We start from the raw sequence: 57,527 nt of genomic DNA, 5'->3' as shown, positions 1-57,527 counted from the left end.
GATAAGGTGAACGACGACGCCAACCGCCGAAGCCGGGCGCGTTTGCCTGTCGACGTCATGAAAAGCGTCGTTGAGGCGGAAAACGCCGCCCGAGAGGCTCGCGCCAACGAGGCCGTCCAGGCGCGAGCACGGGTGGCGGCCGAGGAAGAACTGCTTGATCTGGAGGCGAGGCGCGCTCGGCTCGATGGGGAACGGCAACGTTTGCGCAGCGGCACCCTTTCGGAAAGCGAGGCGAAGCGCTTCCACGACCGGTTGGAAGTCCTGGCAACCCAATGTCAGACCCTGGCAGACGAATTAGCGGAACGCCTGCCGCTCGAGATCGTCTTCCGTACCCAGCCACACCTTGTGGATGAGGCCTTCGCCGTTTTGGACCGCCAGACCACGGCCGACGCGAGCCTGGCCGGGAGATTACATGCGGAATTACCGGCCATGACGGTACGCAGCCTCACCACGATCGAGGATCCGGTGACGCTGAATGCCAAGCAGCAGACTGACCTGCAGAACGACATTAGGGAATCGTTGCGAACGCTCGGCGTTGTGTCCGGCGATCAGCATCCGGTGTTGGCGTCGCTAAGCGCCAAGAAGACCAAGGCGCTGCGCGACCGGTTCCTAGTCTGGAGAAGCCGCGGAGCCGCCGACTTCGCCGAGGAGCGTGCGCAACTTCGTCGCATGCGCGAACTGGTCACCGAGACGCGTAGATTGCGCAAGGAGCTGGACGAAGCGGAGCTGAGCACCGACGAGGCTCGAGCGCGGTATGAGGAAATCACCGCCGAGATTACTAGGATCGGAGAAGCGATTCGCGACGCGATGCAGCGGTCAGCCAAGGCACTGGTGGACGAAAAGGGCTTTGCCCACGAAGCCGTTGGCCACGACGAACGCGCCGCCCAGGAGATGAAGGAGTACAAAGTCTCCATGGAGCTGGACGAAGGTTATCGGTTCGCTCTCCGGGCTAAGCGCGCCCTCGAACGCTACCTGGAGCTGCGGCGCTCACGCATCCGACAGTCCGTGGAGGATCGGGTGAACCAAAAGGTGGCCATCCTGCTCGCGCCCAGTGAATTGGTGAAAAGCGTCCGCCTCGACGGACAATTCATCATGAGCTACTTCGACCAGGACGGCGAGGAGGTCTCGCGCCACAGCATCTCGGCAGGCATGCGCCAACTCATCGCCATGTCGATGCTTTGGGCGCTGAAGGAGGAGGCCGCCCGATCCATCCCGGTGATCGTCGACACGCCCCTGGGCCGTATCGACGGCACCAACCGCAACCTCCTGATGCGTGACTATTTTCCGGAGGCTGGCGCGCCTCTCATCCTATTGCCGACCGACACCGAATTCACCGAGATCGCCGACGATCTGCTCGGTGAGCATATCCGGCGCCGATACCGCATCGACAACGAGGGCGGCGAGACCGCCAAGCTGATGCCGGTAGAGCTATGAAGGACAGCATCTATTTCACCGTCGAGGAGCGCGCGTTTTTCGAGCGCATTATCGACGACGGTCTGATGCAGGACGGCAGGCGCGGCGTCTACTGGTGGATTGTCCGCATCGCCATCGCCCGCTCCCTACAGGAAAGCGACGAACCGGACGAGCGCTACAAGGCCATGCCGAAGTCGCCGAGCGAGTTGCATCTGGAGCAGATAACCGGTCGCGCGAAAGAACCCGATTACGACGACGCTTTCGCGCTGCTATTGTCCCTTCGCCGGGACGAGGACCTGTTCGAGAACCACGACCTGTATGTCGAGGTGCTGCAGCGCCACGCGCGTCGTGGTATGGAATTGCTGCACGAAAGCTGGTTGCCGGGTACAAGTTTCCACGATGTCCTCCTAGACAGCCTCTACTTCCGGCCGTCGGTCGACGACGATCACTCGACCAACAAGGGTGACGTACAGTTCGATATCCTCAAGAAGGGACTACAGCAGATCGGCGTGGACGCGAACCCGATCGGCGAGCCCATTTCAGGACCCCGCCTCTCTCGTCACAGGCTGACCTTGGGCGGCGTCGAGGACTACGACAGACTTCGCCGCGGCCTCGAGGATCTGGCCTTCGCCATCGGTCTGGGTACGGGTACGATCGCTTTCGGCCGCGAACCCGGCGAGCGGCGGGTCGTGCTCGACATTCCCCGGCCGTCCGGCGCATGGCGCGACGTGCCGTGGCCTCCGCTGGTTGAGGCGTTCATGTCCTCCAATGCGGCGTTGGCGGTATGCCCAGGCGTCGACGTTATCGGCGAACCCGTCGTGTTCGACTTCGTCGAGGCGCCGCACATGTTCGTGGCTGGCGCCACCGGCAGCGGCAAGTCAGTCTGCATGAACGCTATCCTTCTGTCGATGCTGGCTTCGGACAACCCGCCCGAGTTGCTCATGATCGACCCGAAAGGTGTAGACTTCGCGGAGTACGACGGGCTCAAACTGTTGCGTGGCGAAAAGGTCGTTACCGAGATGGGGGCTGCCGTGGAAATGCTGCGTGCCGTCGTCGAGGAGATGGACGCGCGACAGGAGCGTCTAAGAGAATTCGGCGCCCGGAACATTGCGGAGGCACGTGCCGCCGGCAGTCCGATGAGACGGCTGGTGGTCGTTGTGGACGAGCTCGCCGATTTTCTGATGTCGCGCACCGGTGCGGAAGAGCCACTGGTCCGCATCGCGCAGAAGGCCAGGGCTGTCGGCATCCACCTTCTGCTGGCGACCCAGCGACCGGAAGCAGCTACTTTCCCCGGTCTGCTTAGGGCCAACATACCCAGTCGCATCGCGTTGACGGTCCAAAAGTCCTCGGACTCTAGGATCATTCTTGACGAGTCCGGCGCCGAAGACTTGATGATGCGTGGCGACATGCTCATTAAGCTGGCCGGGAGACCGATTCTCCGGGCACACGGCGCGCGTGTGGACGTCGCCGATGTGAAGCGAGCCGTAGCCGCGGCCAATTCGAGGCACACATGAACAGACCGACCAAATTCTCTCTGGTGGGCATTTCTACCGTCGACGTCGGCCCTTTGCGGGGAAAGACGTTCGTCCCGTTCCTGGATCCGACAGGCAACCCCACCAACGTCTTCCTGATCATGGGAAAGAACGGCGCGGGCAAGACCACCATTCTCGACGCCATCTACTGCGCTATGTCCTTGCTGCGGGCGCGCACAAGCGAGGCTTACGGCCACGAGGCGCTCGATAGCGGAAAAGGCGCGATCCAGCTCGACGCGCTGGTCCAGCTTGACGACGGGCGCCGGTCGGTTATGCACCTGATCTCGATGGTGGCGGGGGCGGACAAACCGCTGAAATTTTGGACACCCGAGGAGTGCGAGCGCATCGGAGTGTACGAGGACCAGCAACTGCTTTTCTACGGCAAAAGGCTCGGCTACGGCCCTGTCGAGCGATCCAACTCGTCCTCCCCGCTGGCGCTCGAATTCGCCGAGGCGATAATCCAGAGCCTAGACCAGCATCCGCTGTCGCTTTGGGGCACCTCGATGGCCCTGCCGACGGTGCTGTATTTCCATTCCGACCGAGGCCTGCGTCGGCCGCCGCACGAAAACCGCTCCATCGTGCGTCCCAAATCCCTGGGCTATTCGCCCACCCATCTGTTCGGTCCAGACGGCACGAACTGGGCCGAGTCCATCGAGAACCTGCTCGTGTGGTTCGCTTGGCTCGGCGACGACCGGGAAAAGATCTGCCGGGAGATCGTGAACGACGTTGTGTTCAAGGGAACGAAGCGTCTCGGCGCCGTTGATCGCAACGAACTGTCGATCCCCGTGGAGACCGCGAGCGGAGACCATCATCGGCTCGACCAGCTCAGCAGCGGCGAACGGCAACTGGTCCAGTTGGCCATCCGTATCGCCGCACACATGACCGGTTCAACGATCGTGCTGATCGACGAGACCGAACAGCATCTGCATACCGTGATGCGCCGTCGCCTCATCAACATCCTCAAGAGTTGGGCGCAAGAGCGCGACGGTCTGAGTTTCGTGCTGACCTCGCACCAGACGGACTCGATGCGGCTTCTGGCTCCGAAGACCGTCGAGGACGGGCTCTTCAAGAGCGGCTGTCTCGTCAAACCCAAGTTCAGGTCGGACGATGACTGACAATGTAGTCATGTTCGACGAGTTCGACGACGAACGGCAGATCGGTGCTACCCATCTAGGCCTGCCACGCATCGTGCTCGAAGGCGTCGACGACTTGCGGCTGTTCGAGCGGTATTGGTTCGCTAGCTACATGGACCGCGTCGATTTCGTCCAGGCCAACGACCTCGTGCAGGGCTCAGGATGCACCGCGGTGGCCGCTGCGGTCAAAAAGAGTCGTGAGGTGGACAAGATCCCTGCGTTCGGTTTCGTGGACCGGGACTGGCTTTTCCGACACCGCGACTGGGATAACCTCTTCGCGCTCGATGATGCCGTTTTCGAGGCGGCGACGTGGAACGAGGAGTTCTATACGACCCGCCGTTGGGAGATCGAAGCCTATCTGCTGGAGCCCGACCTAATGGCCGATCTAGTGAAGTCCTTCACACGATCGGGAAAAGGGACCGAGGCGGAATGCAGGGCGGCGCTCGAGCGTGCGTTGGTAGAGATTGAGAACCTCCTGCTCGTGCAGCGGCTTTTCGTGGCGTGTCATGTGGCCGGCATCAATCGCGCGTCGAACCACCTAGTGCACAAGCTCGCCGAAGAGCTCGAAGCCGAGTGCGAGAAGGAGCTGGAGGCTTTCACGCACGAGAACGGCCTGGCGGCTGCCGCGGCTGTCCGACCGCTTCTCGACGCCATCGTGGACTCGTCCCCAGGTCCGGACGAGGACAAGTGGCGTTGGCTTCTCAGGTTCGTGGATACGAAGCGACTCATCGGCAGGCTGAGCAGGCGATTCGACACGGTGGGCGACATCCGCTGGTTCCTCGCCACCATGATGGAGAAGTCCGGTCGGCGGCCTCAGGAGTTGGAGAAGCGCATCAACGAAATCCTGGTGGCCGCCTGAATTGATTATAGACGGGCCATGCCGACCAAGCGCCCAACGAACGTGTCGAAATCCCCGGTGCTGGCTCTCCAGTCTTCCCACAGCAGCGTTATGCCGCGCTGCCAATGCGATGCCGCCAAGGACTGCATTCGCTTGCGGGTCATCGCTTCGCCCGACCTCGCGTCATGCTCCGAGATCAGGGTGATCCACGTTGCCAGCTCTATACCCTGGCCGAACAGCTGCTCGCCCTTGATCGGCTTGCCGTAACCCATGCTGCCCAATTCAAAGGAGGGGAGTTGGGGAATACTTAGCGACCGACCCAGAGCGAGCCTTGCCGGCCCATATCGATGCGGCAGACCTAGGAAGCCCTGAAATCGGCTGTTCAGTTCGTCGGCATAGCGCGACGTTCTGAAGTCACCGCGCGTGAATTCTACCATTGTCGCCGACATCAGGATGCCGCTCCCGTTACTGGCAGGCGTTCGGTCGAAGGCAGCTTCAGCGATTCGCCGCTCCGTCGTGTCACAAGCGCCAGCTCGCCGGGATGAAGCTCGGCCGGATGAACAAGAAGGACGAGTTGTCGGTCCATTTCCGTGAAATGGCCGATTACCCTACGGCGATGTTCGGCGTCGAGCCTCGCGAACGGACTGTCCATGATGATGGGGAAGTCCGCGGCTAGGCGGGCGAGAGCGGACATCAGCGACAGCGTGAAGATGTGGTTTTCGCCGGCGCTGGCGTCGAGTTCATGCAGATCCCGTCCGGACCGGTCGAGCAGTGTAACACGTCCCTCCTCGTTGACCTTGATCTGTTCGACCACAGTCTTGTGCGCCATCGAGCGATAGGCGTCGGTAATCTCGGCGGACAGCGCATCGAGGTTTTGCGGAACGGCAGCGTCGGCAAGAGCGTCGATCAGATCGGCGGCCCGGTCCGCCGCGGCGCTCCGTTTGAGCGCCACCGCGTTGCCGCTCTCGCCCAGCGAGACCGCCGCCAACTGTTGCTCCTCGCATGAACGCCTGTCCTCCAACTCCCGCAACGCGGCAGCTTCCATCGCGTGACGGGCTTCCGCGCGGGCCAGTTCTTCCTGGATTCCGTTCAACTCCTCCGCCAACGACTTGGACTCGTCGTCCGTACCCTTCTGCTCGCCTAAGGCGCGATCGAGTTGGCCAATTCTCTCGTCGGCCCTAGAAACCGCGCGGGCGAGATCCCGGATGTCGGAGGCACTGACCGACGACAACTTACGGAGATGCTCCGCCACGGAAAGGCGATCTGTCTCGCCCAAATGCGAGAGCAGGGGGCCGCCGGCATCCGCGGTGCGATTTCCCCACATCTCCCGCCACGCCAGGGCGAGAGCACGGGCGACATCGTCCGTCACCGTCGTGTGGCGCGAGACGCGGTCCACGAATTCCGAGGCGCGGTTCAGGTTCCGCTCCTCGTCCCCCTTGACTTGCGCGGCCTTATGCTCAGCCTCGATCCGCTCTAGTGCGGCAGTCCTGAGAGTTTCGCCGGCCAGCGCCTGTGCGAGCTCGCCGCTCAGCAAACGACGCAGTTCATCGCGGAGAGCGTCTCGTTCCCGGATCACGCTTTCGCGCTGCTCGAAATGCGTCTTGAACGCACGGTAGCTGTCGCCGTGCAGGCGGCCGATACGGCTGACTACGTCATCACGCCGCTCCCGCAACGGCCCGATGACCGCCAGAAGCAGTTCCACCGACGTCGCGCGTTCCTCGATCTCGCGCCCCAGATTGTTAAGCGCGAGCCGGGCTTCGGCCGTGGCAGCCGCGTTGTCGGGAAGGTTGCGGCGCCGCTCCCGCGCATAGGTGCGAAGGTCAGCCGAGGCGCGATGCAGCCGGTCGATCCCGATCGCGGCTTCCAGCGCCGTCTTGACCTGGCCGTCCATATTGATGCTCGCCATGCGCTCGAGGTGTTCACCGTCTAGGATGAAGAAGCCCGCAAGATTGTTCTGAAGGATGTTCTGATCGACGAAGTCCCGGACGAACCGCTCGTCGTCTTCGGGGTCGGGGGAAGCAAGGATTATGCGGTCGGCCCCTTGGAAGATGCGCACTTCCTCGTCGTTCTTGCGCAGGGCGCCGTCAACGAAATGCCAGATCCTCTCGATGACGTACTCGTTGTCGTCCGATTGGAAAGTGATCTCAATCGCGATTTGCGCCCGCCCTTGGCGCGCTCCTGAGTTCAGCGCACGCTCCATGAAGCGTTCATATGACCGGTCTACACGGCTGACGGAATTAGCGCGGGCCAGCAGCGGAATGCCAAGCCGCCCGTAGAGACACAGGACGAAGGCCTCGAGTAGGCTGGTCTTCCCTGATCCGTTGTTACCCTCGATCAGCGCGACTGGTTTTTCGCGACCGTAGGGAATGTCCAACCGGAAGCGACGATAGGACTTCCAGTTGCGTAGCCCGATGGCGTTAAGGCGCATGCTATTCCCGGGCCTTGTCGAAAATAGCATCGAAGCGCTGGAAGAGACCGCGGCGGCGTAGCATACCGGCATGCTCATCGATGGCGTCCAACAGGTCATCCACGATCGTGGGATCAACACCCCGTTCGGTGGACAGTCGCTGCAGCAATTCCCGACCGGCGGGCGTACGGAGCAGCGCCGGCTTCACGAAACCGCCTCAAGAGCGCTAGCCTCGACAGAAGCGACGACGGCGGCGGCGTCCTCGGCCCAGATGCGGTTGATCGCCTCGATCTCGGCGGCGGTGATCAGGGTGCGGCCGGTGGCACGTTCGACCTGATGCAGGCGATCGAGAATTTCCCGACGCGCGGTCGGCGTGAACGGTCCCGGGACCAATGAGCCGTCGGCAAGGAACGTCGTCTGGCCGTTGCGGCGCCGCGCCGATCGGCGAGCCGGATCGTTCCGGATTTCGGCAAGCCAGTCGCGGAAATCCATAAGTGGTTCGAGGTTCTCGTGACCCGCCTCGATGAAGCCGGCCATACTCCGGTCCTTCACGACGACGGTGCAGGTCCAGCAGCCGAATCGCGAGGACGACGTACCGCATGACGGAGCATCCTCCTTACTGAGCACCAGCGGGCACTCGCCCCCCTGACCATCCTTGTAGAGTGCCACCAGATCGCGGTGGCTGCCGCCCCATGGTGGGCGACGTTGCAACAGGGTTGTCCAGACCTCGTCGGTGGAGAAATCCACGATCGGACGAAACACCTTACAGCCTTTGAGGTCGTTGTGGTCATTCAGCCTCTCGCCGTTATCATACCGGCTCATGCTAACCGCTCGAGTCGCTGATTCCTGACGGCGCACACCAAGCAAAAGGATGACTTCGCCGTTTTCAGATACTCGACTCCGGATGTAATGGGATGTCGGCTGGATCTTCATGCGGTCCGTACACCAGCGGAAGGTCCTGCTTGGGGCCGGATAGCCCCGTCCGATCAAGTTGACCCAGAAAGTCTGGTCGACCTTGGGCGCCGTCTTCGCCACGACTATGGGCAAGCGCATCGCCGTCACAGCGTCAGAAATGCGGTCCAAGGTCCTGTCAACCAGGTCGGCGACAACCGGGGCTTCGACGAGGGTGTCGTTCGAGACGACGTGCACCGTGCGTTTTCGTTCGCTGGGCGGGAGCTCGAGCAGCATCTCCATCGCCAGCTGCAGGACAAGGGTACTGTCCTTGCCGCCGGAGAAGCCGATGATCCAGGGATATTTGTGGTTTTGACCGTACTCATCCGCCAGATCAGCCTTGGCCGCTTCGAGCTTGTCCTCGAGCGCGTCCTCATCCATCTGGGCAGCTAAAGGCAACAGGCTCATCGACTTAAGCTCCTTTGGTCCGGTTGTAGCCGACTCGGCGCAGTTTAGCCACCGCTTCCGCCATCGTCCCGGCGCCTGTTAACACCTCGTCGAGCGTAGTGAACCGTCCGAAGCCGATGCGGATGGCTTCTTCGGCGCGCTCCAAGCCAAACCCCAGTGCCATCACGACATGGCTGGGATCGAGGCTGTCGGAAGTGCATGCCGAACCCGAAGCTACCGACACTTTCCCGCGCAGGCGCATTAGCAACGCCTCGGCGTCCACACCGTCGAAGCTGAGATTGAGATTTCCCGGCAAGCGTTCGCCCATCGTACCGTTGATCGTGAACCGCACGCCGATCTCGCGCAGACGTTCCATGAATGCGGCCCGCAACTCCCGCAGGAGCCCAGCCTCCTTCGTCATCACTTCCCCGGATATCCTGCAGGCCTCGCCGAAGCCGACACATAGCGCCACCGGCAACGTACCGCTGCGGAAGCCGCGCTCCTGACCGCCCCCCTCGATGATCGGGCTGATGCGTCGACCCGCGTCACGGGACATATAGAGGGCGCCAACGCCCATCGGTCCGTACAGCTTGTGCGACGAGATACTAGCCATGTCGACACCGGTTTCGGCCACGTCGAACGGAACTTTGCCTATCGCCTGCGCCGCGTCGCTGTGGAATAAGGCGCCGGCGCGCTTCGCGATCCGGGAGATTTCCGCCAGGGGTTGCAGGACGCCGATCTCGTTGTTGGCGGCCATGGCGCTGACCACGGCCGTCCCTTCGTCCACAGTCTGCGCAAGTGCATCGAGATCGACAAGGCCTTCGCCGTCCACGCCGATGATCGTCGACCGGGCGCCTCTCCGGCCAGTCGCCAGCACCACATCTAATACGGCATGGTGTTCGGTAGCCAAGGTGACGACGCCGTCCCGCCTGGACGAAGCGAGCGGGCCCTTGATCGCAAGGTTGTCGGCCTCCGTGGCACCCGAGGTGAAGACGATCTCGTCCGGTTCAGCACCGACCAGGGCGGCGACTTGCGCCCGCGCCGTGTCCACCGCGGCCATCGCCGCGATGCCGTGGTCATGGCGACTGGAGTGCGGATTCCCCAACGCAGTTAGATGCGGCAGCATGGCTTCTAGGACACGAGGGTCCAGCGGCGTCGTCGCTTGGTAGTCGAGATAGATTCCGTGTCTATCGATCGAGCCCATGGCGTCAGTGATGTGTTCAGCCGGTGGTTTCATTCGCCCCCGGATTAACCTCTAGAGTCGCTGAGTGCAACACCCGCACCGGGGCCGGGGTATTGGTCGCCAAGGAACTGTTCTGACGGCAGTCTGCTCCCCCCTAATGCCTTGGCACCACCTGTCATATCAAAGTCGGCGGCAACTGTCGCCGGCGATGTCATCGTCGTCGAGGCGCTGAGGCATAGGGCCCAGCAAAACGGGTGAGCTCGTCACGTCATGGTTGGTTGCGAGCGACGTCCGCTTTCGGGGGGTGGCCATCAACTTTCAATGACCGACATCAGGCGCATAGCTGCCAATAAGACACGTAGAGACGCCTTCGTGCTGACGTGAACGACCTGCGAGGTCGCGAGCGTTAGAAATTCGAAGCCTCCTGAATCTATCCTAAATCCGAATCTAGTGACCTAATTTGTCCAACAAGCACACGCAATTCGGTTGAGGCGTGATCCAGAAAGTTCGAAAAGCTTCCAGGAACCCCAGCGCGCGCCCTGCCGGAACCTGGCCGAGAATGATGGCGGAGCCGGCAGCAACGAAATTGATGGCCGCGCCGGAGACAATCTGGCCGCCCCAATGGGTGAGCGAGGCGAAACTGTGCACCAGCGCGAACAATGACGGCGGTGAACCGCGGCCGCCCAGGCGCCGCAACCCCGAGGCAGGCGAGCAGCAACGGCCCGGAGAACACCAGTTGCTCGGCGGCGATGGTGCGGGTCGCATCCTGCACCGCCATCATGACGGCGCCCGCCGAAGCGAGCATGGCGAGTAATCGGACAGCAGGCACAGCATTCAATCCCCGAAGGTGTCCGTCGACATTCGACAAGAGACACATGGCGCGGCGCGAGCGCTGGCGCTGTACAATCTACGAAGCGGCTCTCAATCCGAGGCGATGCCGTCCTTGATCCGTGTGAGGCGGCTTTCGCCTTCCTCCGGGCCGAAACAGCTTTCGAAATCATTGCATTCCCGGCAACTGGGCGCGCTGCACAGCGAAAAACCTTCGGCCTCGCAGAGCTTGCGGTAAAAGTATTTCTTCCATTTCATGTTTTGGGTGTTGCCGGCCGCCAGCATCGGAAAATGCGAGGCGAGCAGGCGGCCGAGCTCGGTCCGATTAAAAAGGCCAAGCTCCTGCCAGAGGTGGTCATTGCGCATGGCACGCCGGGCGATGATCCTGGCGAAGCGGGCGCTCGTCGGGTCGCCAGGTCGGGCATGCGCCAACAGCAGTCCATGCAGCAGTTCTTCCTCCAGATCCGGCTCGGGCTCGCTCACCTCTTTCAAGGCAAACGCGTTGATAGGAATAGCAGGGAAACAGCGGGACAGGACATCGCGCAGCTCGGCGCGCGAAAGTCCGGTTGCCTCCGTCACAGTCGCCTCGCCGGCCTCGATCTCCTCGAGCGCGCGTGAAAGCACACAGGCAAGCACATGCTGGTCGAACCTCCTCTCCAGCTCGATCTGCGGCCATTGGCCGGCGCTGAGCCGGGCATAATGTTGGGCAAATATGGTGCGTTCTCCTGGTTTGTCCTATCAAATCATGCAGAGATCCGGCCTGCCGTAACATGGGTCGGGCAGTTCTTCAGGTACACGCAGTCGCGATCGCCTCGCGGTCGAGTAGTTCGGCAATTTTCGTCTGGTCCATCGGCTCTGTCGCAAATTCTGTGATTGGAAGAGGCGTTTCGCGAGCCCCCGCCCTGCCGTTTGCGCCTCATGGGGAACACTGGCGCCGGAAATGCACCCGCGGAGTGGGACGTGGACCGTCCTGGGACAGAGGTCGCGTGCCGTCCTTTCCAGTGCGGCCAGATGGTCGGCCCCATTCAAGCCCGCCAGACTCACGGTTGAATGACGTCTGATTCAGAGTGTCGGCGAGTGAGTTCCAGCGCACGTTCAGGACAGGATCGCGCGCCTCGCGATGCAGGCAGCTCCTCCCCTTCCGCAACTTCAATGTCACCAGGCAGGATGTAACCCTCATCATCGAGTTTGAAGATGTCCGGCGCTTGCGCCGCGCATCGCGCGTGACCCTGGCATTTGGCCTTTTGGACGATGATGCGCATGGCGCTGCCTCCATTGTCTGTGCCCCGGCTCGGGGCGGGCCTAAGACCAGTCCAGGATCAATTTTTCGATCCCGAACACATGGCCGCCAGAAGTTATCGGTGCCGTACCCTGCTTGATCCTGAAAGCCGGGATGCGCGCCAGCCACTCCTCCAGGCCAATGACAATCTCCCGCCGGGCAAGGTGTGAGCCAAGGCAACGGTGGGGACCATAGCCAAACGCTGCGTGGCGGTTGTCCTCCCGCTCCAAATCGATAGTGTTGGGGCATTCGAATTCCGCCGGGTCACGATTTGCAATCATCGTAGCGCAGGAAACATAGTCCCCCTTCCGGATCGGCGCGCCTTCGAAGTCGATATCTTTCGTAGCCACGCGGATCAACTGAATGGGCGGATAGGCCCGCAGCAATTCTTCGGTTGCGAGCGGGATGCGGTCCGGTTCGCTCCGCAGCAATTGCTGATCTTTGAGGTTGCGCGCGAGGTACGCCAAGTCAAAGCCTATAGCTGCTGCGACCGTGTCGAGCCCAGCGACGAAGACAAGCACGCCGATGCCGCGGACTTGGGTGTCCGTCAGCCGGCGGCCCTCGACCCGTGCCTGCACGATAAAGCTCATGAAATCGTCAACCGCCTCCTGGCGGCGCATGGCTGCAAGTTCGTCGATGAATGCCACGATCGTCCGGGCAGCCACAGGTCGTTCCTTATCGTCGCCGTGGAGCAGATCTTTCCCCCAGCCGACGAATGTATCGAGTCGGTCATCGGGCAACCCCAGAAAGCGAAGAAAGGTGCTCACCGCGAAAGGAAAGGCAAAATCCTTCATCACGTCGCAGCTTGTGCCCGACGCGGCGATCCTTTCGATCAGCTCGACCGCCCGTTCGCGGACAGCCGGTTCCAAAGCCAACACCCGCTTTGGCGAAAGCAGCGGATTGAGCAGTGAGCGAAAGACGCCATGGGCCGGTGGATCGAGCTCAAGCGGGATCGTCGGCCAGTTTTCACCCAGTATGGAGGAGAAGATGCTGCGATGGCTGGAAAAAGTCTCTGCGTCCTGCAGCACCTTCCGCTGGTCCGCGGCACGGGTGATGACCCAGGTACCCCGGCCATCTTGCGTGTTGTAGCGGGAGTAAAAGATCGGAGGCCCGTCATGTACGCAAGCGACAGCTGCGTGTGGATCCCCGTTGGGTGTTGGTGGCATCCCTGGCGATGTAAACAGGCTGAAGTCCCTCACCATTTCGGGCGGGACATGATCTGGAACGGGGTTGGTCGCCATTTTGTTTTCTCTACATTGGCGTTCATGGCTCGATTGAGATTGCACCGCTGTTCATAAAGTCGATTTCCAGCATGGGCACGTCTCTTGTCGGGCGCCTTCTAGATTCTGTCGCCTGATACAGCCCACCTGCACCAGCGCGGATGAGATCGGTTGCGAAGTCGATCAGAAGGGGCATCTCCGCCGCGCTGCGGGCATGAAGCAAAGCCGCCGCTTATCCCCGTTAGGGTTGAGAGGCTGGTCAATCACCTCTGAGCTCCGTGACGCACTGCTGATGCCCTGCTGATCAAATTGTCGAAGCAAGTCGCGTGCCGGATAGGCGTACCCATGGCGCTGCACCAAGCAATGCCAGCCTGCACTAGGCCCGCCGCTGATGATCACCTGTCCATCATTCTTAGGACAACGTCCGACAACCGACATCCGTGGTCGGTTTTGTCGAGTCCGCGACATCGGGCTGTTCGGCTTGGCTGCTGCTGCACAGCCTTCCGGTCGACGAGCGAGGAGATCGCTCGCACGGCCCGGATTGAGCAACGACGCGATCCAGCGCAAGGTTCGGGTGCGGTCCGACAAGACCCGGCCGCGCTTCCGCTTCGGTTCGGCGCTGATGGCATATGCGTTGTTGTAGCCGCTGCAAGGATTTCCGGTCAGACGAGCGATGCACTCGTGCGCAGCGATCCGGCCGGCGACGAGCCTGACTGTATCGATGCGGTCAATTCCGGCGTGCACACCTGACCGTGCGTATGCGCTAACACGGCAAGCTCTATCGCACATGGACCTATATTTCCTCGCGAGCCGCTGTCGGAACGTGGCGCCGAGCCCTATGGCGGCCGGTTCAATCCTACGGGCCTGCCGGCTCTACACATCCCTGTCGGTCGGACCGGGAACGCGTGGCAGACTCTCGGCCAGAAACCGCCAGTCGCTGCGCTCGCGTTCGCCTTCCTTGCGCGTGCCGAAGAACTGGATGATCATCTTGCCGTCGGCGCCATAGGCTTCAACGGACGTGACGTGACCGTCCCTCGTCGGCTTGCGCACGGCCCAGACCTCGCGGATGTGATGGGTCCTAAGATGCAGATGGAAGGTCTCGTCTAGCACATTGATCCGCGGCCCGATCTGCTTGACCGACTTGATCGGGCCGGAATGGATCTGGATGCAACCACGATTGCCGACAAAGCACATGATCGGCATCTCGTCTTCGGCCGCCTGTTGGAACAGGGCGCCAACGGCATCATTGTCGAGCAGCCAGGCGTAATCCTCGTCGGCCATACGCATCGCCTGGCAGCGGCTGAGCTTCAGTGTTTTCAACATATGGTAGAACTGATGCACGTCGCTCAGCCGGCTCCAGTGCTCGCGTAGGTCGTCGACCGTGGCGGTTTGGTCTGGACTCACTGCGTTATCGCGCGCCCCGCTCGCCTCGACCGATATGATCGGCTCCTGGTCGGAGGATACGAGCTCTGCCGCCAGATTCTGATAGGCGTGCAGGTTCGAGGCGGGCCTGAGATGTATTTTGTGCATCGCCTCGCCGGTGGCATCAAAGAATTGCAGGCTGCGGCGGATCTCGGCTCCCTCGCGCTTCTCGACGGCGAAGCCATACGCCCACGCTTTCGGGAAGATGCGCAGGTCGATGTCGTCGCCGAGCACCATGGCATGCTGGTTGCCGGTGACCACTTTTTCGTAGACGCCGATCTTTTCGTGCACGGCACTTTCATTGCGGGTGAGCGCCATCACCTCGCCGACCGCTTCGAGGCCGGTCAGCAGATCATCGACGCGCGGCTCGATGCGCACCGCGCCGTGACCACAATGCGCCGCGACCAATTCCGCTTCCGAAATGCCCAATCGAGCGGCGAGATCATGCTCCCGGATTTTCGGATTGTCTTCGCACGCCCGCCGGATTTCGTCCGGCGACGGTTTCTCGCGCTGGTCCATGTCTTACCCCTGCTTCCACCTACGTGTGAGGATCAGCTGCCCTGCCGGTGAATCTTCAGCCGATAGGGCGCGCCGTAATGCTCGACCCTGATCTGCTGCTGGCCCGTGAACAAAGTGTCGCTGGACAGCGTGCGCACGTCGTCGCACCCGCGCGAAAACCGGGGGTGCTATCGGAGCGGCGAGACCCGAGTGACACGTGCAGGCACATGCCGATGGAATCTCATCGAGCCGGTCGGTGGCCACCGGGCGGTGGTGAGCGATTGTGGGTGTTGTCGCAATCGGCCAATCGGTCATTCGGATGCCACGGGCGGCGCTGCTTCGCCAAACAAAGCGTGTCTGACCCAGTCCTGACATGTTGCTCCCTTGCTTCGCCCCATCGATCGCGAGGGCACCCACGACACGATTGTGGATCGGCAGTCTCTTGCCGCCTCGCCAGTGGAGCTTCAAAAACCGTGCCAATTGCGCCGAAGCAAGCTCAGAAGAAGTCTTCTGTAATGGTCATTGGTTTAATGTGAGTTCAGCCAACAACTCAGGCCCAACATCCCGCGTGGCGGACCCGACAAACCCGACAGTACGTGTCGGTTGGCCGACACCTTCGCAGCAATGGACTCACAAGAACGACCGCAGTGTCAGAGATGCCGCGCTGTGTTGAAACATTTTTTCGCTTTGGCACGGTGCATGCAACCTGATGCGCAAGCAGGTCCCGGACTGAGGAGAATGGAGCCATGATTACGCTCACCGACAACGCTGTTGCCGCCATCAAGACTGCTCTTTCCCGCGCCAGCGAGCCGGCGGAAGGCTTTCGCATCATGGTCCAGGCCGGCGGCTGCGCCGGCTTCAAATACTTAATGGGCCTGGAGAGCGTGTCGCGCGAGGGCGACGCGATCACCGAGACAGATGGGATCAAGCTGTTCGTGGACGCGGGCTCCCAACCGCATGTCGCCGGCATGACCGTCGACTTCCTCACCGGGCTCGAATCTTCCGGCTTTGTCTTCGATAACCCCAACGCGCGCGAGAAGTGCGGCTGCGGCAAGTCCTTCAGTTGATCGCCCGAAGCGCCTGTGCGGGTCCATGAAGCGATTGCCGCCGACGGACTCATTTGCGGCAGAGGAGGCTTATATGGCCGGCACAACAGATGTCCCTGTCCTCAAGAACAAGGCAAGGTCGAAGCCGATCTTGGGACCCGCAATCGCTTCAGGTAGGATGCAAAGAACGTCGCCTCCCGAAACAGGTCGGTTCCTGGTGGCACCCAAGCTGCTGGCGGCCAAATCGCGCCGCTGCGCCAAATTCGGCTTATCGATAGCGTTGTCGCGTTCGGGCCTCCTTGCCTGCGGGCTGACGGCGGCGACTCCGGACTTGTCCATGTCGACGCCGATCCGGTCTACGTCAAACTCTCGGGCGTCTGCGCCGGCTGCCAGTTCGGGCCCATCATCATCAACGGCATACGCCAGAGGCTCAATGAGGCGGTCGCGCGCTCGCGTCATTCCGGTCAACTGAGGATCGCACATGAAACCTGTCTACCTCGACAACAACGCAACCACACGGGTCGATCCTGAGGTCGTGCAAGCGATGTTGCCGTTCTTTAGGGATCAATTCGGCAACCCTTCGTCGGCGCACGCTCTTGGCGCCTCAGTCAGTGCGGCGGTGAGAAAGGCGCGGAGGCAGTTGCAAGCTCTGATCGGCGCGGAGTTCGACGATGAGATCACCTTCACCTCGGGTGGGACAGAAAGCGACAATGCAGCGCTTCTTTCGGCGCTCGAGGCGGCGCCCAACCGAACCGAGATCGTGACGTCCGCGGTCGAGCATCCCGCCGTGCTGACGCTCTGCGCGCATCTTGAGAAGACCCGCCGCGTCAAGGTGCACAGGATCCCGGTGGATTGCCGTGGCCGGCTCGACCTCGACGCCTATATGGCCGCCCTCACCCCACAGGTGGCAATCGTCTCGATAATGTGGGCGAACAATGAGACTGGTGTGATCTTCCCCGTGGCCAGGCTTGCCGAGTTGGCCAAGGAAGTGGGCGCCCTTTTCCATACCGATGCTGTGCAGGCGGTCGGCAAGCTTCCGATGAACCTGAAGTCGACCGCAATCGACATGCTGTCGCTCTCCGGCCACAAGCTGCACGGGCCGAAAGGGATCGGCGCGCTTTTCGTAAAACGTGGCGTCAATTTCCACTCGCTGATCAAGGGGGGCCACCAAGAACACAACCGGCGTGCTGGCACCGAGAATACGCCCGGCATAGTCGGGCTCGGCATGGCGGCCGAACTCGCCTTGAAATTCATGGACGACGAGACCACACGGGTAAAGTCGCTCCGCGACCGTTTAGAGGACGGGATTCTCCAGCGCATCCCAAGCACCTGTGTCACTGGTGATCCCCTGGAACGGTTGCCCAACACCGCAAACATCTCCTTCGAACATGTCGAAAGTGATGGAATTCCACTTCTCCTCAGCCGCGTGGGCATCGCGTGTTCCTCCGGCTCCGCCTGCACCTCCGGCTCGCTGGAACCGAGCCATGTCCTGAGCGCGATGAAAACGCCACACGCGGCAGTCCGCTTCTCCTTGGCGCGGGACAACGGCGAAGCGGACGTCGACCGGGTGCTCGAGGTCATGCCGGCAATCGTGGAGAAGCTGCGTGGCTTTCCCAGTCCTGGGGCGGGTAGGCGAGGCGCCGAAGACGTTCAATCCGGTCTATGCCTGAGCGGCAGCAGAACAGGCTACCGTTCATGACCCGCCATGTCTTTCTCAACGATACGACCTTGCGCGATGGCGAGCAGGCGCCCGGCGTCGCCTTTACCATGACGGAAAAGCTGGAGATCGCCGAGTCTCTTGCGGCGGCCGGCGTCACAGAGATCGAGATCGGCACGCCGGTCATGGGCGCCGACGAGATCGAAACAATTCGCGCCGCGGTCGCGCGGCGTCTCCCGGTTCGGCTCATGGCCTGGTGCCGGATGACGTCGCTGGATCTCGATGCAGCGATCGAGAGCGGTGTCCACGCCGTCAATCTATCGCTGCCTGCGTCGGACATACAACTTGCCGCCAAGCTCGGCCTCGATAAGGCGGGAGCGCTCCAGGTCATCGAGCATATGGTCAGGCGCGCCTCCGCCGCCGGCTTCTTCGTCGCGGTGGGCTGCGAGGATGCCTCGCGGGCCAATCGGGATCATCTCGCCCGCGTCATCGAGACGGCTGCACGCGCCGGCGCAAGCCGCCTCAGGCTAGCCGACACAGTCGGCGTTCTCGACCCGTTTTCGACCTTCGAACTTGTCGCCGAGCTTGTGGCGCAGTCTCCAATCGACCTTGAATTTCATGCGCACAACGATCTCGGACTTGCTGCCGCCAACACGCTTGCCGCGATCCGCGCAGGCGCGCGCCATGCGTCCGTCACCGTCCTGGGGCTCGGCGAGCGTGCGGGCAATGCCGCGCTGGAAGAGGTGGCCGCCGCGATGGCGGTCCTCGACGGCGCGGATACCGGCATCGAGCTGACCGCATTGCCCGACCTCGCCGCCCAGGTGGCTTGGGCCGCCCGCCGGCAAACCGCGGCCATTAAACCGGTCGTCGGCGCCGATGTTTTCACGCACGAATCCGGCATTCACGTCGCAGGGTTGCTGAAGGACTCGCGTACTTATCAGGGGCTCGATCCAGCTCTCGTGGGCCGCTGCCGGCGTATCGTCATCGGCAAGCATTCCGGCGCTACTGCGATTGCCCATGTGCTGAGCGAAAGCGGTCGCGATCTCGACCCGGATCTGGCAGCCGCGATGGTGGCCCGCGTCCGGCGCGAGGCGGCCGAGACCAAATCGACCATCACTGCAACTCAACTGGTCGAGCTCTACGATGGAATGTGCAGCGAGGCATCCCTCGCGGAGCTGTGCGGGTCCAGGTCAGCCGTTCGCGAGCGCACCGACGCCACAGTTTTGCGACCAGGGAGAATGCAATGAATTGTTCCGCTGACAGCCGCCCCATCGATCTCACCGACATCCTCGCACGACTGAAACGCCTGTCGGCTGCGGAGGAGTTCTTCGCAGTCCTTGGCGTCTCCTATGATCCGAAGGTGCTGAATGTCTCGCGGCTCCATATCATGAAGCGCGTGGGCCAATACCTTGCCGAAGAAGATTTCTCCGGTCTGCCCGACCAGGTGATTGCCGCGCGGGTGCGCGGGACGCTCGAACGCGCTTACGAGGACTTCGCGGTTTCCTCGCCGCTCACCCATCGGGTCTTCAAGGTGCTCAAAGACCACGATCCGAACAAACCTGCCGGCCGCACCTTTGTCCCGTTCGACTCCGTACTGAAGCGGTTCGGACAGGAATGACCGCGACACGGGTTGCGACGCGACAATGTCGAGAAGCCGACAAATCTGGTCATCACCACGGCGCCCTCAGAAGCAACCAAGCGAAGTTCTAGGAATAGGGGGCAGCGCAAAACAGTTGGCACGAATGATGCGCACCAAAGAGATAACCGCCAAGCCCGCATCCGGACAGGAGCCTGGAGAAACCGCCAATGCACATCGTAATCTGCATCAAGCAGGTGCCGGACTCGGCACAGATAAGGGTCCATCCGGTGACGAACACGATCATGCGCCAGGGTGTTCCGACCATCATCAACCCTTACGACCTGTTCGCCCTCGAAGAAGCCCTCAGACTGCGCGACGCCTATGGTGGCGAAGTCACCGTGCTCACTATGGGTCCGCCCATGGCAGAGGACGCGCTGCGCAAGGCGCTCGGTTACGGCGCCGACCGAGCGGTGCTCTTAACCGACCGCTATTTTGCCGGCTCCGACACGCTGGCGACCTCGTTCGCCCTTTCCCAGGCAATCGCGAAGGTTGGCGAGACGTTCGGCACGCCAGACCTCGTCTTCACCGGCAAGCAGACGATCGATGGCGACACCGCCCAGGTCGGGCCCGGCATCGCCAAGCGCCTCGGACTCCTGCAACTGACCTATGTCGCGAAGATCGCCTCTATTGACCTTGCTGCACGCGAGATCAGGGTCGAGCGCCGCTCCGAAGGCGGCACACAGATGCTGAAGAGCAGGCTCCCTTGCCTCATCACCATGCTGGAAGGCACAAACGAGATCCGCCGGGGCTCGATCCAGGACGCCCTGTGCGCCGCGCGCAGCCAGGTCTTGAAATGGAGTGCGGCCGACGCCGGCATTGAGGATCTCACCAAATGCGGCCTGCGCGGTTCACCGACGGTCGTCAAGCGCGTTTTCGCCCCTCCTGCGCGGGCGGAAAAGGCGGCAAAAATCGACACCGCCGAGATGGCTTTGCGCGATGTCGCTGACGAACTCATCACGGCAATCTTCACCCGCCAGCCGGCATTGGAACATGAGCTCGCCTTCAACGGCGGCGCGTGAGAGGGCAAGGATCAGACGATGTCGAACGCGAACCGAGAAACCCCTCGCCCTGCCGCCGGCCGTGCCGGAATAAAGAAGGAGCTGCCCGCGCATTTCAAAGACTACCGGCACGTTTGGGTTTTCATCGAGCTCGAACGCGGCCAGGTCCATCCCGTATCATTCGAACTGCTCGGCGAAGGCCGCAAGTTAGCAGACAAGCTTCAGGTCCAGCTTGCGGGCGTCGTGCTTGGACCGCCGGGAGAGGCCATCGGGAATGCCGTTGCCGAAGCGTTCGCTTATGGCGCCGACCTTGTCTACATCGTCGAGGCGCCGCTGCTCGCCGACTATCGGAACGAGCCATTCACCAAGGCGATGACGGATCTGGTCGATGCCCACAAACCCGAGATCCTTCTTCTCGGCGCCACCACACTCGGCAGGGATCTTGCCGGCTCCGTGGCGACGACCTTGCAGACAGGGCTCACGGCCGACTGCACCGAACTTGATGTGGATACCGACGGATCGCTCGCCGCCACCCGTCCGACTTTCGGTGGTTCCTTGTTGTGCACGATCTATACGCTCAATTTCCGCCCGCAGATGGCGACAGTGCGACCGAGGGTCATGCCCATGCCGCAGCGGGCGGACAAACCGGTCGGGCGTGTCATCCGGCACAAGCTCTCGGTAGCCGAGGACGAGATCGTTACCAAAATCCTCGGCTTCCTGCCGGATAGTCAGTCGGCAAAGGCAAATCTTGCCTATGCCGACGTCGTGGTTGCGGGAGGCCTCGGTCTAGGCGCGGCGGAGAACCTGCAGCTTGTGAAGAATCTCGCGCGAGCAATCGGCGCCGAGCACGGCTGTTCGCGCCCGTTGGTCCAGAAGAGCTGGATGCCAGCTGATCGGCAGATCGGCCAAACTGGCAAGACCATCCGGCCGAAGCTTTACATAGCGGCCGGGATTTCCGGCGCCGTCCAGCATCGGGTTGGCGTGGAGGGGGCGGATCTCATCGTGGCCATCAACACCGACCCGAACGCGCCGATTTTCGATTTCGCTCACCTCGGGATCGTCACCGACGCGATCCGCTTCCTGCCCGCACTGACGGAAGCCTTCACCCGGCGGCTGTCGCCCCACAGTCGCGACAAGCTTGCGAGCTAAGGGATGGACATGATTGAGGAACAATTCGACGCCATTGTTATTGGGGCCGGCATGTCCGGAAACGCAGCTGCTTACACCATGGCCAGCCACGGCCTGAAGGTGCTGCAGTTGGAGCGGGGTGAATATCCGGGCTCCAAGAATGTCCAGGGTGCCATCATGTACGCGAACATGCTGGAGAAGATCATCCCGGATTTCCGGGACGATGCGCCTCTCGAGCGGCATTTGGTTGAACAGCGGCTTTGGGTGATGGACGACACATCCCATACCGGGATTCACTATCGGTCGGACGACTTCAATGAGGCGAAGCCCAACCGCTACACGATCATCCGTGCCCAGTTCGATAAATGGTTTTCGCGTAAGGTGCGCGAGGCCGGCGCGACGGTTCTGTGCGAGACGACCGTGACGGAACTCATCCGTGACGCCAAGGACAGGGTGATCGGCGTCCGCACAGACCGGGCCGGCGGAGCCATCTACGCGGACGTGGTCGTCCTCGCAGAAGGTGTATGCGGACTGCTTGGCACGCGGGCCGGCCTGCGCGAGATGCCGAAGCCGCAAACCGTGGCGCTCGCCGTCAAGGAAATGCATTTCCTGCCCGAAGAGGTCATTGAGCAGCGGTTCGGCCTCAAAGGCGATGAAGGCTGCGTGATCGAGGCGGTGGGCACGACCTCCCGCAGCATGGCCGGGCTCGGCTTCCTCTACACCAACAAGGAGTCGATCTCACTGGGCATTGGCTGCCTCGTCTCCGATTTCGCCGCGATGGTCGAGAGCCCTTACGTCCTCCTCGACGCCTTAAAAACCCATCCTTCGATCCGGCCGCTGATTGCCGGCTCGGAAGTGAAAGAATATTCCGCGCATCTCATTCCCGAAGGCGGCTACAAGGCTATTCCGCAGCTCTTTGGCGACGGTTGGGTCGTGGTCGGCGATGCCGCGCAACTGAACAACGCCATTCACCGCGAGGGTTCGAACCTCGCCATGACCTCCGGCCGCATCGCGGCTGAGGCAATCATCGAGGTCAGGAGCCGCAACGGTCCTATGACCAAACGGAATCTCGCCCTTTACAAAGCCATGCTGGACAAGTCCTTCGTGGTCAAGGACCTAAGGAAATACAAAGACATGCCGGCCTTGCTCCACACCAATTCCTGCAATTACTTCACGACTTATCCGCGGTTGATGTCGCAAGCCGCGCAGAACTTCATGCGTGTCGACGGCACGCCCAAGATCGAGAAGGAAAAGGCGACCACGGCGGCCTTCATCAAGGCGCGCTCGCGCTGGGGGCTGGTCAGCGACGCGGTCCGCCTTGCATTGGCGTGGCGCTGAGGGGAGACGAAATGACGATCGCAGTGACGAAGTCACGTGTCGAGGACAAGCTTTACCAGAACCGCTACTTGGTGGATTCCGGCCGTCCGCATATCAAAGTGCGACCGCACGAGAGGCCAAGCGCGAACTTGCTCGCGCTGACCCACGTCTGCCCGGCGAAATGTTATGAGTTGAACGACAAAGGTCAAGTGGAGATCACTGCCGACGGCTGCATGGAGTGCGGCACCTGCCGGATTTTGTGCGAGACCAGTGGCGAGATCGAGTGGAACTATCCACGCGGCGGCTTCGGAGTCCTCTTCAAATTCGGATGAGGACGCACGCACCGTATCAACAGGTTCAATCTTCGTACACCTGAGGTCGCGACCAACGCCAAGTCTATCTTTGCTTGAATTGCCGCGCCACGAAGAGAAGCTCGTGAATACTGTGCTTTCAGAATTCAGACTCAGACACAAAAGGAGGAGCACTCTGGACGACAACCGCTGAGGTGTTTCCATGGCTCACGTACCGCAAGATCGGGTCGACGAGGTAGCACCTCGGGATACCCGCCCTGAACCGCCCATCAAAAGCATGCCCCAAGCAGATATCGCGCTCAGGGGACTCTACGAGATATCGAAGGTGCTGACCGCCCCCAGCGAGCTGGAGATTACGCTCGCCAATGTCGTGAACATCCTGCCTTCGTATCTGCAGATGCGTCACGGAGCAATCGTCGTCCTGGACGCTGAAGGAGAGCCGGAGATTGCCGCAACTGCCGGCAATACCGACGCACCTCAATCAGGCACTCGCCGCGTCATACCACAGGCCATAACAGATCAAATCGTCGCTACGGGGACGCCGCTCTTCATACCGGACGTCCGCAAGTCCCAACTATTTCAGGCTGACCTTCAAACATCTTCGAGCAGCGGCACCGTCCCAATTGCCTTTATCGGTATCCCGCTAAAGGCTGATCATAAAATCCTTGGGACATTGTCGATCGATCGCGCCGGAGACGGCGCCACCGACTTTCGCGACGACGAGGACACATACTTCCTGACGATGGTCGCCAACCTTGTCGGCCGGACGATCCGTCTCCATCGCATCCTGAGTACAGATCGGCAGCGGTCTGTCCATGAGCAATGGAGACCGGAGAAATCGCCCAACGAGGGGAGGACCTACGACCCTGCCCGGCATGCGGATGTCAAAATCGACGGGATCATCGGGGAAAGCCCCGCACTCAAGCAGGTGCTCGAAACCGTCTCGGTCGTAGCAGGGACCAATTCCACCGTGCTACTGCGGGGTGAAAGCGGCACCGGCAAGGAATTCTTTGCGCAAGCCATCCATAAGCTCTCACGTCGGAGGAAGAAGTCTTTCGTCAAATTGAACTGCGCCGCACTGTCTGAAAGCGTTCTGGAGTCAGAACTGTTTGGGCATGAAAAGGGCGCTTTCACGGGTGCTATCTCCCAGCGCGCCGGTCGTTTTGAATTGGCAAATGAGGGAACGCTGCTACTTGATGAAATCGGCGAGATTTCGCCGGCCTTTCAAGCCAAGCTGTTGCGTGTCTTGCAGGAAGGCGAGTTGGAGCGAGTCGGCGGCACCAAAACGCTACAGGTCGACGTGCGCCTCATATGCGCCACCAACAAGGACCTCGAGACGGCCGTCATAAAAGGGGAGTTCAGGGCCGACCTTTATTACCGCATCAATGTGGTGCCAATTATCCTGCCTCCGCTCAGAGAGCGACCCGGCGATATTCCACGCCTTGCGAACGCGTTCCTCAACCGATTCAACAAGGAGAACGATCGCGCACTCGCCTTCGCGCCGTCGGCGCTTGACCTGATCTCGCAATGCTACTTCCCTGGTAACGTCCGCGAGCTGGAGAACTGCGTCCAAAGGACGGCGACACTTGCGCGTTCAAGGACGATCACGCCATCCGATTTCGCCTGTAAGAAGAGCCAGTGCCTTTCCTGGCTCCTCTGGAAGCGAGCCGACCGCTCGAATGGCGGCAATACCATCGACGATCTCGCACGGGTCAACGCAGTGCCGGTCGGATTGCGGCTGCCGGCCAGTCGCATCGGTGCCTCCGCAGGCAACGTATCTCCCCTTGCGGCCGGCGATCCAAACGATCCCGCTTGTCCCCCGCGTCTGACGGAACGCGACCGGCTGATCGACGCGATGGACAAGGCCGGTTGGGTTCAGGCCAGGGCGGCTCGTATCCTCGGCCTCACGCCGCGGCAAATCGGCTACGCGCTGCGCCGATATGGCATCGAGGTGAAGAAATTCTAGACGTTGTGATGACGTCAAATGTAAGCCCGGAGTAGTCTCCCTCACACTCTGCGCGCCCAAGGCTGGTAGCCTTCGCGACCCGATTTGCTTGTCCACTGTCGGAAGCCCGACAAAGGTGTGTCGGAGCAATCGGACGGAATCCGACACGAAAGCCAATTCGTGAACCAAAACCGCTCTTTGAGCTGGCATAGCTCTTGCGGTTTGAACTGCGACATTCACCCAGCAACGGAGCCGTTCGATGTCCGCACCGGCAATTTCGCTTGAGAGCCTCAGCACGACATTCAATGACCAGCTGCTTGCCACCGTGAAAGCCGGTGGCTGCACGTCTTCGTCCTGCGGCTCGTCGATAAAGCCGGACGACATGGATCCGGCTGTCTGGGACAAGATCAAGGATCATCCCTGCTTTTCAGAAGAGGCGCATCACTATTTCGCGCGCATGCACGTCGCGGTCGCGCCCGGCTGCAATATCCAGTGCAACTACTGCAATCGCAAATATAACTGCGCCAACGAAAGCCGGCCTGGGGTGGTCTCCGAAAAGCTGACGCCCGACCAGGCGCTACGCAAGGTGATCGCGGTCGCCAACGAGGTGCCGCAGCTTTCCGTGCTCGGCATCGCCGGACCTGGCGATGCCTGTTACGACTGGAAGAAGACGAAGGCAACGTTCGAACGAGTCGCCAAGGAAATCCCAGACATCAAGTTTTGCATCTCCACGAATGGGCTTTCGCTGCCGGACCATGTCGATGAGCTTGCCGACATGAATGTCGATCACGTGACGATCACTATCAACATGGTCGACCCTGAGGTCGGTGCAAAGATCTATCCTTGGATCTTTTACGACCATCGCCGCTACGTCGGCATCGAAGCCGCCCGGATCCTGCACGAGCGCCAGATGTTGGGTCTGGAGATGCTGACCGCGCGCGGCATCCTCACCAAAATCAATTCGGTGATGATCCCCGGCGTGAACGATGACCATCTGATCGAGGTGAATAGATGGGTGAAGGAGCGAGGCGCGTTCCTGCACAACCTCATGCCGCTGATTTCGGACCCGGCGCACGGCACGCACTACGGACTGAGCGGGCAACGCGGGCCAAACGCAATGGAGATGAAGGCTCTTCAGGATCGTGTCGAAGGCGGCGCCCAGTTGATGCGCCACTGCCGGCAGTGCCGGGCAGATGCCGTCGGCCTGCTCGGTGAGGATCGTGGCCAGGAATTCACAGTCGACCGGATTCCCGGCGAGGTCACCTACGATGCCAGCAATCGCAAGGCCTATCGGGAGCTGGTCGCGGAGGAGCGCCGTGATCACGTGGCGGCTAGGAGAGAAGCGATCGGATTGGTCAAGGCAGCGAGCCCCGGCAAGTCCCTTCTCTTCGCGGTGGCGACCAAGGGCGGCGGCCGCGTCAATGAACATTTCGGCCATGCGAAGGAATTCCAGGTTTATCAAGCCTCGCCGAGAGGGATCAGTTTTGTCGGGCATCGGAAGGTGGAGCAGTATTGCCTCGGCGGCTGGGGCGGAGAAGCCGCCCTCGATGGCGTCATCGCAGCGCTTGAAGGCATAGATATCGTGCTGTGCGCCAAGATCGGAAACTGCCCGCAGGATCAGCTCGCCGACGCTGGAATCCAAGCCACCGACGCATATGCCCACGACTATATCGAGACCGCAATCAGCGCGATTTACGCGGCCGCGTCTGGGACCCCCGCACTCGCGGCGACGGCCTGAGCGCGTCTCATCCATTCGGACCAGGAGTTAAAATGGCTTTCAAGATCATCGCATCCCAATGCACCCAATGCGGCGCCTGCGAATTCGAGTGTCCCTCCGGCGCGATCAAGTTCAAAGGCGAGAGCTATGTGATCGAGCCGCAAAAGTGCACCGAATGCGAGGGCGTCTTCGATGCGCAGCAATGTGCCTCGGTATGCCCGGTGCCGAAGACCTGCGTTCCTGCGTGACGGACATTGGGCCGCCGACATGGTCGGGGATGCCTTCGCAGGACGCCTGGAACGCCTTTGTTCACAATCTGCAGCCTCAAGGGAAATCAGGGAACGGACATGTCGCTCGGACGCGAAGAGGAGGTCGAAATCCGCAGGCCTCCACGATTCATGCCGGGAGAGCGGGTACGTGCCACTCGCCACATAAAGAATGACGGCACCTATCCTGGCAGGGAGATCGGCGAAAATCTCGTGCGGAAGGGCGACGAGGGATATGTGCGCGACATTGGCACCTTTCTCCAGCAGTTCTTCATCTATGCGGTCGAATGGATCGACCGTGGCACAGTCGTCGGCATGCGAGCGCGTGAACTGATGAGCCTCGACAAAGCCGAGGTGCCCTGCAGTGCTGATAGCAATACCAATGAAGGGACGGCCAGATGAAAGTCATGATCCGCAGGACCGATGCTGGCTTGTCGGCGTATGTCCCGAAGAAGGACCTCGAAGAGCCGATCATCAAGCTCGAGAAGGAAGAGTTGTGGGGCGGAACTGTGACGCTCAGGAACGGGTGGCGGCTCCTCCTACCCGATCTCCCACGGGATACGCGTCTGCCGATCACCGTCGAGGCAAGGAAGATTTCCGAAGAGGACTGATGCTGCCCGTTCATAAGGTGCGTCGCGAGGAAACGAGCATGAACACAATCCTGACATCGGGCCACCTGGTCATCGTGCGGGACAGTTTTGCCGAAAAGCTGCTTGACCTTGCGAAGGAAGCGCTCGCCTCCGATGAGGTGATCCCCTATCTCGGTCCGGGTCTTCTTGGGTTCAACTGTGCGGAACCGCCTGTGCCGCATACGCCCGAGGTCGTTGCCGCGGCAATCAATGCACGGGCGCCAGCCCCTTCCAGGATCCGCACCAATATGTGGTCGGTTGCGCAGTTCATCGAACAGCGCCGGCATCGCCGAACGCTTCAAGCTTGGATGACCGACATATTCGCAGCGCCGGTGGCGCCGACCCTCCTCCACGCCTGGCTCGCAAGGCTGCCGCTCTCCCTCATCGTCGACAGCTGGTACGACGGCGCGATGCGCACGGCTCTCGTAGAGACCGGCCGAACGGACGTCGTTGAGATACAAGGCGTCACGCGGGCGAACGAAATCGGTAACATTTGGACGAAAACCTACGATTTGTCCGGGAGGGAACTCGACCCCCGATCGGGGGCAAAGACGGTTCTCTATACACCTCACGGGAGTATTAGGCCGGCGCAAAACTTTCTCGTCGCAGATTCCGACTATGTCGAAGTCCTGACCGAAATCGATATCCAGACACCGATCCCAGACGTGGTGAAGGAACGGCGCATCACCCGCGGATTTTTCTTCGTTGGCTGCCGCTTCAACGATCAGATGCTGCGCACCTACGCCAGGCAGATCATGAAGCGCTCCCGAGGTCCACATTGCGCGGTAATGGACGCGGAAACGCTGACCAGAAACGAAGCGCGTTTCCTTGCGGCAAGCGGAATCACGGTGATCGACATGCCAGTAAGTGAAGCCGCGGTTCGGCTTATAGGAACGGGCACTGCTGCAGGTGGTGGACAGGATTAACAATGGCGGGCCCCTTTGATGATTGGTCCTTCGGCTTGCCTCGAAGGCGCAAAATGCAGTCGGGAATACACCCGTGAGCAGTGATGCTATCGGCAGCGCAACGAACGCTCTGAATTCGTTGACCCATGTGGAAGCGGCGCGCTGGGGCCGGGATTTGAGTACGCTGTTGCGCATCACGCGTATGAATTTGCGGCATCCCTGGCAGGTCGCCTTCGCTATGGGCTCGACGGTCCTGGCGGCAATCCTCCAGTTGCTCATTCCCCAGCTTCTCGGCCGGGCCGTCGACCTGACCCAGACAGCCATCGGGGGCGGTGTCGCGGGGACCGCGGCAGGACAAGCGCTCTGGATCCCGGCTCTCCTGCTGCTCGCCGTCAGCGCGCTACGCGGCCTTTTCACGATGGCGCAGAACTATTTTGCCGAAGCCGTCGGGCATCATGTCGCGTACGAACTGCGGCTCGCCTACTACGACAAGATCCAGCGTCTCAGCTTTTCCTTTCACGACCGGGTCCATTCAGGCGATCTGATCACCATCGGAATGCTCGATCTCCAAGGCGTGCGGATGTATTTTTCCACCGCGCTCGTTCGCGTGCTCCTGCTCAGCATGCTGATCGGGATCGGCGCCTACATGATGATCTCGACCGATCCCATGCTCGGCCTGATCGCGCTGAGCTTCGTGCCTTTTGTCGCCTGGCGCTCATCGGCCACACAGCTTAGGCTGCGCGCCACCTGGCTCGACCTGCATGAGCGGCTTTCGGTACTAAGCCGCGTGATGGAGGAAAATCTCGCAGGCATCCGCGTGGTCCGCGCTTTTGCGGCTCAAGCCTATGAGATGCTAAAGTTCGACGGCGCTTCCAAGAACGCGCTCGACCTCGCCCACGACCGCGTTGACATCTACGTGCCCAGCACGTCGGCGATGACCTTGTCCTTCTTTTTCGCAATGGGATTGGTGCTCTGGATCGGTGGCAGCAGGCTCGTCGCTGGCGAGATCAGCGTCGGAACGGTGGCGACCTTCCTGACCTTCATGACAATCCTGCAAATGCCAGTCCGCCAGATCGGCCTCATGGTCAATGCCTTTGCCCGCGCTTCTAGCTGCGGTTCGCGGCTTTTCGGTCTCCTCGACCAGGAGATCACAATCAGGGATGCTCTCGAGGCCAGACCGCTCGAGATAAGCGACGGCACTCTGCGCTTCCACAATGTCTCGTTTGCGTACCCCAGCGCCGAAAACTGCGCCATTCTGAAGAACCTCAGCTTTGAGGCCCGTAGAGGCGAGACGATCGCGATCGTCGGTCCGCCGGGTTCGGGCAAATCGACGATGGCTCATCTGGTCCCCCGCTTTTACGACGTGACCGGTGGCGCCATCACGCTGGACGGCCAGGACATACGTAATGTCACCCTCGCGACGCTTCGCAAGGCGGTCGCCGTCGTACAGCAGGATGCATTCCTATTCACCACCACGATCGAGAACAACATCGCTTATGGCGATCCCTGGGCGAAGAGACAGCGAATAGAACGCGCTGGCGAATTCGTCCAGCTCCACAACTACATCCTCGGGCTCCCAGCAGGCTACGAGACGGTCGTGGGCGAACGCGGCGTCTCTCTCTCTGGCGGCCAGCGCCAGCGTCTCACGATTGCTCGCACCATGATGCTGCGCCCCTCCGTCGTCGTTTTCGACGACTCAACGGCGGCGATCGATGCCGGCACCGAGCAGCGCATCCGCGCGGCGATGCGGCGCTTCGCCAAGGATCGGGTGACGATCATCATCGCGCACCGGCTGAGTGCGCTTATGCACGCCGATCAGATCCTTTTTGTCGATAACGGCGAAATCGTAGAACGCGGCACGCATCAAGAGCTTTTGGCGAAGCGGGGACGCTACAGGGCCCTTTACGATCTCCAGACGCGCCCGGGTGATGACATTATGACCCAGTATGGGGGCGCCCGCTGATGGCGCAGGGCCGCGCCGGCGAACTCGAAGCCGAACGTGACGACGGCAGACGCCCTCCGCGCGCCGTTGTCGGCTCGCACCGCATCGAGGAGGAGATGTTCGGCCGGGCTTTCGACAAGAGCATCCTCCGGCGCATCTGGACCTTCGTCCGTCCCTATCGGGCCAGGGTAGTCATCACGATTGCAGCAATGCTGATCTTCACCGGGACGCAGCTTCTCATCCCGTTGATCATCCGCTACGCGATCGACCAGGGCATGAACCCGGCAAGGACCGATCGCTCAGCCCAGCTTGCGGCCGTCGGCGCGTTCGTTTTGGCGATTTTGGTCAATTTCGCTGCCGGCTACATGCAGGAAACCGTGGTTGGGAAAGTGGCCGAAACTGTCCTGTTCGACATCCGCCGCGCCATGTTTGGCCATCTGCAGAAGGTGTCGCTGTCCTTCATGGACAAGACCGAGGTCGGACGCCTCATGTCGCGCCTGCAAGGCGACGTCAACTCCATACAGGAATTCCTCGAAACCTCGGTATATTCCGTAGGCGATGTTGCGCTTCTCTTCGGCATCGTTTTCGTAATGCTGTGGCTCGACTTCCGCCTCGGCCTCCTGACGCTCTCGGTTCTGCCGGTCCTGGTGATCGTCCGCATTGTCTGGCTGCCGCGTGCCCGCGCCGCCTTCATGGCTGCACACGAGACTAATTCCGTCGTCAACGGCGCGCTGGCCGAAGCCATTCACGGCGTGCGCACCGTCCAGTCCATGGACCGCCAGCAGGTGAATTTCATCCTTTTTGACGACAAGGCCCATGCCAACCTCAGGACCCACCTGATCGCTGCCAAATATGCACTGGTCATGGTGCCTATCGTCGATGGCCTCACCGGCCTCGCCATGGCCGCCGTTATTGTGGTCGGCGGCTCGATGGTCATGAATGGCCGCATAGATGTGGGCGTATTGGTTGCCTACCTATTTTACATCCAGCGCTTCTTTGACCCGATCCGCTCACTCACCCTGCAATATTCGGTCATGCAGCGCGCCATGGCCTCAGGCAAGCGCCTGACCGATGTGCTCGACGTCAAGATCGATGTTCAGGACAAACCCAATGCCGAGGTGCTTTCGCCCGAAATGGACGGCTCGGTCGAGTTCAGGGACGTCACCTTCGGCTACAATCCGAACCGTTCGGTGCTGAAAAATGTCTCCTTCCGGGTCAATCCCGGCGAGACGGTCGCACTGGTCGGGCCGAGCGGTTCCGGCAAATCGAGCGCGATGGCCCTGGTCCACCGCTTCTATGATGTTCAGCAGGGCCAAGTGCTGGTCGGCGGACATGATGTGCGCGATCTCACCCAGGAATCGCTCGGCCGCCAGGTCGCCATGGTGCTGCAGGAGCCATTCCTGTTCACCGGGACGGTCTTCGAGAACATTCGATACCACAAGACGGAAGCCACGCGCGACAAGGTGATCGAGGCCGCCAAGGCGGTCGGCGCCCACGACTTCATCATGAGCCTCGCCGACGGGTATGAGACCCAACTTGGCGAACGCGGCGACAACTTATCTCTCGGCCAGCGCCAGCTTATCAGTTTCGCCCGCGCCCTAGTCGCCGACGCCAAGATCCTCGTGCTCGACGAAGCTACCGCCAACATCGACAGCTACACGGAAATGCAGATTCAGAAGGCTCTGATAAAGCTGCTTGAAGGCCGCACTGGCCTCGTGATCGCCCACCGTCTTGCCACGACCCGGGGTGCCAACCGCATCATCGTGCTTCAGAATGGCCAAGTTGTTGCGACTGGCAACCACGATGAGCTAATAGGCATGGGCGGCCTGTATTCCAAACTCTACTATCTCAACTACGCCTCCTTCGACGACCTTCCCGAACACGATACGACCGTACAAGCCGGCTCCCAGACCTGACGTCTTGTCGGCCTTGTGGTACTGGCATTGACTTCGGGCGTGCCGGCGGACACTCAGGCCGCCGCAGACGAGGAAGCAGGCAGCATTCATGGAAAGCACTCGCGCACATCGTGAAGACCGGCTGCGAACGATTTCCTCCAGCATCGTTGTGCGACCGCGGTGCACCCCGCGACATCGGGCGAACTCGCTCCAGGTGGTGTCGCTCGGCGTAGCAAAGCCGCTCGCGAGCGCGCCCTCAACAGCGCCGTAGCGAGTGACGGCTTTGCTACCGCCGAGCCGCTGATGAAGCTGGATCTGGGCGCCGCACCGGCGCCGCCCCGGGCCAGAAGAACCTCTGCGGCGGGCTATGTGCAACGACTAGCGCGAGCGCGACGAGCAGACGCGTGCCGGCACCGTGACGCGCTCGGCCATCATCTCCTTAGGATGGCGCAGGTTCACACGATGGCCCAGACGCCAGCCAACGCACAAACCTGGTAATCTGTGCCGCCGGCTCGTCGTCAGTTTGGCCTCCCTCCCGATTGCCCGTCCCCACCACGTGCACGCTCGAGCACGTGGATGTGAGGGAGCGCTGTTACTACGAGTTTAACCTTCAGATCAGACCGCGAATTTCATGGTCAGCCAAGTCGAGCCATGATTTCGGATTGAATGGTCGTCGCGGTGTATAGGGAAGCATCTAGCGGCAGATTCCCAAATGCCAGTTGACAAAGAAGGTAGTTAGCACCTGCCTCTTCCAACTGACTGAGCAGAGCTTCTCGCACAGACGCTGCTGATCCTACCACGCACAATTCACTCTCGACTGCCGCATCGAAGGTCAGCGGCAGGTTGGGTGGAGTGGGGATAGCGTTAAGCTCGTAAAGGAATTGGAAGCTCTTGAGCCATCGTTCGTAAGCAGGTGCCGCGAGCGAATAGGCATGTGTGTCACAACGCCCAACCACGACCATGCGGAGCAATCCAATAAATGGCGCTCGATCGCCCGCGCCAGTGTTGTCCTCTTGATAGGCGCGGAACGCATCAGTAGTTTTGCGAACAGAAGAGGAAGGTCCTACACACGCGATATTTGCTCCATTCGCAGCGGCCCAGGCTGCGGACTCGGGTCGATTGGCGGCGACCCATGTCGGCGGATGTGGACGCTGATGAGGTCTTAGCGTCAAAGGAACGTCATTGAGCTCAAAATGGCGGCCTTGATAGCACAGCGTGCCAACCATCATGGCATTAACAAGTATTTCAACAAGAATTTCGCTGGCTTCCGCATAGCGGCCCGGCACCGCGTCCGCACCAATCCCGAAGTAACCCAATTCGATCGGGAGAGCACCGCGCCCTATGCCCAGTTCGAGCCTGCCACCGCTCAACTGGTCCAGCATACAGATCTCTTCGAACGCACGCAGCGGATGATAAAGCGCAAGCAGCATCACCAAGGGTCCGAGACGCAGGCGCCGGGTGCGCTGGGCGACGCTCGATAAGAACAGATTCGGCGATGGACCTCTCCCATGGGGGGTACAGTGGTGCTCTGCGAGATGATAGGCATAGAACCCTAGCTGATCGCACGCCTCTGCTAATATCAGGCGATCTTCGTACTGCCGGGCGATATCGAGGCCGTCCTCGTCCAGATGATCGAAGATGCCGAAGGCTAGGTTTGAAGGAAAGACGTTTGTCACTCGATATTGTCCCTGATTTTAAAGAAAAATGTTGTCGTGCTTGGGTGACCAAGCAAGTCTAAAGATAGCAATGTGTGATATCGGATTAGCGTCAGCGTACCGAACGAGCAGAGCCTGACGCTCCCCTGCCCGTGGTGCTTGGTATGTTTAAGCTTCCAACTATATCGCGAGCGGCAGCAAGAAATGCATCCAATTGCTCTTTTGTGCCGATGCTGACGCGGATGCAATGTTCCAAACCATTGTCCGGAAAGTAGGCAACGAGTATCTTTTGCCTTTCCAAGGCTGCTTGCCACCATGAGCCGTCCTGTCCCGCTGGCACACGGGCTAGCAAGAAATTTGCGTGGGAGGGCGTTACGGAAAATCCAAGTTGCGACAGTGCGGCTGTCACTCGCTGTCGTTCATGTCTGATGTGCTTGTGGTTCTCTGCGTAGGCGCCGCGATGCGCAAGCACGCTGATACCAACCGCATGCCCGATCACGTTCATGTTGAAGACGTTCTGGATGTTGCGCAGCCTGCCAATAATCTCAGGGTGACCGAAACCGAAACCGACGCGAATGCCGGCGGCGGCATAGCTCTTCGAAAATGTTCTCAAGATCAGAAGGTTCGAATAACGGTTGATGAGGCGCAGCCCGTGATCGGGTGCAAAGTCGACATAGGCCTCATCAAGGACGACCAGGCGATCCGATTGTGCCACGAGGCGTTCGATATTGCTTATCGAGAGGAATGTTCCGGTCGGATTGTTTGGATTGGCCACCAGAATGAACTTGGCGTCTTTTGCCGGACCGGAAAGCAATTGCTCCATTGGCAGCGAATGAGTTTGACATCCGATCTCGAGAAACTCAGCACCATGCAACATGGCAAGTTTGCGGTTGAACGAAAACCCTGGCGATATCATCGCCACCTTGTCGCCAGGGGCGAGGAAAGCTCTGTAGATGAGTCCGAGCAGTTCAGACGACCCGTTGCCTGCGATGACCTGATCCGTGGATACGCCATAGGTATTGGACGCTGCTTCCCTCAAGCTGATGTTATCGTCGTCCGGATACAGATACTGGCGATTGAGGGCCGCCACTGCACTTTGCATTATGATTGGCGGCAACGGAAACGGGTTCTCATTCGTATTCAGCTTGACAAAACTTCTGTCCGGCGCTGGTCCGTTGGACGGCAGCGCATCTAACTGTCGCGTCCCTTGCGGAAGAGACGAAAGCACAGCTTGCAGTTTTGCATCGGACATATTTTATCTCCGTTTCAGTCGCACAGGGCATCCGTATGAGCTCGCAACGAGAGCAACATGGCGGACGGATTGACGATGGCAGCGTCGCCTTTCACAAGATGGTCGCAACGCCGGCTGCCACGGGAATTCGGCCAGGCTGTCCTCGGTCGGATCGACTTGACGCGGACGCGGATCTGCATCCCTGCGCGGGCCAAGCCGCTAAGCGGTCTCAGCTAATCAGCCTGAGTCATGCTTTCACAGACGCTTGACCTCGATGCCGTATTTCCTCAGCACGTAGCCAATCTGGCGCGGGGTCAGTCCAAGCAGGCGCGCCGCCTTTGCCTGCACCCAGCCACATCTTTCCATGGCAGCAATGACGCGCTCGGCGTCGGTGGTCCTCGCGCCCAATGAGTGGGTTGCTCCGGCAGGCGGGACTGTGGTGGCGGCCGAACGAGCGGCCGCATCCGGCGGCGTGGCCGGATTCACTGCCTCTGGGAGGATTGGCGCTGGTTGCAGCGCGGCCTTGCCCGATCTGCTCTTCCGCAGCGCCTCGGCAAAGCATTGGTCGTGGGAGCACGCAAAGTCGTTTCTCCCGATTGATCGTCCCTCCGCCAGGATCGCTGTCCGGTGCACGCAATTTTCAAGCTCGCGAATGTTGCCGGGAAATTCACATTTCATCAGTACTTCAATCGCACGCGCATCGAAGGTCAGCGTACGGCCGTTCTCATCGTTGAAATTCTTGAGAAACTCAGCTGCGAGGAGCGGAATATCGCTGCGCCTTTGGCGTAACGCCGGCACCAGCAAGGGAACCACGTTGATGCGATAATATAGGTCGGCGCGGAACTCATTCCTTGCAACCGCCTCTTCAAGGTTCCTGTTCGTGGCGGCAATCACGCGAACGTCGACCTTGATGGTCTGGTTGCTGCCGACGCGCTCAAACTCCTGCTCCTGCAGCACGCGCAGTAGCTTTGCCTGGAAGGAGGCCGAGATCTCGCCGATCTCATCCAGAAACAACGTCCCCTTGTCGGCGAGCTCAAAGCGACCCTTGCGGGAATTGAACGCGCTTGTGAAGGCACCCTTCTCATGACCGAACAATTCGGATTCCAGGACTGTCTCTGGCAGCGCTGCACAATTGAGTTTGATGAAGGGCCGCTTGGCGCGCGGCGACAACTCGTGAATTGCCTTGGCGACCAGCTCCTTCCCGGTACCGGATTCGCCTCGCAACAGAACCGTGGTCTTTGCCTTAGCTACCACCGCGATCTTCTCGAGCAGCGCGCTTAGCGCCGGACTATCGCCAATCATTCCCTTGACGTGAACCTTCTTGCGCTGCGGTGCAGGGTGCTTGACATCAGAGAATTGCGTTTGCAGCCGATCTTCCACCTCCGTCGGTCGTTCGCGGTCGCCCGCGGAGAAGCGGTGCAACTTGACTGTCTGTCCCACCATGTTGGCTATCATGGTGAGCAGCCGGACATCATAATCGAGCCGATACGTTGACCTGCTGTCCAAGGCGCGGTCGATAGTCAGCGTGCCTACGGCGTTCCCATCAACACGAATGGGAACGCCGATGAAGGACACGGTGTCGGAGGCCCCAAGCACCTCTATGTCAGCGGCAGTGAAGGCCGAATGCACCGCTATGTTCTCCGCGACGAGCGGCGTGTCCGTCGTCACAATCAGATCGATTGCCTTGCGCGGCAGGCGCATCCGGGAGCGCTCATCGCTGTTCTCGTCGCAGCCGGTGACTACGGTGGTGTCCAGTACGCCCTCAGCGTCGAAGAGAGCGATGATGCCGTGCCGCATCTGCACAAACGAGGGCAGGAGATCGACGACCTTGGCCAACGTGACTTCGAGCCGGGCGGGGTCGGTGAGTACTTTCGATATTTCGAAGATGCCGGTAAGCGCGTGCTCGTGCGATGGCACAAAAGGGACCGCGGTGTTCATCTCGGACTTTGGGTAAGCCCTTTTCGCATCCGGAAGCGAAATGCGGCACTCGCTGGCATTTTGTTCTAATTTGGGAATGTTGTGGTGCATATGATCCTCGATCTCGCGCCATGAAATGCATGCCGGCGGCATGTGCGCCCGCGACGTCGCGGGCAAGCGCGAAAATGCTCTGACGTGAACTCGTGCCACCGCCGTGTGGTCGAGTGCAAAGCGGGTCGACCCCTGACGCATCGCTTGGCTCTCCCTCCACGAAGCTTGGCCACGTTCTCGGCTTGCACGGGGGCAACCACACGTTGATTTTCAAAAGACTGGAGCGAGGCGGGATAGTCAATCGAGCTTTCTTTCATTCGTGAAAGGAAACCTCGCGGCCTATGATAGAATTCATCAGTTCTAATTTTTTGTCGGCGATGTTGAACGACAGAAATACGGCGCCGGCGATGCGGTGCCCGAGCGGCTGACCGCGCCGAGTATAAATTGCCGGGCCGTGCCATTCACCAGCGCCTGCGAACCAGGGGCGGGAGCGATAATCACTGCCGACGACACTGGTCGGTCGCGGCAACCGCCATTTCCGATATTGATGACGCAGATAAGGCGGCGGCGGCGCATGTGAAGGCGCGAAGCTGGCGGTCGAGCGCGGCTTTCTCGGCGGTGCTCGGAACTTCTGAACCGCATCGTCGCGGTCAGCACCAGCGGCGTCAATCCCTACGTCTCGACGTCGCTTTCAAGCTGTCGCTGCAGCGGCAGCGCGGCAAAGAACACGGCAATTCTCCGCTCTGGTGCCAGCGATGCGGCCCTTCCCAAAGTCGGCAAACCGAGGAGCCCACCACGATGTGCAGCAAAACCGCAAGCCAGAGAGATCGACCGGCAATCTGCCGGAGAACATCAAGCGCGTGCTGGACGGCGGCCTTGTCATTCCCGTCTTGTGCCACCGCATTCATCCCATCATTGGCGAGCCCAACGTCAGTTCAGGTCATGCGGATCCATTTGGCATGGGTATTGCGGCGGCGTTGGTGCAGCGTTCGACCGGAGCGCCGCGATAGGGAGAAGCCCGGGAGAAGTCACGCCACCTCGATCCGGTCAGGGAGAGAGAAACAGTGTCAGCTGCACAAGTCCGCGGCGCGAGTCCCGCGCCCCGCAAACCCTTCTATGCCAAGCTTTACGCGCAGGTGCTTGCCGCCATCGCCCTCGGCGTCGCAATTGGCTATTTCTATCCGGGAACCGGCGAGAGCCTGAAGCCGCTGGGTGATGCCTTCATCAAGCTGGTCAAGATGATCATCGCGCCTGTCATCTTCCTGACAATTGCGACCGGCATTGCCGGCATGAACGATCTTCACAAGGTCGGCCGGGTCGCCGGCAAGGCAATGGTCTATTTCCTCACCTTCTCGACGCTCGCGCTGATCGTCGGCCTGATCGTCGCCAATGTCGTCCAGCCTGGCGCCGGCCTCAACATCGATCCGGCCTCGCTCGATGTCCAGGCCGTGAATACCTATGCCGCAAAGGCCCACGAGCAGTCGGTCACCGGCTTCCTGATGAACATCATCCCGCCAACGATAGTCGGCGCCTTCGCGGAAGGCGACATCCTGCAGGTGCTGTTCTTCTCGGTTCTGTTCGGCATGGCGCTCGCGATGGCCGGAGAGACGGGCAAGCCTGTCGTTTCCTTCCTTCAGGCGCTCATCGCGCCTGTCTTCAAGCTCGTCGGCATTCTGATGAAAGCCGCGCCGATCGGCGCTTTCGGCGCAATGGCCTTCACCATCGGCAGATATGGCATCGGTTCGGTCGTCAACCTCGCGATGCTGGTCGCGACGTTCTATTTCACCGCCTTCCTCTTCGTGTTCGGGGTTCTCGGCGCGGTCTGCCGCTACAACGGCTTTTCGATCTGTTCTCTCATTCGCTACATCAAGGAAGAGCTGCTGCTTGTCCTCGCAACGTCCTCCTCGGAGGCCGCGCTCCCCTCGCTCATGCAGAAGATGGAGAAGGCGGGCGCCAGGCGTTCGGTTGTGGGTCTCGTCATCCCGGCCGGATATTCGTTCAATCTGGACGGCACGAATATCTACATGACCCTGGCGGCCCTCTTCATCGCGCAGGCGACGAACACGGATCTGTCAATCGGCGATCAGGTGCTGCTGCTGCTCGTTGCGATGCTTTCCTCCAAGGGCGCTGCAGGTGTAACAGGTGCGGGCTTCATCACCCTGGCTGCTACGCTCGCCGTAGTTCCGAGTGTTCCCGTTGCTGGGATGGCACTGATACTCGGCATCGACCGCTTCATGTCCGAATGCCGGGCGCTGACGAATTGCGTCGGCAACGCAGTGGCATCCCTCGTCGTTGCCCGCTGGGAAGGAGAATTGGACCGAGCGCAGATGAAAGCCGCCTTCTCCGGTCATCAGCTTGCCGAGGCATCAAACCGGCTATCCTCCGCCGAGTAAGGGCGACGCACCGCGACCGGTTTCGCCAAGCTGGTCACATGACCTGAACGATCGACTCGCAGGCTCTAAACGGCGCCTCACGGACCATGTATCAGAAGCGCTAAATGTGTGAGTGCAAATCGTCGCCGCCCTAAGCGAATGAACCTTCCGTTATACCCGGCCGGTCTACGTCTGGAGTAGTCCAATACGCTGTCGATCATTCAGTATGCGGGCGTCTTCACTTTGCCCACCCGAAACCATTGTCGAATCGCGCTAGGTGACAGAGAGCCAGCCTGCGTCAAAAACCAATCAGAATAGGACCCATGACCAAGCGCCCCACAATTGCCGATCTCGCCCGCGAAGCCCGAGTCAGCGTAGCAACGGTCGATCGGGTTCTGAACGCCCGCCATCCGGTGCGCGAGGAGACCGCGCGGCGGGTCCACGACGCCGCCCACGCGATCGGCTATCATGCTGCCGGGCTCATCAAGCAGCGCTTGCGGCGAGACCTACCGTGCTACCGTCTGGGCTTCATCTTGAGAAAACCGGCCCAGCATTTTTACCAAGACTTTGCGCGCGAGGTCGAAGCGTCGGTCAATTTGGCCCAGTCCTTCCACGGCATTCCGCTCATCCAATTCGCCCCGTCACATATGCCGAGCGACCTAATCGCACCGCTCAAGGATTTGGGCGCACGCTGCCATGCGATCGCGATGGTGGCACCGGACCACCCAAAAATTACAGCAGCGGTTGAGGACCTCAAGGCCAAAGGCATTCCGGTTTTCTCGCTGCTTTCCGACTTCGCCGCCGGCGTGCGACAGGGCTATATCGGCCTCAACAACCGCAAGGTGGGGCGCACGGCCGCTTGGATGGTGTCCAAGGTCGCAAAACGGCCCGGCAAGGTGGCGGTGTTTGTCGGTAGCCATCGTTTCCAGGGGCACGAGCTCCGTGACGTCGGCTTTCGCTCCTATTGCCGTGAGAACGCGCCGACGTTCGAGGTGCTCGATCCGCTTGTGAACCTGGAGAAACGGCAGGTCACCTACGAGGCAACGCTTGATCTCATGCAGCGGGAACCCGAGCTCGTCGGCTTCTATGTCGCCGGGGGCGGCATGGAGGGCGCCATCTCCGCGGTCCGGGAAGAGGGTAAAAGTCGCGATCTCGTCGCGATCGTGAATGAAATCACGCCGGAATCTCGGGCGGCACTCGCTGATAACATCATCACGATGGCGGTCGCCACGCCAATGCGCCGGCTTTCCCAGGAGCTGATAACGCTGATGACGCGGGCTATCGAGACCGGCACTGCTGAAACACCAGGACAGACATTCCTGCCGTTCGATATTCATCTGCCGGAAAATATATGAAACTGATGGCTTCTATCGTAAGCGGGGAAGTTTCCTTTCATAAATGAGAGAAAGTTGATTGATGATCCCATCCACGCGGGGTAGCCGCACCCCACAGGCCTCAGCCGCGGCCCAGGATGAAGCGCCAATTGGTGAACGGATCGGCCACGCGTTCAGGCGGAAGCGCGAGGTCGCGACCGGCTTCATTGCCAACATCTCGACGTTGTCGGTCCAGGGCGGTGTCGTCAAGGATGCCTCACGCCAGTAGCCGAGCGAGGCCGGCACAGTCCATTGGGATTGACCTCGTCGACCGGCATCTCCTCGCCTGGCCGCGCGTGAAAAGCCGCGGCAAGGCCGGCAAAGTTGGCATTTGAGTGGGGCTAGACATCTTCTGGGACTTCGCACGCGAAATCGGAGGCGGCAGTCAACTCAGCACCAACCCGGGCATGTGTTCTGCTCGTTCCTGGCCCTCGTACTCAGCAAGGAACTCGCCGCTCTGCCGAGCCAAAGGCCTGACGCCCGAATGGCAACCGCTCCTACGCGATCGCGACCGCCTCCGGGAAGCCCGAGACGCTCAATAGCTTTCAAGCAAAGGCGCCAGGCGAGATGCCTCCTGCAACATCATTTCCCGCATCCACAGGCTTGCCGGATCAGTATTGTGAAGCGCGGGCCATTGGACGGCCTCCGTGAATGCGGGATGAGGAAGTGGCGGCGGAAGTTCGACGATCCGCAGGGGTGTTGTTTTTGCGAAATGCTGCGCCAGCCGTAAGGGCATGGTCCCGATGCGGTTGGTGCCTGATAGGACGGGCGCGATCAGGCTAAAGCCCTGTACGACGACCTCGATACGTCTCTCGAAACCGTGCTCGAGCAAATACCACTCCTCCATGGTGGGCTGCCGGGTGTGCCTGAATTTGAGCACGACATGCCCCATCGACAAGTATCGCTCGAATGTAAGTGGCTCTGACAGCTGCTTGTTCGTGCCGCAGCCTACGCATACGAGCATATCTTCGAACAGGGCTGCGCGAGGATGTTTCGACATGAACACTTCCGGCATAATCAGAAAATCAACGTCGCCGCGCCGGAGAAGCTCCTCGGGGTCGTCGCAAATAGGCAGACATTCGAAGCGGACGGCGGGAGCTTCCCGCGCAGTACGCTCTACGATCCTCTTAAAAAGCACGAGCGTGAGGTAATCGGAAAGCATGATTCGGAAGAGACGATCCGATTGGGCTGGGTTAAAGGCGTCGGAGGAAATAATCGATAGCTGGATGTGCAGCAATGCGTCCCGGACTGCTGGGGCAAGCCCCTCCGCGCGCGGTGTCAAAATGAGCTCGCGGCCGTTCATCGTAAATAGCTCATTGCTGAAGTAGGCGCGTAACCGAGCGACGGCGGCGCTCATGGCCGGCTGGCTCAGGTTAATACTGTTGGCCGCGGCAGTGACTTTACGCTCCCTGATCAGAGCGTCCAGCACAACGAGGAGATTCAGATCCAGCCCCTTAAACCGCATATCCTGATCTATCCAGCGTGTGGATGGGCATCATCTAAACAATCAATTTTACGAATTTACGAACCATGCATTAGAGGAACGTAAATGACCGACGTCAAGCTCAAATCGACGGCGCCGCGACGGGCGGGAACATCGAGAGAGCTCATTGGCGAGCCCCACCGGCTGGCTCACCTTCGCTAACGACAACGGTTGAGTGCAGCCAACAACGCCGCCGCTTTGGCCGGGTAATGCGGCCCGCAAGAAACTATTTTGAAGAGAGGTCCTGAATGCGCCCTCAGGTGCAGTGGAAATTGTGCTGGGAAAACGAGTTGCAGCTCTCGGACCACGTCGAGCTCGCCCAGTTCTTTCGTAATACCTACGGGCCGACTGGGGCGTCCAACGCAGAACCGTTCGAAGGTAGTCGAAGCTGGGCCGGCGCCAGGCCTGAACTCCGCGCAATCGCCTATGATTCGAACGGTGTAGCGGCTCACATGGGCATACTGCGCCGTTTCATCAAGGTTGACGCGGTCGATCTGTTGGTGGCTGAGCTGGGCCTGTACGGGGTACGTCCGGATCTTGAGAGTCTCGGAATCGCCCATTCAATCCATGTCGTGCTTCCAATACTGCAGGAGCTTGGCGTTCCATTCGCTTTCGGAACCGTCCGGCACGCGCTGCGGAATCATGTTGAGAGGTTCGGGCGGCGATACAGCCCTTTGGCCGTCTTGTCGGGAATTCGCGTGCGCTCCACCCGACCAGAGGCGCGCCTCGACCTGCCGCCCACACGCATTGATGACGCACTCACCATTGTTCTGCCAGTTGGACGGCCGATCAGCGAATGGCCCACGGGCACGATGATCGATCGGAACGGACCAGAGCTATGAGCCGTCCCGATTGCTTGTACGAAGTGCGCCGTGAGTGCTCTGACGGCACCGGCCGTCGCAGCGTTTATCTGACGTTTGACGACGGTCCCAATCCACTTTTCACACCGGAGATTCTGGATGTGCTGGCAGAGCAGCGGGTGCCGGCGACTTTCTTCGTCATCGGCGCCTACGCCTTAGAGCACCCGGATCTAATCCAACGAATGTTTGCAGAAGGGCACGAGCTAGGCAACCACACGATGACTCATCCGGATCTGTACAAATGCGGCTTCGGCGAAGTGCAACGTGAGATCTTTGAAGCGAACGGCGCCATCATGAGGGCGTGCCCTCAGGCCTCGGTGCGCTATATTCGCGCGCCCTACGGGGCCTGGAGCGAAGAAGTCTTCACAGCGTCACAGATCGCCGGGCTGACGGCCCTCCATTGGTCCGTCGACCCTCGAGATTGGTCTCGCCCTGGGGTCGACGCGATTATCGATACCGTGCTCGCCTCTGTCCGGCCGGGCGCAATCGTACTCTTGCACGACGGATGCCCTCCCGGCGAGTTGAGCCAGGGCGCTCACGCCGGTCTGCGCGACCAGACGGTCACGGCGCTGTCCCGGCTGATTCCAGCACTTCATGAGCGCGGATTTGTAATCCGCTCACTTCCTCAACATCACTGAACAAACGAGATCCCATGACTCTTCTTGGTACAACCAGCACTGTGGCCATTTCGCTTTATGCACTGCTCTCGACTGCTTATAAGAGCATGCAGGGGATTTATGCTCTGCCGACAAACGACTCATCGGCGTTGGAGGATCTCGTCGGCTCCGATCAACTGCCCAGCGTGGATGTCATCGTCCCCTGCTTCAACGAGGATCCGCGCACGCTTTCAGAGTGCCTGGCGTCCATTGCAGACCAAGAATACGCCGGAAGACTTCGGGTCTATGTGGTTGATGACGGTTCTGGAAATCGCGAAGCCGTAGGAACTGTCCACGAAACCTACGCGCGCGACCCTAGGTTCGACATCATTTTGCTTCCCGAGAATGTTGGAAAGCGCAAGGCGCAGATCGCCGCGATACGCCGCTCATCCGGGGATTTGGTGCTTAACGTTGATTCAGACACGATACTCGCGTCCGACGTCATCACCAAGCTTGTACCGAAGATGCGAGATCCAGCGGTCGGCGCAGTCATGGGTCAGTTGATTGCCAGTAACCGGAGCGAGAGCTGGCTGACAAGGCTGATAGACATGGAGTACTGGCTGGCTTGCAACGAGGAGCGCGCGGCACAGGCTCGCTTCGGTGCCGTTATGTGCTGTTGCGGCCCATGTGCCATGTACCGCCGGTCTGCGCTCCTTTTGTTACTGGACCAGTACGAGTCGCAATTTTTTCGGGGCAAGCCAAGCGACTTCGGGGAGGATCGCCATCTCACTATCCTCATGCTGAAAGCAGGCTTTCGAACCGAGTACGTTCCGGGCGCCATCGCGGCCACAGTCGTTCCGAACAGACTCGGACCGTATCTGCGCCAACAACTCCGTTGGGCACGAAGCACATTCCGGGACACGCTGCTTGGGCTGCGCTTGCTGCCCGGCCTCAATAGCTATCTCACGTTGGACGTGGTCGGACAGAATCTCGGGCCGCTACTCCTCGCCCTATCGGTACTAACGGGCCTCGCACATTTCGCACTGACAGGCACTGTGCCTTGGTGGACAGGACTGATGATTGTGTCCATGACCATGCTCCGATGCTGCGTGGTAGCATTTCGTGCTCGACAGTTTCGATTTCTGGGCTTTTCCCTGCACACGTTCATCAACATCTTTCTCTTACTTCCCTTGAAGGCCTACGCGCTGTGTACATTGAGCAATAGCGATTGGCTGTCGCGAAGCTCTGCTGTCGCTACATCGAACACTGGGGGAAAACAGGCCCCCACCCAAACTCCGATCACTGGATCAAGCAGGGCAGAATTCTCGCCGCATGCGGCTCCGCTTCGCAGGCTCAATCTTGCGCGGATTCTTCGGGATTAGCGCTGTCGAGCAACATCTGCGGCGACGAGTGATCGCTAATTACCTAGGTGGACGAGAGGTGGACGAGTTTGACCCAGAACATGAATCATCAGTTGCTCGATCGGGAATTGGCCGCAGACGATCCGTGGCGCCTCGACGGCAATCCGTTCGAGCGGGAGCGCCACACGCAAATGCTCCAGCTGGCGCTTGCCCAAGGCTCCATTACAAATGCCCTCGAAGTCGGGTGCGCTGCCGGCGCATTCACGGAAAAATTAGCTCCCAACTGCCAAGGGCTCACCGTCATCGATGTCGTGGCGCAAGCGATTGCTCGAGCACGTCAACGGATAAAGGAGCCGTCGCGCATCAACTGGATAGTCTCCGATGTTCAACAGTTTTCGACCGACGAGTTGTTTGACCTGATCGTTGTGGCGGAGGTCCTATACTACCTCGAAGACATAGCCGAGATGCGCGCGGCCGTCAAAAACCTGGTGCGGGTGCTTGCGCCAGGCGGGCATCTGATCTTCGGATCGGCAAGGGATGCTAATTGCCGTCGCTGGGGTCACGCCGCTGGTGCTGAGCCGGTCATCGCCATGCTGAACGAAACGTTGATCGAGGTAGAGCGTCTTGAGTGTCGGGGCGAGTCGGTCAACGAAGACTGCTTGCTCGTCCGTTTCCGGAACCCGCTTTCCGCTTCCTGATCAATCGAATCTATCGCCGTTAACGTGGAGACACTATGCGCATCTCTGGTACCAAGCTGACCCATGATGGGGCGATCGCCCTTGTCGAGGATGGACGGCTCGTCTTCTGCGTTGAGCAGGAAAAGCGGCACAACAATCCGCGTTATCAAACCATCGATAATCTCGACGCAATTGTCGCCGCTTTGGCGGAACAGGGGCTAAATCCTTGTGATGTCGATCAGTTCGTTATCGACGGCTGGGATGGCGAAGACGAGTCACAGTTTCAGGTCCGGCAGGCAACCAAGCAACCGCCAGTCTTGGCGTCCCTCTCGGTAAAATGAACCCATGTCCATGGTAGCGATCGATCTTACTGACGTAAGCAAAACTTATGACAAGCTCGTTGTCGACAGACTGTCGTTCCGCGTTGCGGCGGGGGAATGCTTCGGGCTCCTGGGACCGAACGGTGCGGGCAAAAGCACGATTGCGCGTATGGTCCTCGGCATGACATCGCCTGATGCGGGGAAGATTACTGTGCTCGGCGCTCCAGTGCCGGCGCGCGCGCGTTTGGCACGTATGCGCATCGGCGTGGTCCCGCAGTTCGACAATCTTGATACCGCGTTCACTGTACGCGAGAACCTGTTGGTGTTCGGGCGCTACTTCCGGATGAGCAGACGCCAGATCGAAGCGGTCATACCATCGCTGCTTGAGTTCGCCCGCCTCGAGAACAAAGCGGATGCGCGCGTCGCCGAACTGTCCGGCGGCATGAAGCGGCGCCTGACGCTCGCGCGTGCGCTGATCAATGACCCGCACTTGCTGGTGATGGACGAGCCGACCACCGGCCTCGATCCGCAGGCCCGCCACCTGATCTGGGAACGGCTGCGATCGCTGCTGGCGCGGGGCAAGACTATTCTTTTGACTACCCATTTCATGGAAGAGGCCGAGCGGCTGTGCGATCGGCTGTGCGTTATGGAGGAGGGGCGCAAGATCGCCGAAGGCCGCCCGTCCGCACTCATTGACGAGCAGATCGGCTGTGACGTGGTCGAGGTCTACGGCGGCAATCCGCATGAACTGGGTGCGCTGATCCGGCCGTACGCACAGCGCATCGAGGTGAGCGGTGAGACGCTTTTTTGCTATGCACCCGATCCGGAGCAGGTGCTGGTGCAGCTACGCGGGCGCGCGGGTCTGCGCCTTCTGCAGCGTCCCCCCAATCTCGAGGATGTGTTCTTGCGGCTAACCGGGCGCGAGATGGAGGACTGAACAATGGGCGAACGTTATGCGGCGGCCATGCCCGCCAATGCGTGGAATTGGGTCGCGGTTTGGCGCCGCAACTATCTTGGATGGAAGAAAATCGGGCTTGCATCGGTTCTCGGCAACCTCGCCGATCCGATGATCTATCTGTTCGGTCTCGGCTTTGGCATCGGAACAATGATAGGTCCTGTTGAGGGCACTTCGTACATTGCGTTTCTCGCGGCTGGCATGGTTGCCACAAGCGCGATGGCATCGGCGACTGCTGAAACGGTTTACGGGAGTTTCGGCCGCATGGACAACCAGCGCACCTGGGAAGGAATGCTATGCACTCAGCTGACGCTCGGCGATATCTTACTCGGCGAATTGGCGTGGGCAGCCACCAAGGCCCTGATGGCGGGCACAGCAATCACTATTGTTGCCACCACGCTCGGCTACACATCGTGGCCATCCATCCTCTGCTTGCTGCCAGTCATCGCTCTCAGTGGCCTCGCCTTCGCGAGTCTAGCGATGGTCGTCACGGCGCTTGCGCCCAGTTATGAATATTTCATATTTTATAATACGCTTGTTATAACACCCATGCTGTTCCTTTGCGGCGCGATGTTTCCGGTCAACCAATTGCCCGGCGCTTTTCAGGACGTCGCCTCCTTGTTGCCGCTCGCACATGCAATTGACCTCATTCGTCCGGCGATGCTTGGCCGTCCGGCCGCCAGCATGGGCCTGCATATCGGCGCGCTTTGCATATACACGGTTTTGCCGTTCTTCCTATCGGTTGCTCTATTTCGTCGTCGGCTGATGCGTTGACGCTACTCACCATTCGTAAAATTGATTCTTTGGGCGATACCCATCCACGCGTCGGATAGGTCAATACATGCGTTTTAAGGGACTCGATCTAAATCTCCTGGTTGTGCTGGACGCTTTGATCAGGGAGCGTAAAGTCACCGCCGCGGCCCGCAGTATTAACCTGAGTCAGCCGGCCATGAGCGCCGCCGTCGGTCGGTTACGCGCCTATTTCAGCGATGAGCTATTTACGATGAACGGCCGCGAACTCATTTTGACACCGCGCGCGGAGGGGCTCGCCACAGCAGTCCGGGAGGCATTGCTGCACATCCAGCTGTCGATTATTTCCTGGGACGCCTTTAACCCGGCCCGATCGGATCGTCGCTTCCGCATCATCCTTTCCGATTACCTCACGCTCGTATTTTTTAAGAAGATCGTAAAGCGTGCTGCGCGGGAAGCTCCCGCCGTCCGCTTCGAATGTCTGCTTATTTCCGACGACCCCGAGGAGCTTCTCCGGCGCGGCGACGTTGATTTTCTGATTATGCCGGAAGTGTTCATGTCGAAACATCCTCGCGCAGCCCTGTTCGAAGATATGCTCGTATGCGTAGGCTGCGGCACGAACAAGCAGCTGTCAGAGCCACTTACATTCGACCGATACTTGTCGATGGGGCAGGTTGTGCTTAAATTCGGGGACACCCGGCAGCCCTCCATCGAGGAATGGTATTTGCTCGAGAACGGTTTCGAGAGACGTATCGAGGTCGTCGTACAGGGCTTTAGCATGATCCCGCCCCTTCTATCAGGCACCAACCGCATCGGGACAATGCCCTTACGGCTGGCGCAGCATTTCGCAAAATTAACACCCCTGCGGATTGTCGAACTTCCGCCGCCACTTCCTGCCGCATTCACGGAGGCCGTCCAATGGCCTGCGCTTCACAATAATGATCCGGCAAGCCTATGGATGCGGGAAATGATGTTGCAGGAGGCATCTCGTATGATTACCCCGCCTAAGAGCACCGGACGTCTCAGTTGTCGGTCGAATTGAGAAACCGACCCCCTCGGTTATGAGAGGAGGCATGGATGGCGATTGGGATTGGGCGATTCCCGCATTGTCGAGAACGATGCAGGGAGAGCAGATCCTTCAGCATGAAGAGGTGGCAGCGATGCTGCGGCTGCATGAGCTTGGCTGGGGAATGAACCGACGGGCGAAAGAATTCGGGTGCGCGCGCAACACGGTGCCTCGGTATCTAAGCGAGGGCGGGACTGTTCCGTTTCGCAAGCCTGTGCGGCCGACCGCGTTTGACGGACTGGACCATTGGCTGCGGGAGCGCTTCTTCCCCCATGGCTCGGGCTGGATGACGATCTCGACCCGCTCCAGATGCGCCGGGAACGCCTTGCGCGGTCGCGCAGCACGTCGCGGCTCGCCTGTCGGTCTTGCGGCCTCGAGCTCGGACTCAATCGCGCCGAGCCCGGTCTGGATTTCGTCGAAGGCGAAGGCCTGCTGGTCACGTTCGAGCTTCTCGGAGCTGCGACCGAAGCGGCGCGCTCCAGCTGCTTGACGATCCCATGAAGGTCGGCGATCCGCTCCTGGGCAGGCTCGTTGAGTGTCGCCATCCGGACGATCTCGGCCTTGAGTGTTTCGCTCCGGAGTTGTTGCAGTTCGGCCTTCTCCGCCGCCATGGCGACGAACATCGCCTTGAGCGTATCGATTTCCTGGGGACGGGCCGAAGCGCTTCTCGTCATGACGCCGACAGAAGCTTATTGTGCACGGCCTGAAGCCCGCCTTTTGCGCCTGAGTCACTTCGCCACCGCCTTCCGGCCGGACGCCGTCGCCGTTCGGCTCGAACGCGTGTCCAGTCCATGCCTTCGACGAGCGCCATCAGTTTCGGCGCGGCAAGCCGATCACGCCGTTCTCCGCCAGCGGAACTTGTCCTCGTCCAGCGCTCACGGTGCGGGTATGCCGGCGTCGAGCAGACAGAGAGACGTTTGGGGCCCAACCAGGACGGCCCCGTTACGAAGTGTTGTCCTGGTCCGGTTTGAGTGTCGAATCTTCAGATCGATTGCTTGGGCGACCAGCTTCCCGGCCGCCAGCGAGCCCGCAACTGCTCAGCAGAAGGGCGAAGTGAACGTGAGTGCATCCATCTCGTAAATGTGTGTCTATCCAAGCAATCGATTTCTCTAATTATCCGATGAGGAATATGAAACGCGTCAGGCAGGGTGCATCATTAGGAGTATTTTTGATGGCAAAGATTATCGAGGGTGGCCCGGATTCCGAAACACTCCTCGGCACCGAGCTTGAAGATTGGATGGAGGGTTTCCAGGGCAATGACTGGATTGACGGTCGTGCCGGCAACGACGAGATCTCGGCTGGCCAGGGCAGTGACCGAGCCATTGGCGGCAAGGGTAACGACCGCATCTTCGGCGGAGATGGCTGGGACGATCTCTCCGGCGACAACGGCCGCTTCAACGCGCGCATCTCCGGTGAGGACAATGACAGGCTCAGCGGCGGTCCCGGCCAGGATGTCCTCTACGTGGGTGACGGCCAGGATAGGTTGACCGGGGGCACCGACAATGACACGTTCGTGTTCCAGTTCCACAATCCGGTGCCTGGGGTCGACCCGAGTGTCGGGTCGAAGCCGGACATTACCACTATCACCGATTTCAACCCGGCGGAGGACAAGTTCGCCTTCGATGCGGTGGGCCTCTACAACGACGGTTTTGGCGCGAACTTCGTCAACAACGCCAGCATACAGTCCGGCTACCCGGTGAGCAGCTTCTACAGTGGTGCGGCCTCGGGTGCGAACGGCGAACACGTCGTAGTAATCACTGGCGAATCTTTCAACTCTGCTTCTGAAGCCGCGAGTGCGATCTCCGGCGAGCACGCCGGCGACATCATTGTCTACCAAAGCAGCTACACCGACAGAGTCGCAACTCTGGCCTATGTCACCGCCGACAACAGCGCGCATGAGTTCGCCCACCTGGGCGGTGTGGTCACCGTGGCCGACCTAGGCCTGACCGCGTCGGACTTCACCTTCGTTTGATCCAGAAAACCCATACGGAACAGCGCCCCGCCCCCCTGGGCGGGCGCTTTCCGTTTCCGCTACTTGCGATGGGCCGGGGCGCCCGGGAGCAGTCGCAGCGTGTACAGCTTGACGAAGCCCTGCACGTCGCGCTGGTCGTACACCGAAATCTCCCTGAAGGCGTGGAGGCGGAAGCCTGTTCGGGCCCTTGCGGCCGGCCACGATGACGTTGCCCTTCCAAACCTTCAGCCGGACGGTGTTGTTGTTGACCCGCTCCACTAGATGCCAAACCAAACACATTCGGTGGGAGCACTGATCCTGAATCAGCGAGCGGATGCAGTCGGTTGCCGCTCGGGGAGCAATATAGGGAGCTGGGTCGCCAGATCCTCACGGAGACCTACGTGAGTAACCATTCCTTGAAGGATTCAGCTTTGAGACCTTTCCCTCTGACTTCCGCTATTTGGGGAATTCTGTTGATCAGCGGCGTGGTCAACGTGCTTGCGCTGATCTCGCCGCTGTTCATGCTTCAGGTCTACGACCGCGTTCTGGCAAGTGGCAGCGTATCGACGCTAGTGGGGCTCGTCGTGCTTGCTGCAGGGCTTTATGCGTTCCAATGCCTGCTCGACGTTTTGCGCGCCCGCGTGCTGCTGCGGATTGGCGAGCGTTTCGATGAACAGTTTTCCGGACGCGTTCACGATGCGATCGTTCGCCTTCCGCTTTTAACGCGCATGCCGGGCGACGGCTTGCAGCCGCTACGCGATCTCGACAATGTTCGCGGATTCTTAGGTGGAAACGGCCCGACAGCGTTCTTCGATCTGCCATGGATGCTGCTTTATCTTGGCATTTGCTTCCTCTTTCATTTCTGGATCGGCATGACGGCACTTATCGGGGCGATCGGTCTCACATCTCTGACACTCCTTACCAACACTCTCTCGCAAGGGCCGATACGCGATACCATTGACCACAACATGGTACGCAATGGTCTACTGGAAGCAGCGCGCCGCAATGCCGAGGTCGTGCAAGCTCTCGGTCTCGCAAAGCGGATCGCTGCCCGATGGCACAAGGCCAATGCCAAGTATCTGGCCGCCAACCGGAAAGTCGGGGACGTGGCAGGTGGGCTGGGTGGCATTTCAAAGTCGCTGCGCGTGCTGCTGCAATCGGCCATTCTTGCCGTCGGCGCGTACCTTGTCATCAGGCAGGAGACTACGGCCGGGGTCATGATTGCCAGTTCGATCACGATGGGGCGTGCGCTGGCTCCGGTCGATCTGGCCATTTCAAGCTGGAAACCCTTCCTCATGGCGCGCCAGGGTTGGGCGCGGCTGGAGGACCTCTTGGGAAAGGTTCCTGAAACCGCTCCTGTTATGCCAATGCCTGCACCTGAACGCGAACTCCGCCTCGAAGGCGTGACAATCGTTCCGCCCGGCGAAAGGAAGCCGACCGTGACCGGCCTTGCGTTTGCCGTTCAGGCGGGAAGCGCACTCGGGATCATCGGTGCATCGGGTTCGGGTAAGTCGACACTCTCGCGCGCCATCGTCGGCGCATGGGCGCCGGTCGCCGGAAAGGTTCGCATCGACAGCGCAAGCCTCGATCAATGGGACCGGGAAGCGCTAGGCCGTCATATCGGCTATTTGCCGCAAGGTGTTGAACTATTCGACGGCACCATTGCCGAAAACATCGCTCGTTTTGAAGATAATCCTGACCCTGAGGCTATTGTCACCGCGGCGAAAGCAGCGGGCACGCACGAACTGATCCTCCGATTTGAGCACGGCTACGAAACTCCGATTGGTGAGGCCGGATCGGCACTTTCCGCCGGGCAGCGCCAGCGTATCGGTCTTGCCCGTGCTCTTTATCGAGACCCTTTCCTTGTTGTGCTGGATGAACCCAATGCCAATCTCGATGCGGAAGGCGAGGCTGCGGTTGTCAAGGCGATCGCCTCCGTGCGCGAGCGCAAGGGCATTGCGGTTGTCGTTGCCCATCGGCCGAGCGCCATCCGCGCCGTGGATTTGGTGTTGGTGATGGAAGGTGGACGGCAGCGAGCATTCGGTGCGCGTGATGAGGCGCTTTCCAAAGTCCTTAAGGGGGCAGCGATGGCATCAGGCGCTGGGGTCAAGGCCATCGAGTCTACACAGGATAACGAGCGCGCTGACATGGAGGATCCCGGTGTCCGGCATTCATCAGAACAATGACGTTTCCAGGTCCATTCGCCGGCACCTGGTGGCGGGCCTGCTGGCGAGCGTGATCTTTGTGGGAGGAGCCGGAGCCTGGGCGGCCTTCACGAATCTCTCCGGCGCGGTTGTCGCGTCCGGACACTTTGTCGTCGATTCCTATGTGAAGAAGGTGCAGCACCCGACCGGCGGGGTGGTGGGAGAAATCCTGGTGAGCGAAGGTGATAAAGTAAAAGCCGGCGACATCCTCATGCGGCTCGACGCCACCCAGACGCGCGCCACTCTCGCTGTAGTCACCAAGCGGCTCGATGAGCTGGCCGCCAACCTGGCACGACTCGAAGCTGAGCGTGACGATCTGGCGGAGATCGCCTTCCCGGACTGGCTGCTCGCCCGCAGAGATGTTCCGGACGTAGCTTCGGCAGTACATGGCGAGACGCGGCTGTTCGAATTCCGCAGACAATCCCGCGACGGAAGGCAGGCGCAGCTAGCGGAACGCATCACTCAATATGAGCACGAGATCGAGGGGCTCAAGGCGCAGGCAATCGCTTGTGAGAAAAGCACCGAGATCCTCCAAAAGGAAATTGCTGCCCTGAGTGGGCTGCGCGACCAAGGCATTGTCTCGGACCAACGCTTGAACAGTCTGAAGACGCAGGTTGCCACTTTCGGCGGCGAACGCGGTGAGAAGATTGCACATCAGGCACAGACGGCAGCCCGCATAGCCGAAACGCGCCTGCAGATCCTGCAGATCGATCCGGATTTCAAGACGGAAGTCGGCCAGGAGCTCAGAGAGGTTCAGGCGCAGGTTGGGGAGTATGTTGAGCGCAAGGTGGCGGCTGAACAGGAACTGCGACGGATCGATATTGTCGCGCCGCAGTCAGGCGCCATTCAACAACTCGCAGTTCATACGGTCGGAGGAGTGATCACGCCCGCCGATCCGATTATGCTAATCGTGCCGGAAGGCGACGATCTTGCGCTTGAAGCACGAATCACCCCGAAGGACATCGACCAAATCCAGCTTGGTCACAAGGCCGTGCTGCGGATGTCAGCCTTCAATCTGAGGACCACGCCGGTATTGAACGGATATGTCAGCCGGATCGCAGCCGATCTGGCGACGGACGAAAAAAGCGGCGTTTCATATTACCTGGTGCGTCTGTCGGTTCCGCATGCGGAACTGACGAAGCTCAAGGACCTGACGCTCGTGCCCGGCATGCCGGCCGAAGCGATGATCCAGACGGGCGAGCGTACGGCGCTTTCTTATTTTGTGAAGCCGCTGTCGGACCAAATCAGTCGCGCATTCCATGAGGAATGAAAGTAACCACAGAAACATTTTGTTGGTATTCTTGTTGGTTGTTACGCATGCATGAGAGTCATAACCGTCTGAAAACACAGCCATACTTTCCTCAGTTGGATTCCGCCTCTGACTCAGATTCGTGGTTCCACGGTCATTTTGCCCTTCCAAGTCGCCGACCATTCAGTTCTTGGCCTCGAGCGCATTAAGATACCCATCATCGTACACAAAGGCTGGAAAAGAGTCCGGTGTCTTGAGCGATCCTGAGGTCTGGAGACCTAGGGTGAGCCTGCAAGCACAGGGCCAGGACATGATTGAGCGTCTGCAATATTCGGACAGGTACATAGGAAGACAGGCAGGCGTCAAAAACGCGCTTTCAACGCGCTAAACCGATGCTACGCACCCCGAGCGTCTTGCCGCCCTCGCTCCCGCCGGTAGGAATCAATCGCGAGCAGGCTGCGACGTTCATCGGCGTAAGCTCAACGACCTTTGATGAAATGGTCCAGGACGGCCGGATGCCCCAGCCACGAATGCCGAGCAAGGGGCGCATTGTTTGGGACGTCGAGGAACTTGTATTGGCCTTTCGAAAGCTCCCTCACCGCCAAATCGGAGGAGCACCAAAGCTTGACGAAGATTCGCCGCCACTAGACAATCCTTGGGATCGAAAACCACGAACATGACGGATGAGCCCGTGAAAATCGATCTTAAGGGCGTAGTGAAGGACACTGATCGCCACGGCAATGATCGGTACTATTTTCGCGCACCGGGTCGGAAGAAGGTCCGGCTCCGTGAACCGACCGGCAGCGACGAGTTCCTCGAGGAACTGCGCTGCGCACGCGCCGAGGTCTCTTATGTTCGGCCCGGCACTCTTCCCGAGATTTGCCGGCGCCTCCCCAAGCCTTCCGAGCCAGCGAAGAAAGGCACGTTACTGTGGCTTTGCCAGGAGTATTACCGTCGGGGCGGCACGGAAATCACCCAAGACACTATGGCGCGCCGACGAGCAATTCTGGAGCGCGTATGCGAATTACCTCATCCCCTCGAAGGTGACCCGGATCCTCAGTATCCCACCAAGGGATCTCTGCCATTCGCCGGTATGAAACGGTCTCATGTTAAGGAGATCAGGGACACCAGGCTCGACGCCCTGGGCGCGGCAAACAATATCGTAAAAGCCATCAGCGCGATGTTTGAGTGGGCAAAGGACACAGAGATTCCGGGCGTCGACTCCAATCCCGCCCGCGGCATCAGACGGCTAAAGAGCGGCGACGGCTGGCACACATGGGACTTGTCGGAGATCGTTCAATATGAGAAGCGGCATCCGCTGGGTACCGCAGCCAGACGTGCGCTCTCGATCTTCATGTTTACTGGCCTGCGGTTGTCGGACGTCGCGATCTTCGGTCGACAGCACATCACGCTCGTCTACAACGAGGAGACCGAGCAGTGGGAGAAGTGGATCAGAATTAAGCCTGGGAAGACCAGTCGTAACAAGGATGCGGTGTTGGTGGAGCTCCCGCTTCTGCCCGAACTAGAGGCGGAACTTGAGCACACGCCCTCCGACCAGATGACCTTCCTGGTCAATGAGTATGGTCGCCCGTTCTCGGAGAACGGTCTGGGCAACAAGATGCGCCAGTGGTGTGATCAAGCTGAGCTGCCGCACTGCAGTGCTCATGGAATTCGGAAGGCCGGCGCGACGATCGCCGCTGAGAACGGCGCGACGCACGAGCAGCTGAAGGCGATATATGGGTGGACTACGTACCAGCAGCCCGACCACTACATCAAGAAAGCGCGTCGCCGGAAGGTAGCGAGAGCGGCGAAATACCTGCTGGTTATCGATCGAAAAGAGAACAAAATTGTCCCACTTTCTGAGGGGGTTGAAAGAGGTGGGACAAAAATGGCCAAAAAATCCAATTAAATCAACGGCCACAAAAGCCAATGGTGGGCCCGGAGGGACTCGAACCCCCAACCAAGCGGTTATGAGCCGCCGGCTCTAACCATTGAGCTACAGGCCCCACGGCGTTGGATTAGTGTTTTTCCCTGAACCGCACAAGGCTTTCAGAGCGGCTTTCCGAGGGGGCTGGCCGAGACCGCCCAAATCAGCCCATATTGATAACCTATTGCACGTCCCCCATTGGAGCCGCTCGACACTCGGCAGTCTTGGGATCGCAGATCGAGGAGATTTCATGACCAGACGTATTTTGCCACTGGCGATTGCCGCCGCAATCGCATTTCCGGCGATCGCCGGCGCCGCCGATTCGCCGCCGCCGCCGCGCATCGTCGTCACCGGCGAAGGCGAGGCGGCGATAGCACCCGATCTGGCTCTGCTGACGCTCAGCGTCATGCGCGAGGCCAAGACGGCGCGTGCCGCGCTCGATGCCAATAACGACGCCATGGCCGCGGTGATCGCGGCAATGAAATCGTCCGGCATCAAGGAGCGCGACCTGCAGACCGCGGGCATCCAGATCAACCCGCGCTATAACTACACCAACAAGCCCGACGGCAGCCAGGAGGCCGAACTTGTCGCCTATCAGGTGACCAACACGCTTTCGGTGCGCATCCGCGACATCGACAAGACCGGCGACATTCTCGACAAGGCGGTGTCGCTCGGCGTCAACCAGGGCGGCGGCATCTCCTTCTCCAACGACGATCCGGCGGCAGCCGTCACTGAAGCGCGCAAGAAGGCCGTCGCCAATGCCATGGCCAAGGCCAAGACGCTGGCCGAAGCGGCCGGCGTCGGCATCGGCCGGGTTCTGGAAATCACCGACCAGAATTTCGCACCGCCGCCGATGCCAATCAACGCCAAGGCTTTCGATGCGGCCGGCGCATCGGTCCCCGTGCAGGCCGGCGAGAATTCCTATACCGCGCAGGTGACGGTGACTTTCGAACTGAAGTGATCGTCGATCGCAGCGCATAAAAAACCCCGGAGGACCGATCCTCCGGGGTTTTCGAGCCGCACCTTTCCGTCCTGGCGGAAAG

General features: G+C 60.3%; 52 protein-coding genes, 1 tRNA gene and 4 pseudogenes (1 of these 57 only partly in view). 39 read left to right on the top strand and 18 right to left on the bottom strand.

The features are described from left to right. The 4 genes in view from NKH01_RS19045 to NKH01_RS19030 are tightly spaced (at most 10 nt apart) and all read left to right on the top strand, a layout consistent with a single transcriptional unit that may run on beyond the window. A protein-coding gene (locus NKH01_RS19045) for a hypothetical protein (protein ID WP_353021686.1) crosses the window boundary here: on the top strand, positions 1-1,434 show its 3' portion. It extends 594 nt beyond the left edge of the window; the window shows 1,434 of its 2,028 coding nt (coding positions 595-2,028); the start codon falls outside the window, past its left edge; it ends in the stop codon at positions 1,432-1,434. Then, positions 1,431-2,927, top strand: coding sequence for an FtsK/SpoIIIE domain-containing protein (locus NKH01_RS19040; RefSeq protein WP_353021684.1), 1,497 nt, complete (start codon positions 1,431-1,433; stop codon positions 2,925-2,927). The genes NKH01_RS19045 and NKH01_RS19040 overlap by 4 nt, the downstream gene beginning before the upstream one ends. Further along, positions 2,924-4,060: an AAA family ATPase gene (locus NKH01_RS19035; protein WP_353021681.1), complete on the top strand. Its 1,137-nt coding sequence runs from the start codon at positions 2,924-2,926 to the stop codon at positions 4,058-4,060. Before NKH01_RS19040 ends, NKH01_RS19035 begins: the two co-directional genes overlap by 4 nt. A 10-nt stretch (positions 4,061-4,070) precedes the next feature. Continuing rightward, positions 4,071-4,937, top strand: coding sequence for a hypothetical protein (locus NKH01_RS19030; protein ID WP_352752940.1), 867 nt, complete (start codon positions 4,071-4,073; stop codon positions 4,935-4,937). A gap of 5 nt (positions 4,938-4,942) precedes the next feature. Here the strand turns inward: NKH01_RS19030 and NKH01_RS19025 are convergent, their stop codons facing one another. From NKH01_RS19025 to hemP, 11 genes and pseudogenes are all read right to left on the bottom strand, one after another. After that, complete coding sequence (locus tag NKH01_RS19025) at positions 4,943-5,365, bottom strand: hypothetical protein (RefSeq protein ID WP_352752941.1); 423 nt, start codon at positions 5,363-5,365, stop codon at positions 4,943-4,945. Then, positions 5,365-7,344, bottom strand: a complete 1,980-nt coding sequence (locus tag NKH01_RS19020; protein ID WP_353021678.1) for an AAA family ATPase — start codon at positions 7,342-7,344, stop codon at positions 5,365-5,367. Before NKH01_RS19020 ends, NKH01_RS19025 begins: the two co-directional genes overlap by 1 nt. 1 nt (position 7,345) lies before the next feature. Next, the gene (locus NKH01_RS19015; protein WP_353021676.1) at positions 7,346-7,531 is read right to left on the bottom strand and encodes a hypothetical protein; all 186 of its coding nucleotides are present in this window, start codon (positions 7,529-7,531) and stop codon (positions 7,346-7,348) included. Next, entirely contained in the window at positions 7,528-8,682 is a 1,155-nt protein-coding gene (gene dndC / locus NKH01_RS19010; RefSeq protein WP_353021673.1) for a DNA phosphorothioation system sulfurtransferase DndC, read from the bottom strand. Before dndC ends, NKH01_RS19015 begins: the two co-directional genes overlap by 4 nt. 4 nt (positions 8,683-8,686) lie before the next feature. Continuing rightward, positions 8,687-9,898 carry a cysteine desulfurase family protein gene (locus tag NKH01_RS19005; RefSeq protein WP_352752946.1) on the bottom strand — a complete coding sequence of 404 codons (1,212 nt, stop codon included), beginning with the start codon at positions 9,896-9,898 and terminating at the stop codon, positions 8,687-8,689. Positions 9,899-10,393: 495 nt separating this feature from the next. After that, positions 10,394-10,501: pseudogene (locus NKH01_RS19000) on the bottom strand (ABC transporter permease); the annotation flags it as partial. Positions 10,502-10,765: 264 nt separating this feature from the next. Next, positions 10,766-11,386: a nitrogen fixation protein NifQ gene (locus NKH01_RS18995; protein ID WP_353021767.1), complete on the bottom strand. Its 621-nt coding sequence runs from the start codon at positions 11,384-11,386 to the stop codon at positions 10,766-10,768. A gap of 326 nt (positions 11,387-11,712) precedes the next feature. After that, entirely contained in the window at positions 11,713-11,934 is a 222-nt protein-coding gene (locus tag NKH01_RS18990; RefSeq protein WP_352784612.1) for a ferredoxin, read from the bottom strand. A gap of 40 nt (positions 11,935-11,974) precedes the next feature. After that, positions 11,975-13,192 (bottom strand): cytochrome P450, encoded by a 1,218-nt coding sequence (locus NKH01_RS18985; RefSeq protein WP_353021669.1) that lies wholly within the window; start codon positions 13,190-13,192, stop codon positions 11,975-11,977. 852 nt (positions 13,193-14,044) lie between these two features. Continuing rightward, positions 14,045-15,112, bottom strand: a complete 1,068-nt coding sequence (locus NKH01_RS18980) for a hemin-degrading factor (protein ID WP_352781653.1) — start codon at positions 15,110-15,112, stop codon at positions 14,045-14,047. A 32-nt stretch (positions 15,113-15,144) separates the two neighbouring features. Next, complete coding sequence (hemP, locus tag NKH01_RS18975; RefSeq protein WP_023678236.1) at positions 15,145-15,249, bottom strand: hemin uptake protein HemP; 105 nt, start codon at positions 15,247-15,249, stop codon at positions 15,145-15,147. A gap of 588 nt (positions 15,250-15,837) precedes the next feature. Between hemP and NKH01_RS18970 the strand changes: the two genes are divergently transcribed. From NKH01_RS18970 to NKH01_RS18890, 17 genes are all read left to right on the top strand, one after another. Then, complete coding sequence (locus NKH01_RS18970) at positions 15,838-16,158, top strand: HesB/IscA family protein (protein WP_023678237.1); 321 nt, start codon at positions 15,838-15,840, stop codon at positions 16,156-16,158. Between the two features lie 222 nt (positions 16,159-16,380). Beyond that, positions 16,381-16,668, top strand: coding sequence for a NifU family protein (locus NKH01_RS18965; protein WP_353021765.1), 288 nt, complete (start codon positions 16,381-16,383; stop codon positions 16,666-16,668). Further along, entirely contained in the window at positions 16,619-17,836 is a 1,218-nt protein-coding gene (nifS, locus tag NKH01_RS18960; RefSeq protein WP_353021666.1) for a cysteine desulfurase NifS, read from the top strand. Before NKH01_RS18965 ends, nifS begins: the two co-directional genes overlap by 50 nt. Next, a complete protein-coding gene (nifV, locus tag NKH01_RS18955) occupies positions 17,833-19,041 on the top strand; it encodes a homocitrate synthase (protein ID WP_353021664.1) in 1,209 nt (402 codons plus the stop codon). Before nifS ends, nifV begins: the two co-directional genes overlap by 4 nt. Further along, positions 19,038-19,412 carry a nitrogenase stabilizing/protective protein NifW gene (gene nifW / locus NKH01_RS18950; RefSeq protein WP_353021662.1) on the top strand — a complete coding sequence of 125 codons (375 nt, stop codon included), beginning with the start codon at positions 19,038-19,040 and terminating at the stop codon, positions 19,410-19,412. The genes nifV and nifW overlap by 4 nt, the downstream gene beginning before the upstream one ends. A 188-nt stretch (positions 19,413-19,600) precedes the next feature. Continuing rightward, complete coding sequence (locus NKH01_RS18945) at positions 19,601-20,452, top strand: electron transfer flavoprotein subunit beta/FixA family protein (protein ID WP_352472415.1); 852 nt, start codon at positions 19,601-19,603, stop codon at positions 20,450-20,452. A gap of 18 nt (positions 20,453-20,470) precedes the next feature. Continuing rightward, a complete protein-coding gene (locus NKH01_RS18940; RefSeq protein WP_353021659.1) occupies positions 20,471-21,580 on the top strand; it encodes an electron transfer flavoprotein subunit alpha/FixB family protein in 1,110 nt (369 codons plus the stop codon). A gap of 9 nt (positions 21,581-21,589) precedes the next feature. Continuing rightward, entirely contained in the window at positions 21,590-22,897 is a 1,308-nt protein-coding gene (locus NKH01_RS18935) for an FAD-binding protein (RefSeq protein WP_352594712.1), read from the top strand. 11 nt (positions 22,898-22,908) lie between these two features. Then, complete coding sequence (locus tag NKH01_RS18930) at positions 22,909-23,208, top strand: ferredoxin family protein (RefSeq protein WP_023678245.1); 300 nt, start codon at positions 22,909-22,911, stop codon at positions 23,206-23,208. A gap of 181 nt (positions 23,209-23,389) precedes the next feature. Further along, entirely contained in the window at positions 23,390-25,153 is a 1,764-nt protein-coding gene (gene nifA / locus NKH01_RS18925; protein ID WP_353021656.1) for a nif-specific transcriptional activator NifA, read from the top strand. Positions 25,154-25,391: 238 nt separating this feature from the next. Further along, on the top strand, positions 25,392-26,870 hold the full coding sequence (gene nifB / locus NKH01_RS18920) for a nitrogenase cofactor biosynthesis protein NifB (protein ID WP_353021654.1): 1,479 nt from the start codon (positions 25,392-25,394) through the stop codon (positions 26,868-26,870). 32 nt (positions 26,871-26,902) lie between these two features. Further along, positions 26,903-27,097: a 4Fe-4S dicluster domain-containing protein gene (locus NKH01_RS35325; protein ID WP_023678248.1), complete on the top strand. Its 195-nt coding sequence runs from the start codon at positions 26,903-26,905 to the stop codon at positions 27,095-27,097. 99 nt (positions 27,098-27,196) lie between these two features. Next, positions 27,197-27,517: a nitrogen fixation protein NifZ gene (locus NKH01_RS18910; protein ID WP_352450751.1), complete on the top strand. Its 321-nt coding sequence runs from the start codon at positions 27,197-27,199 to the stop codon at positions 27,515-27,517. Next, the gene (gene nifT / locus NKH01_RS18905; RefSeq protein ID WP_352506796.1) at positions 27,514-27,726 is read left to right on the top strand and encodes a putative nitrogen fixation protein NifT; all 213 of its coding nucleotides are present in this window, start codon (positions 27,514-27,516) and stop codon (positions 27,724-27,726) included. Before NKH01_RS18910 ends, nifT begins: the two co-directional genes overlap by 4 nt. A 38-nt stretch (positions 27,727-27,764) precedes the next feature. Beyond that, positions 27,765-28,670: an SIR2 family NAD-dependent protein deacylase gene (locus tag NKH01_RS18900; RefSeq protein ID WP_353021651.1), complete on the top strand. Its 906-nt coding sequence runs from the start codon at positions 27,765-27,767 to the stop codon at positions 28,668-28,670. A 73-nt stretch (positions 28,671-28,743) separates the two neighbouring features. Continuing rightward, complete coding sequence (locus NKH01_RS18895; RefSeq protein ID WP_353021649.1) at positions 28,744-30,612, top strand: ABC transporter ATP-binding protein; 1,869 nt, start codon at positions 28,744-28,746, stop codon at positions 30,610-30,612. Further along, the gene (locus NKH01_RS18890) at positions 30,612-32,507 is read left to right on the top strand and encodes an ABC transporter ATP-binding protein (protein ID WP_352594661.1); all 1,896 of its coding nucleotides are present in this window, start codon (positions 30,612-30,614) and stop codon (positions 32,505-32,507) included. The genes NKH01_RS18895 and NKH01_RS18890 overlap by 1 nt, the downstream gene beginning before the upstream one ends. A 614-nt stretch (positions 32,508-33,121) precedes the next feature. On the opposite strand, the gene NKH01_RS18885 is transcribed toward NKH01_RS18890, so the two are convergent. The 4 genes from NKH01_RS18885 to NKH01_RS18870 all read right to left on the bottom strand — a co-directional run bounded on the left by NKH01_RS18885 (position 33,122) and on the right by NKH01_RS18870 (position 37,869). Next, a complete protein-coding gene (locus NKH01_RS18885) occupies positions 33,122-34,162 on the bottom strand; it encodes an LLM class flavin-dependent oxidoreductase (RefSeq protein ID WP_353021645.1) in 1,041 nt (346 codons plus the stop codon). Positions 34,163-34,253: 91 nt separating this feature from the next. Beyond that, positions 34,254-35,393 carry a histidinol-phosphate transaminase gene (gene hisC / locus NKH01_RS18880; protein WP_352542067.1) on the bottom strand — a complete coding sequence of 380 codons (1,140 nt, stop codon included), beginning with the start codon at positions 35,391-35,393 and terminating at the stop codon, positions 34,254-34,256. 234 nt (positions 35,394-35,627) lie between these two features. Then, a complete protein-coding gene (nifA, locus tag NKH01_RS18875; RefSeq protein ID WP_502912654.1) occupies positions 35,628-37,400 on the bottom strand; it encodes a nif-specific transcriptional activator NifA in 1,773 nt (590 codons plus the stop codon). 253 nt (positions 37,401-37,653) lie between these two features. Then, positions 37,654-37,869 carry a hypothetical protein gene (locus NKH01_RS18870; RefSeq protein WP_352457032.1) on the bottom strand — a complete coding sequence of 72 codons (216 nt, stop codon included), beginning with the start codon at positions 37,867-37,869 and terminating at the stop codon, positions 37,654-37,656. Between the two features lie 271 nt (positions 37,870-38,140). Between NKH01_RS18870 and NKH01_RS18865 the strand changes: the two genes are divergently transcribed. The 4 genes from NKH01_RS18865 to NKH01_RS18850 all read left to right on the top strand — a co-directional run bounded on the left by NKH01_RS18865 (position 38,141) and on the right by NKH01_RS18850 (position 41,314). Continuing rightward, a complete protein-coding gene (locus NKH01_RS18865; RefSeq protein ID WP_156937379.1) occupies positions 38,141-38,350 on the top strand; it encodes a hypothetical protein in 210 nt (69 codons plus the stop codon). Between the two features lie 54 nt (positions 38,351-38,404). Continuing rightward, a complete protein-coding gene (locus NKH01_RS18860) occupies positions 38,405-39,733 on the top strand; it encodes a dicarboxylate/amino acid:cation symporter (protein WP_352591359.1) in 1,329 nt (442 codons plus the stop codon). Positions 39,734-40,035: 302 nt separating this feature from the next. Next, positions 40,036-41,067: a LacI family DNA-binding transcriptional regulator gene (locus tag NKH01_RS18855; RefSeq protein WP_023678260.1), complete on the top strand. Its 1,032-nt coding sequence runs from the start codon at positions 40,036-40,038 to the stop codon at positions 41,065-41,067. 61 nt (positions 41,068-41,128) lie between these two features. Next, the gene (locus NKH01_RS18850; RefSeq protein ID WP_352591356.1) at positions 41,129-41,314 is read left to right on the top strand and encodes a hypothetical protein; all 186 of its coding nucleotides are present in this window, start codon (positions 41,129-41,131) and stop codon (positions 41,312-41,314) included. Positions 41,315-41,620: 306 nt separating this feature from the next. Here NKH01_RS18850 and NKH01_RS18845 read toward each other — a convergent pair whose 3' ends face one another. Beyond that, on the bottom strand, positions 41,621-42,550 hold the full coding sequence (locus tag NKH01_RS18845; protein WP_352591353.1) for a LysR family transcriptional regulator: 930 nt from the start codon (positions 42,548-42,550) through the stop codon (positions 41,621-41,623). Positions 42,551-42,816: 266 nt separating this feature from the next. Here NKH01_RS18845 and NKH01_RS18840 point away from each other — a divergent pair, with 266 nt between their 5' ends. From NKH01_RS18840 to NKH01_RS18800, 9 genes and pseudogenes are all read left to right on the top strand, one after another. Then, a complete protein-coding gene (locus NKH01_RS18840; protein ID WP_352483781.1) occupies positions 42,817-43,410 on the top strand; it encodes a NodA family N-acyltransferase in 594 nt (197 codons plus the stop codon). Next, complete coding sequence (gene nodB / locus NKH01_RS18835) at positions 43,407-44,066, top strand: chitooligosaccharide deacetylase NodB (protein ID WP_352457035.1); 660 nt, start codon at positions 43,407-43,409, stop codon at positions 44,064-44,066. The genes NKH01_RS18840 and nodB overlap by 4 nt, the downstream gene beginning before the upstream one ends. Before the next feature lie 14 nt (positions 44,067-44,080). Beyond that, the gene (gene nodC, locus NKH01_RS18830) at positions 44,081-45,406 is read left to right on the top strand and encodes a chitooligosaccharide synthase NodC (protein ID WP_352457036.1); all 1,326 of its coding nucleotides are present in this window, start codon (positions 44,081-44,083) and stop codon (positions 45,404-45,406) included. 80 nt (positions 45,407-45,486) lie between these two features. Then, complete coding sequence (gene nodS / locus NKH01_RS18825; protein ID WP_031194123.1) at positions 45,487-46,083, top strand: nodulation methyltransferase NodS; 597 nt, start codon at positions 45,487-45,489, stop codon at positions 46,081-46,083. Positions 46,084-46,118: 35 nt separating this feature from the next. Then, positions 46,119-46,364 (top strand): annotated as a pseudogene (locus NKH01_RS18820) (carbamoyltransferase N-terminal domain-containing protein); the annotation flags it as partial. Between the two features lie 43 nt (positions 46,365-46,407). Further along, positions 46,408-47,319, top strand: a complete 912-nt coding sequence (nodI, locus tag NKH01_RS18815) for a nodulation factor ABC transporter ATP-binding protein NodI (RefSeq protein WP_023719311.1) — start codon at positions 46,408-46,410, stop codon at positions 47,317-47,319. 3 nt (positions 47,320-47,322) lie between these two features. Continuing rightward, entirely contained in the window at positions 47,323-48,111 is a 789-nt protein-coding gene (locus NKH01_RS18810) for an ABC transporter permease (protein ID WP_353021642.1), read from the top strand. A gap of 67 nt (positions 48,112-48,178) precedes the next feature. Further along, positions 48,179-49,129, top strand: coding sequence for a LysR family transcriptional regulator (locus NKH01_RS18805; protein WP_352548199.1), 951 nt, complete (start codon positions 48,179-48,181; stop codon positions 49,127-49,129). Positions 49,130-49,160: 31 nt separating this feature from the next. Further along, positions 49,161-49,427: pseudogene (locus NKH01_RS18800) on the top strand (hypothetical protein); the annotation flags it as partial. Between the two features lie 77 nt (positions 49,428-49,504). Here the strand turns inward: NKH01_RS18800 and NKH01_RS18795 are convergent. Beyond that, positions 49,505-49,885, bottom strand: a pseudogene (locus tag NKH01_RS18795) (transposase domain-containing protein); the annotation flags it as partial. A gap of 439 nt (positions 49,886-50,324) precedes the next feature. Between NKH01_RS18795 and NKH01_RS18790 the strand changes: the two are divergent. The 4 genes from NKH01_RS18790 to NKH01_RS18775 all read left to right on the top strand — a co-directional run bounded on the left by NKH01_RS18790 (position 50,325) and on the right by NKH01_RS18775 (position 56,466). After that, positions 50,325-51,125, top strand: coding sequence for a M10 family metallopeptidase C-terminal domain-containing protein (locus tag NKH01_RS18790; RefSeq protein ID WP_352466671.1), 801 nt, complete (start codon positions 50,325-50,327; stop codon positions 51,123-51,125). 395 nt (positions 51,126-51,520) lie between these two features. After that, positions 51,521-53,290, top strand: coding sequence for a type I secretion system permease/ATPase (locus NKH01_RS18785; RefSeq protein WP_352450798.1), 1,770 nt, complete (start codon positions 51,521-51,523; stop codon positions 53,288-53,290). Then, positions 53,265-54,578 carry an HlyD family type I secretion periplasmic adaptor subunit gene (locus NKH01_RS18780; RefSeq protein ID WP_353021640.1) on the top strand — a complete coding sequence of 438 codons (1,314 nt, stop codon included), beginning with the start codon at positions 53,265-53,267 and terminating at the stop codon, positions 54,576-54,578. Before NKH01_RS18785 ends, NKH01_RS18780 begins: the two co-directional genes overlap by 26 nt. Positions 54,579-55,248: 670 nt before the next feature. Next, positions 55,249-56,466, top strand: coding sequence for a tyrosine-type recombinase/integrase (locus NKH01_RS18775; RefSeq protein WP_353021639.1), 1,218 nt, complete (start codon positions 55,249-55,251; stop codon positions 56,464-56,466). A 21-nt stretch (positions 56,467-56,487) separates the two neighbouring features. Here NKH01_RS18775 and NKH01_RS18770 read toward each other — a convergent pair. Continuing rightward, positions 56,488-56,563: transfer RNA gene (locus NKH01_RS18770), tRNA-Ile, on the bottom strand. 171 nt (positions 56,564-56,734) lie between these two features. Between NKH01_RS18770 and NKH01_RS18765 the strand changes: the two genes are divergently transcribed. Continuing rightward, the gene (locus NKH01_RS18765) at positions 56,735-57,445 is read left to right on the top strand and encodes an SIMPL domain-containing protein (RefSeq protein ID WP_023719319.1); all 711 of its coding nucleotides are present in this window, start codon (positions 56,735-56,737) and stop codon (positions 57,443-57,445) included. Positions 57,446-57,527 lie beyond the last annotated feature (82 nt).

The organism is Mesorhizobium sp. M1403 (genome assembly GCF_040317695.1).
GTDB lineage: Bacteria > Pseudomonadota > Alphaproteobacteria > Rhizobiales > Rhizobiaceae > Mesorhizobium.
The sequence above is the reverse complement of the archived record's forward strand: the minus strand, read 5'-3'. Positions and strand labels throughout refer to the sequence as shown.

What these genes read in the sequence shown, in the direction of transcription:
- NKH01_RS19040 (WP_353021684.1), top strand. Translation starts at nt 1,431, where the DNA reads ATGAAGGACAGCATCTATTTCACCGTCGAGGAGCGCGCGTTTTTCGAG.
- nifS (WP_353021666.1), top strand. Translation starts at nt 16,619, where the DNA reads ATGAAACCTGTCTACCTCGACAACAACGCAACCACACGGGTCGATCCT.
- NKH01_RS35325 (WP_023678248.1), top strand. Translation starts at nt 26,903, where the DNA reads ATGGCTTTCAAGATCATCGCATCCCAATGCACCCAATGCGGCGCCTGC.
- NKH01_RS19005 (WP_352752946.1), bottom strand. Translation starts at nt 9,898, where the DNA reads ATGAAACCACCGGCTGAACACATCACTGACGCCATGGGCTCGATCGAT.
- NKH01_RS18935 (WP_352594712.1), top strand. Translation starts at nt 21,590, where the DNA reads ATGATTGAGGAACAATTCGACGCCATTGTTATTGGGGCCGGCATGTCC.
- nodB (WP_352457035.1), top strand. Translation starts at nt 43,407, where the DNA reads ATGAGCCGTCCCGATTGCTTGTACGAAGTGCGCCGTGAGTGCTCTGAC.
- NKH01_RS18945 (WP_352472415.1), top strand. Translation starts at nt 19,601, where the DNA reads ATGCACATCGTAATCTGCATCAAGCAGGTGCCGGACTCGGCACAGATA.
- NKH01_RS18790 (WP_352466671.1), top strand. Translation starts at nt 50,325, where the DNA reads ATGGCAAAGATTATCGAGGGTGGCCCGGATTCCGAAACACTCCTCGGC.
- NKH01_RS18840 (WP_352483781.1), top strand. Translation starts at nt 42,817, where the DNA reads ATGCGCCCTCAGGTGCAGTGGAAATTGTGCTGGGAAAACGAGTTGCAG.
- hisC (WP_352542067.1), bottom strand. Translation starts at nt 35,393, where the DNA reads ATGTCCGATGCAAAACTGCAAGCTGTGCTTTCGTCTCTTCCGCAAGGG.
- NKH01_RS18970 (WP_023678237.1), top strand. Translation starts at nt 15,838, where the DNA reads ATGATTACGCTCACCGACAACGCTGTTGCCGCCATCAAGACTGCTCTT.
- nodS (WP_031194123.1), top strand. Translation starts at nt 45,487, where the DNA reads ATGAATCATCAGTTGCTCGATCGGGAATTGGCCGCAGACGATCCGTGG.
- nifW (WP_353021662.1), top strand. Translation starts at nt 19,038, where the DNA reads ATGAATTGTTCCGCTGACAGCCGCCCCATCGATCTCACCGACATCCTC.
- nodI (WP_023719311.1), top strand. Translation starts at nt 46,408, where the DNA reads ATGTCCATGGTAGCGATCGATCTTACTGACGTAAGCAAAACTTATGAC.
- NKH01_RS18855 (WP_023678260.1), top strand. Translation starts at nt 40,036, where the DNA reads ATGACCAAGCGCCCCACAATTGCCGATCTCGCCCGCGAAGCCCGAGTC.
- NKH01_RS18910 (WP_352450751.1), top strand. Translation starts at nt 27,197, where the DNA reads ATGTCGCTCGGACGCGAAGAGGAGGTCGAAATCCGCAGGCCTCCACGA.
- NKH01_RS18930 (WP_023678245.1), top strand. Translation starts at nt 22,909, where the DNA reads ATGACGATCGCAGTGACGAAGTCACGTGTCGAGGACAAGCTTTACCAG.
- NKH01_RS18985 (WP_353021669.1), bottom strand. Translation starts at nt 13,192, where the DNA reads ATGGCGACCAACCCCGTTCCAGATCATGTCCCGCCCGAAATGGTGAGG.
- NKH01_RS19035 (WP_353021681.1), top strand. Translation starts at nt 2,924, where the DNA reads ATGAACAGACCGACCAAATTCTCTCTGGTGGGCATTTCTACCGTCGAC.
- nifT (WP_352506796.1), top strand. Translation starts at nt 27,514, where the DNA reads ATGAAAGTCATGATCCGCAGGACCGATGCTGGCTTGTCGGCGTATGTC.
- NKH01_RS18980 (WP_352781653.1), bottom strand. Translation starts at nt 15,112, where the DNA reads ATGGACCAGCGCGAGAAACCGTCGCCGGACGAAATCCGGCGGGCGTGC.
- NKH01_RS18940 (WP_353021659.1), top strand. Translation starts at nt 20,471, where the DNA reads ATGTCGAACGCGAACCGAGAAACCCCTCGCCCTGCCGCCGGCCGTGCC.
- nifV (WP_353021664.1), top strand. Translation starts at nt 17,833, where the DNA reads ATGACCCGCCATGTCTTTCTCAACGATACGACCTTGCGCGATGGCGAG.
- NKH01_RS18990 (WP_352784612.1), bottom strand. Translation starts at nt 11,934, where the DNA reads ATGCGCATCATCGTCCAAAAGGCCAAATGCCAGGGTCACGCGCGATGC.
- dndC (WP_353021673.1), bottom strand. Translation starts at nt 8,682, where the DNA reads ATGAGCCTGTTGCCTTTAGCTGCCCAGATGGATGAGGACGCGCTCGAG.
- nodC (WP_352457036.1), top strand. Translation starts at nt 44,081, where the DNA reads ATGACTCTTCTTGGTACAACCAGCACTGTGGCCATTTCGCTTTATGCA.
- NKH01_RS18850 (WP_352591356.1), top strand. Translation starts at nt 41,129, where the DNA reads ATGATCCCATCCACGCGGGGTAGCCGCACCCCACAGGCCTCAGCCGCG.
- NKH01_RS19020 (WP_353021678.1), bottom strand. Translation starts at nt 7,344, where the DNA reads ATGCGCCTTAACGCCATCGGGCTACGCAACTGGAAGTCCTATCGTCGC.
- NKH01_RS18765 (WP_023719319.1), top strand. Translation starts at nt 56,735, where the DNA reads ATGACCAGACGTATTTTGCCACTGGCGATTGCCGCCGCAATCGCATTT.
- NKH01_RS18810 (WP_353021642.1), top strand. Translation starts at nt 47,323, where the DNA reads ATGGGCGAACGTTATGCGGCGGCCATGCCCGCCAATGCGTGGAATTGG.
- NKH01_RS18890 (WP_352594661.1), top strand. Translation starts at nt 30,612, where the DNA reads ATGGCGCAGGGCCGCGCCGGCGAACTCGAAGCCGAACGTGACGACGGC.
- nifA (WP_502912654.1), bottom strand. Translation starts at nt 37,400, where the DNA reads ATGCACCACAACATTCCCAAATTAGAACAAAATGCCAGCGAGTGCCGC.
- NKH01_RS18845 (WP_352591353.1), bottom strand. Translation starts at nt 42,550, where the DNA reads ATGCGGTTTAAGGGGCTGGATCTGAATCTCCTCGTTGTGCTGGACGCT.
- NKH01_RS19025 (WP_352752941.1), bottom strand. Translation starts at nt 5,365, where the DNA reads ATGTCGGCGACAATGGTAGAATTCACGCGCGGTGACTTCAGAACGTCG.
- NKH01_RS18805 (WP_352548199.1), top strand. Translation starts at nt 48,179, where the DNA reads ATGCGTTTTAAGGGACTCGATCTAAATCTCCTGGTTGTGCTGGACGCT.
- nifB (WP_353021654.1), top strand. Translation starts at nt 25,392, where the DNA reads ATGTCCGCACCGGCAATTTCGCTTGAGAGCCTCAGCACGACATTCAAT.
- NKH01_RS18900 (WP_353021651.1), top strand. Translation starts at nt 27,765, where the DNA reads ATGAACACAATCCTGACATCGGGCCACCTGGTCATCGTGCGGGACAGT.
- NKH01_RS19030 (WP_352752940.1), top strand. Translation starts at nt 4,071, where the DNA reads ATGTTCGACGAGTTCGACGACGAACGGCAGATCGGTGCTACCCATCTA.
- nifA (WP_353021656.1), top strand. Translation starts at nt 23,390, where the DNA reads ATGGCTCACGTACCGCAAGATCGGGTCGACGAGGTAGCACCTCGGGAT.